Origin of the sequence: Enterobacter sp. BIDMC93, assembly GCF_001037805.1 — a bacterium.
Taxonomy (GTDB): Bacteria; Pseudomonadota; Gammaproteobacteria; order Enterobacterales; family Enterobacteriaceae; genus Enterobacter; species Enterobacter hormaechei_C.
In genome coordinates, this window is sequence record NZ_KQ089962.1 from 173,014 (window position 1) to 224,751 (window position 51,738).

Genomic DNA, 51,738 nt, shown 5'->3' on the forward strand with positions numbered 1-51,738 from the left:
CGGCGTCAGGTTCCACTGCACCGAGACCAGCATGATCAGCATCATGCCCCACCAGAAGATAGGCATGGAGTAGCCGGTCAGTGCCAGGCCAACAGCGGTGTGGTCGAAAATAGAGCCACGCTTAACGGCAGCCAGTACGCCAACGGGGATCCCTACCGCGGTCGCGAAGATCATGGCGCAGATACCGAGTTCCAGCGTCGCTTTAAAGCGCGGTACGAACTCGTCCCACACCGGAAGACGGCTTTTCAGTGAAATCCCTAAATCGCCGTGCAACACACCCCAGATATAGTGGAGATACTGCTGCCACATCGGCTTATCAAGGCCGAGTTCAGCCAGCAGTTGCGCATGACGTTCAGGGGAGATACCACGCTCGCCCGCCATAATCATTACCGGGTCACCCGGGATCATATGGACGAAGGCAAAAGTGAGAAGGGTGATACCGATAAACGTCGGGATAACCAGTCCCAGACGTCGGAGGATGAACTGCAACATAACCCGGATTCTCTCTGATGACGCACGCCCAGTGGCGTGACGTCTGTATTGCTCACAAATGTAAATTCCCTCTCCCTGTGGGAGAGGGTTAGGATGAGGGGATGCATGCACGCCCCTCACCCCTGCCCTCTCCCACAGGGAGAGGGAGAACACCCTACTTATTATTCAACAGATACGTTTTCGAAGTGGTGTTTGCCCAGTGGATCAACCACGTAGCCCTTCACTTCTTTACGCACTGGCTCGTACACGGTGGAGTGAGCAACAATCAGCGCCGGGGCCTGATCGTGCATAACAACCTGCGCTTGCTTGTACAGTTCAATACGTTTGTTGTGATCGTCGGTCGCACGCGCCGGCTGGATCAGGTCTTCAAACGGCTTGTAGCACCAGCGAGAGTAGTTAGAACCGTCTTTCGCTGCCGCACAGCTGAACAGGGTCGCGAAGAAGTTGTCCGGATCCCCGTTGTCGCCGGTCCAGCCCATCATGACCGCCTGGTGTTCGCCCGCTTTGGCGCGCTTCAGGTACTCGCCCCACTCGTAGGTCACAATCTTGGCCTGTACGCCAATCTTCGCCCAGTCAGCCTGAACCATTTCCGCCATACGACGTGCGTTCGGGTTGTAAGGACGCTGTACCGGCATCGCCCACAGCTCGACGGTGAAGCCTTTGTCCTGGCCCGCTTCTTTCAGCAGCGCTTTCGCTTTCTCAGGATCGTAGGTGTAGTCCTTAATGTCGTCGTTATAGCCCCACATGGTTGGTGGGATCAGGTTCTTGGCCGCAACGCCCGCGCCCTGGTAAACGGCTTTGATGATCGCTTCTTTGTTCACCGCGTAAGTCAGCGCCTGGCGCACTTTCACGTCATCGAACGGTTTCTTCTCGGTGTTGAAGGAGAGATAACCCACGTTCAGGCCCGCCTGCTCCAGCAGGTTGATATTTTTGTCCTGCTTCATGCGCGCGATGTCAGCCGGGTTTGGATACGGCATCACCTGACATTCGTTTTTCTGCAATTTTGCGTAACGCACGGATGCGTCAGGCGTGATGGAGAAGACCAGACGGTCGATCTGCGGCTTGGTGCCCCAGTAGCCCGGGAAGGCTTTATACAGAATACGGGAATCTTTCTGGTACTGAAGCAGCTGGAACGGGCCGGTACCGATTGGGTTCAGGTCCACTTTTTCCGGCGTGCCGGCTTTCAGCATGTTGTCCGCGTACTCTTTAGAGAGAATCGAGGCGAAGTCCATCGCCAGGTCAGCCAGGAATGGCGCTTCCGGACGCGTCAGCACAAACTGAACGGTTTTATCGTCCACTTTTTTCACTTCAGCGATCAGGTCTGGCAGACCCATCCCTTCGAAGTATTCATAGCTGCCGCCAGACACTTTATGGTACGGGTTCTGGGCATTTTTCTGACGGTCGAAGGAGAACACAACGTCGTCGGCGTTAAAGTCGCGCGTAGGTTTAAATTCTTTGCTGTCCTGCCACTTCACGCCCTGGCGCAGGTGGAAGGTATAGGTTTTACCGTCTTCGCTGACATCCCACTTTTCAGCCAGGCCAGGAATTACTTCCGTGGTGCCGGTTTTAAATTCAACCAGACGGTTATAGATCGGTACAGAGCTTGCGTCGTAAGTCGTACCAGAGGTAAAGAGCTGTGGGTTAAAGCCTTCCGGAGAGCCTTCAGAACAGTAAACCAGGGTTTTTGCCTGTACGCTTGCTGCAACGGTCATGGCCACCAGGCTCAGACCAAGCTTCAGCATCCCTGACTTCTTCAAGGAAATACTCATTATTGTGCTCCAATGTGATGTTTTGCTTTGTTGTGTTACGCCGCCTGACCTTTATTTATTTTTTACCCGGTCCGGTCGGTGATGCCCGAAGGCGTTAAAAGGGATAGAGAATCCTTTCAGAAGAGCGTTTGAGTTGCAGCGCAGATCCTCCCTGAAATGCCCCTCGTGCCCTACAATCTGTCAACAGAATGTGAAAACGTCAATACAGGTGGCGGGGATTTACGTGGAGTGTGAGAAACCGCAAACAAAGATTAAAAAAACCCTGACCGTGAGTTTTCAGCAGAGAAATTTATGCTACTCGCCATGATGCAGCACAATTATCTTCATATTTCGCAACACTCAGTGATTAAGTTTTATTCAGAATGGGTAAATTTTCTTACAGAATGGTGATTATCTGAGCACTAAATACCGCGAACGTTAAAACGCACAGCGAAAAATGCTGAGGTTATCCATAAGCAACGCGAAAAAAGATCAAACTATATATAAAAAAATACAATGGATTATGTCACAAAACCGCAAGCAGGCAGGGGGAAGCAGGGCTAAGGGGTATTTTGAGGACTCGTGCGGGGTAACGCGTTAATGCAAAAAGGGCTAACCTTGCGGTTAGCCCTTTTTAGAATGTGGTCGGCGAGAGAGGATTCGAACCTCCGACCCACTGGTCCCAAACCAGTTGCGCTACCAAGCTGCGCTACTCGCCGAATGCGGAGCGCATCTTACTGCTGAGGTGCGCCCCCGTCAATCCCTTATTTTCAAAAAGCCATTCAACTGGCGATATTCTCGCCAGACCAGCTACTGCGCGGCTTTTGTGGTGTTATCAGGGAGTTTACACCAGTTGTTGTTTTCGTTAATCCCACCGTTCGGTGAGGTATAGCCGAGACAACCCATAATGGTGTCGTACAGCTCAACGTGACGGCGCGGTACCTTGATCTCTGCCTGCTGTTTCAGATGGGCAAACATTTTGGCTTTGTCCGGGTTTTCCAGGTACTTATCCGACATCCACATGATCATCGGCACGCGGAACTGCTCAGGCGGGGCCAGCTTACGCGGCGTGCCGTGTAAATGCTCTTTCTCGTTGATGGACTCGCCGTGGTCGGCCGCGTAAATCACAATCGCTTTCTTATCGCGAAGCTGGTCGATCACCCGGCTGAGGAAGGTATCCACATACAGAATCGAGTTATCATAGGCATTGATCAGCTCCTGCTTGCTACAGTTCTTGTTAATGCCGACGCACTCAGGCGTCCATTTGGCGAAATCGCGCGTGTAACGCTGATAGTAGCTGTAGTGTGAACCTTTGGTATGCAGAACAATAAGGTGCTTACCCTGCGGATGGTTTTTCAGCGACTGTTCCATCTCAGAGAGCAGCAGCATATCATCAACGTTCTTTCCGCGGTTACGCGGCTCGGCGCCAATCTGCTCGCGGTAGGCGATGTTATCCGCCATGGTGTTGGTGTAGAACCACATCTCACTTTGCATGGCGAACAGATCGGAGCTAAATCCAAGCTGCTTCAGAACAGCAAACACGTTTTGCTCTTTGAGAGTGCGCTGAGGATTATCACTCGCACCGCCCTCACGAACAAACATACAGCGCAACGAAAGCTTCGTGGCGGTATCGCAGGAGTAGCCGCGGTATGCCACCAGGTTCTTTTCCTGCGCCAGTTTCGGGGTGGTATCGCGGTCATAACCGAGAATACCCATATGATCCCAGCGCGTCGTTTCGCCGATAACGAAGACCACGTAAGTATCATCCAGTCCGTCAGCCGGAGCCTGGTAGGTGAACTTTTTGGTCGGGTTAATCAGCGATTTCACATCGCTGGATTCGTCCGCCTGAGCCCAGGCATAGAGACCTAGCGCCGACAGCCAGTTAGACGGCAGATACGAGTTAGCCACCACGCCGCCGTAGCTTGGCATATCTACGCCTGTCGCTTTTTCGATCCGCTTTTGCTGTTTTTCCATCAGGCGAATAGGCGCCCATACCAGCAGACCCGCCAGAAGAACGACGGCGACGTTGCGGATGCGTTGCCCACGGGTACGCAGCTGGCGTAACAGGGTATAGCGACAGGTATTACTCCAGATAAAGAAGAGCGGGATCAGGCAGGTCAAAATCGTCCACATGATGAACCCTTGCCCCACCACCTCTTTCGAGAGGTCGATGTCCGTGGTCATCACCGAGGCCACAATACCGTAGCCAATGACCACATTCATGAATGTCATGTAATAGCTTGCGGCGGCAGAGATAATCACCACCAGCGAGGCCAGAACCTGCCATGTACGTCTGCCAAAAAGCGAGAGCAGACGTAGCAGGAAGAAGGTTGCCAGAATTGAGCCAAACACTTCAATCGCGGCGAAAATCCCGTTTCTTACGGTGAGGTGTTCAAAATAACCTTCCACTCTTCTGAACAGCACCGCGCCATTCAGAAACAAACCGATATAGACAGCCAGCATCAGACACAATCTTTGCTGGGTAAGAGACCTGATATATTTCATGCAAACAACCCTGGGGGAAGGGGTATAAAGACCCGCCGAATCTCATTGAGAAAGCAGACAGAGTAAGTAGGTGCGAGATAAACCGTTATCAGAAACGTCTACAAGCGCGATAAGTAGACCACAGCGAGGAAGAAAAGTGGCAGCAGAGAATGTGAATCGATGAGAATTTTTACAAAATAACAAGTCCGGAAGTGATATTGCGATAAAAAAAGAGGCCCTGCGGCCCCTTTTTATCGAATCATGCATGCGCTTCTTTATAGACCTCGCGTTGCGGCTGACGAATCGTGGTGGACAGCGCCAGTGAAATAATCAACAAGGCAAATATCACGCAGAATGTCACGTAGAAGCCACCAAACAGCGAGGCAATCAGCGACCCGCAAATACTGCCGATACCGAAGCCGAGATAAATCACACCGTAGTTTTTCGCCAGATTGTTCAGGCCGAAGAACTCGCTCACCAGCGACGGGAAGACGGTAATGGTACCGCCAAAGTTAAAGGCTACGCAGGCTATCGCCGCAAAGAATGTCGCTTCGTTCAGCGGTGCAAACAGCAGCGCCGCCATGCCCACCAGAGAGATGACCTGCCCCAGCGTAATCACGCGGATGCGGGCGATTTTGTCAGACAGGATACCGAGCACCAGACGACCCGAGAGGTTAGCAATGGAGATGACCGTTACCGCGTTCGCCGCCGTCGCCGCGTCCAGTTTCACCATTCCCTGCGCGATATCTTTCGCCACGCCGATGACATACAGACCGCTCATGCAGGCCGTCAGGAACATCACCGCCAGCATCCAGTACTGCGGTTTACGCATGGACTGTGCAAGGGTGAAATCATTCTCCACCACACCGTTAACGGTTTTCACTTCCTGCTGCGGCGCGTCTTTCATCAGCGTTGCGCCGAAGAGGATCATCACCAGCACAATCACGCCCCAGATCATAAAGGTTTTCTCAAGCCCCACCGAGGCCAGCAGATGCGCATCGATGAATTTGAAGCCAAGGCTGCCCAGGCCATATGAACCAATGGCAAACGCGGAGATAAGCCCTTTACGCTCCGGGAACCACTTCACGCAGTTAGACAGCGTCAGCAGGTAACCTGCGCCGTCCGCCAGCCCCACCAGCACCCCGGCGCTCAGCCACAGCATCATCAGGTTGTCGGAATATGCCGTCAGGAAGAAGCCCACGCCCAGCAAGATCCCGGAGGCCATGGTTACACGCTTCACGCCGAAGCGCTCCTGAAGTTTGCCCGCCACGGAAGAGGAAATTGCTAACCCAAGACTCAGCAAGCCGAAGGAGAACGCCACCTGGCTTATCGGCGCGCCGATCTTATCAGACAGGGCGCTGTTAAACAGGCTCCAGGTATAGACCGATCCCAGTGCGAACTGGGTAACGATGGTGCCGAATAGCGTCAGCCAACGCGTGCGGTTATAAGTTGATGTGTTCATGGCAGTGTCCTGCAAGATAAATTAAGGAAATTCGCTGAGGACACGATAAACAAAACCCCATAACGCCAGGGGTAAAACGGCATGAAATGCAGGAGAAACGGAATGAAATGCCTGGAAGCGGGAATGAATGACCTTGCCGGAGAAGAAAAAGCTCAAAGGTGAGCGATCACTATCGCTACAGTCCCTGCCGTTATTGTATTAAATATGTTACGGCAGCGTTTAAAAAAGTGACAACCCTTTAAAATTTGGCGCTCAATCCCAGCGTATATAAATATTCTTCTTCAGTTTGCTGGTTATAGCTGATCTTCGCCCAGGGGTGTAAATCACCATACTGCGTATCGACACGCCACCCCAATGAGTTCACGCTGGCATGCCAGAGTGGATCGGTAAGCGACTGCGTGGTGGTTGTATCCTCAAACGCATTCACTGGTGCGGAGGGAGCGCCATCAGTGCGCCACGCCATTACGGGCCCGGTGGTGAAATGTCCCGCCACGGGAAAATTCCAGCCAACGCTCAGAACGGTTTCCGCATCCGAACCGGAGGGATCGTTCAGGGTAAACCCCGCAGCATTCTGCGTACGGTTAATACGCTCCGCGAGAATATCTTCATAACGAGGTTGGTGATCGGCGTCCCATGTATAGCGTTCCATCGTATTACTTTGAGCATCTGAAACGATATATTCCTGTTGCCACGCAAAAGCGGTGTTACAAAAAAGCAGGCAGACTGAAACACCCACCAGGCCAGAAGCAGCATGGCGACCACTGATTTTTTTTATCATCATCAAAGCGACTCCAGAAAGAGCCGAGTTCGGCGATATATGTCATTGTTCGAAGAGGTATTAGGGCGTATAGCCCTGTATTAACTATTGTCTCTTTAGCAGACACGTCAAGCCGGGCAGATTGAAATTTTTGCGTTTACCGTATCAGGAAGGGAGATGACCTATGCAACGTTGCGGCTGGGTAAGCCAGGATCAGCTTTATATCGATTATCACGACAAGGAATGGGGCGTACCGGAAACCGACGGTAAAAAACTGTTTGAAATGATTTGCCTTGAAGGCCAGCAGGCCGGACTGTCGTGGATCACCGTTCTGAAAAAGCGTGAGAACTATCGCAAAGCCTTCCACCAGTTCGATCCGGCTGCGGTTGCCGCCATGACCGACGACGACGTGGAAAGGCTGGTTCTGGATACCGGTATCATCCGCCATCGCGGTAAAATTCAGGCCATTATTGGTAACGCGCGTGCTTATCTGGCGATGGAGCAAAACGGCGAACCCTTCTCAGCATTCGTCTGGTCGTTTGTGGATAACGAGCCGAAGGTGACGCAGGCCGCCACGCTTGCAGAGATCCCAACGTCGACCCCCGCCTCAGATGCCCTGTCGAAAGCGCTGAAAAAACGCGGCTTTAAGTTTGTGGGCACCACCATCTGTTACTCCTTTATGCAGGCCTGCGGGCTGGTCAATGACCACATTACGGGCTGCTTCTGCCATCCGGAGGGCCACCATGATCCGCAAATGGCAAAGTGAGGACACCGCTCCGCTTTTGAGTCTGTGGCTGGAGAGCACCACCGAGGCGCATCCGTTTATCGACGCAAGTTACTGGCAAGCGAATGAAGCGGTAGTGCGGGATGAATACCTTCCCGCCGCCGAGACCTGGGTCTGGGAAGAAAACGGTACCCTGTGCGGTTTTATCAGCGTCATGCAGTTCCAGTTCGTGGGGGCGTTGTTTATCGCCCCGGCGTTCATCGGAAAGGGGATCGGGCGTGCGCTGCTGAACCACGTTCAGCAGCACTATCCGTATTTAAGTCTGGAGGTGTATCAGAAAAACGTGCGGGCGGTGAATTTCTATCATGCTCAGGGTTTTCGCATCGAAGACAGCGCCTGGCAGGATGATACCCAACACCCGACGTGGATCATGAGCTGGCAGGCGGATCAAACGCCGTAAGGGTAAGCGCCGGCCCCTCATATTTCTCCACCCATGCCAGCGCCGTATTCCCCGCGCAGCCATTCCCCAGCTTCGAGCTGGGGAGATCTTTGGTCAGCACGTTTACGGCGCCGTTCTTACAAATACCGCCCTCGTCCAGCGCCAGATCCGGCCATGCGCCCTGATGAATGCAGAAAACGCCAGGGCGGATCCCGTCACTCACCACGGCGCCTGCCAGCACCTGCCCGCGCGCGTTCCAGACCCGAACGAGGTCGCCGTGGTTAATCCCCCGCGCCTTTGCGTCATCGCTGTTCAGCGCAATCGGCTCACGACCCGCCACCGCATACTGCTCGCGCAAAGCCGAATAGTTGAGCTGGCTGTGCAGACGATGGGCGGGATGGGCAGACAGCAGCTGAAGCTGCCCCGGCTGCGCATTGCCATGCCATTCGTCCGGCTCCAGCCACGCCGGATGTGGCGGACAGTCCGCGTAGCCAAAGCTGGCGATGCGTTCGCTGTAGATCACAATCTTCCCGCTTTCGGTTTTTAGCGGGTGATTCTCCGGATCGCGACGGAAGTCAGCAAAGCGCACAAACCGCGCATTCTGCTCGCTTTCCGGCATTTCGAAGAGTTGATTCGCCTCCCAGAACTCAGCGAATGGCGGCAGCGTCACGCCCTGCGCAGCCCCGCGCTGGCTGGCAATCTGGTAAAACGTTTCCAGCCATTGCAGATCGGTTTTGCCCTCGGTGAAACGCTCCCGACTGCCCGCTTCCCACATTTCACTCAGGTCGGCAAAGACATCAAAATCATCCCGCGCTTCATCCCGGGGAGCCACGACGCGCTTCATCGGCACCATATGCTGATTGCTGTAATCCCCCGTCATGGTGAGATCGTTACGCTCGAACGAGGTCGTGGCGGGCAAAACGATATCGGCATGTTTCGCTGACGCGGTCCAGAAGCACTCCGAGATCACCACCAGCTCCGGTTTCTGCCAGGCGCGGATCAGGCGGTTAGTATCCTGGTGATGGGTGAAGTTGGCCCCACCCGCCCACCAGACAAACTTAATATCCGGGAAATGCCGATCCTGGCCGTTGTGCTGATAAAACCCGCCTGGGTTCTCCAGGGCTTCAACAATGCGTGCCACCGGAATTTTATCTACCGCGTCCACGCCACCCTGCACTGAGCCCTGCATGGAGGCCAGCACCGCGGCTTTTCGCGTCGGGTTGCCGCCGTTAGCAAAGTGATAGGAAAGCCCAAAACCGCCGCCGGGTGTGCCAATCTGCCCGAGCATCGCGGCGAGCGTCACCAGCATCCAGTGCTTCTGCTCGCCAAACTGCTGGCGCTGCATCCCCCAGCCGGACATGAGCATCGTGACACGGCTATGGAATAACGTCGCCAGTTCGCGGATTTTAACGGCATCAACGCCGCAAATCGCCGCAGCCCACTCTGCGGTTTTGGCGATACCGTCGGTTTGTCCCGTCAGGTAGTCGGCAAATTTATCGAAGCCCGTGGTGCAGCGCGCCAGAAATTCCGTATCGTGCCAGCCGTTCTCCACCAGGGTGTGGGCGATGCCCAGCATCATCGCCACGTCGGTGCCCATATGCGGCGCGATCCACTCGGCGCTGTCGCCGAAGAAATCCAGCGTTTCAGAACGCATCGGATCGATACAGATGATGCGCTTGCCGCTTTTGCGCAGCGCATCAAAGTAGGAAACGCCCTGCTCGTCGGACGCATTCCAGGCAATTTTCAGGGTATTGAGCGGGTTGGCGCTCCAGAGCACCACCACCTCCGCATGCTCCAGCACCAGCGGCCAGCTGGTCTGCTGCTGATAAACCTCATTCCCGCCCACGACATACGGCATGATTGCCTGCGCCGCGCCGGTCGAGTAATCACCCAGATGGCCGGTGTATCCTCCGGCCAGGCTCATATAGCGTTGCAGCAGGGTTGCGGCCTTATGCAGCACGCCGTTCGAGCGCCAGCCATAGGAGCCGGCAAAAATGGACGACGGGCCATAGCTGTCGCGAATGCGTTTATGCTGGGTATGGATCAGCGCCAGCGCGTCGTCCCAGCTCACGCGTACGAACTCATCCTGCCCACGAATACCCTGCGGCTTATCCGGTGACGCCAGAAAGCCTTTACGCACCATCGGCCAGCGGACGCGGGTTTTACTGTGTACCTGATCGCGAACGACGGTCTGTAAAGAGTTGAGATGGCGCGAAGGCAAAGCCCCGCGAGACGACAGCACAGTGTCGCCATCGGTTTCGACCAGCATCGGCCCCCAGTGGGCGGCGGTCAGAATGGTTTTTGTTGAGGTGCTCAAAGCGTGCGCTCCTGGTTGCGTGCAGGTGTTTCGGCCTTTCATTGAGGCAGTTTATCGTTTGTGACAAATTTCAGAGTTATACACTGAATTTTCTCCGTATCCGGACGTCATAATCCACTGCCACGTCCATCGTGGCAAAGAATAAAAAGGATTAAGGAAATAAGATGAAAAAACGCGTACTCGTTATTGCCGCTCTGGTGAGCGGCGCACTGGCTGTTTCTGGCTGCACAACCAACCCTTACACCGGTGAACGCGAAGCGGGCAAATCCGGCATTGGCGCGGGTATTGGTTCCCTGGTGGGCGCTGGCGTTGGCGCACTCTCCTCCTCCAAGAAAGATCGCGGCAAAGGTGCACTGATTGGCGCAGCGGCAGGCGCAGCCCTGGGCGGCGGCGTGGGTTATTACATGGACGTGCAGGAAGCAAAACTGCGTGACAAAATGAAAGGTACGGGCGTGAGCGTGACGCGCAGCGGTGACAACATCATCCTGAACATGCCAAACAACGTGACCTTTGACAGCAGCAGCGCGACGCTGAAACCCGCAGGCGCGAACACCCTGACCGGCGTGGCCGCAGTGCTGAAAGAGTACAATAAAACTGCCGTGAACGTGATTGGCTACACCGACAGCACCGGCAGCCAGGATCTGAACATGCGTCTGTCCCAGCAGCGCGCCGATTCCGTGGCCAGCTCGCTGATCGCCCAGGGCGTAGAAGCGAACCGCATCCGCACCAGCGGCATGGGTCCGGCTAACCCGATCGCCAGCAACAGCACGGCGGAAGGCAAAGCGCAGAACCGCCGCGTTGAGATTACGTTAAGCCCGGTGCAGTAGTTAAAAGCAAAACGGCAACCCCGTTGCCGTTTTTAGTGTTTGCGCCCTCTCCCGTGGGAGAGGGTTGGGGTGAGGACATCAGACCGCAACCTCCGGTAAGCGCAGCGCCACCCGGTAAATTGCTTGATTCGCCAGATTTTCCCGCTAAGGTATTCTCACTAAATTCAGGGAAATCAGCGATGATCAAACCAACCCGGGCCACCATCAGCGACGTGGCGAAAGCCGCCAAAACCGGTAAAACCAGCATTTCACGCTACCTCAACGGCGAGAAACACCTGCTTTCCGATGCGCTGCTGGCGCGAATCGAACAGGCCATTGCCGATCTCGACTACCGTCCCAGCCTGATGGCGCGCGGCCTCAAGCGGGGACGCACCCGTCTGATTGGCCTCATCATCGCCGATATCACCAACCCCTACTCCGTAAACGTCCTCAGCGGCATCGAAGCGGCGTGCCGTGAGAAAGGCTTTACCCCGCTGGTCTGTAACACCAATAACGAGGTTGATCAGGAGCTGCATTACCTCGATCTGCTGCGCAGCTATCAGGTGGAAGGGATTGTGGTGAATGCCGTCGGGATGCGAGAAGAGGGGCTAAATCGCCTGCAACAATCCTCTCTGCCAATGGTGCTTATTGACCGAAAAATCCCGGAATTTGCCTGCGATGTGGTCGGGCTGGATAACACCCAGGCGGCTACCACCGCCACCGAGCACCTGATTGAACAGGGCTTCGAAGCCATTTTATTCCTGAGCGAACCGCTGGGCATGGTTAACACCCGCCGCGACCGCCTGGCTGCATTTCGTGCCACGCTGGCGCGATATCCCGGCGTGATCGCCGAGAATGCCGAAATCCCCCTGCATGAAGCCGGGCAGCTGGATAATACCCTGCGCCAGTTCCATACCCGCCATCGGGGAATGCGCAAAGCGGTGATCTCCGCGAACGGGGCGCTGACGCTTCAGGTTGCCCGCTCGCTTAAACGCATTGGCCTGCACTGGGGCAGCGACATCGGCTTACTCGGCTTTGATGAACTGGAGTGGGCAGAACTTGCTGGCGTAGGCATCACCACCCTCAAACAACCCACCTGGCAGATCGGCTATGCCGCAGTTGAACAAGTGGTTCGCCGCATTGAAGGCACCCGCGACGCCGTACGCGAGCAGGTTTTTTCCGGCGAGCTGATCGTTCGCGGCTCTACTGCCCGTTAATTTCCCCTTCGTGACAGCGATCATAAATTCAGCATCCCGATCTTTTCTTTGGAACCGGTTCCATCTAGCGTAATACTATCGATTACGCTCTGGAGTCAGGAAATGAGCAGGAAAATTATGGTGGTCACCGCCGCGTATGGCGCGGACCAGGTGCGACAGGCAGGCGGTCAACGGGCGATGCTTCCCGTTATTGCCGGCGCAGGAGCTGATGGCGTTGAAATCCGCCGCGAGCTCTTCAGCAACGACGAGTTAATGGCCCTGCCTGCGCTCGGCGAGTCCATTGAACTGCTGGGTTTACTGGCGTGCTACTCCGCCCCGGCCCCCCTGTTTATGCCCGATGGCACCCTCAACCCGGATCTCCCGCGCTACCTTAGCGAAGCCAGCACCCTGAACGCGCTGTGGCTTAAAGTCTCGCTGGGTCATTTCAGCGACAAACAGCCCCTTGAAGCCCTGCGCACACTGCTGGATGAAAGCGGCATGACGCTGGTGGTGGAAAACGACCAGACCGACTGCGGGCAGCTCGCGCCGATGCAGCGTTTCAAAGCCGCCTGCCGGGTAATGGCGCTGCCGGTCACGCTGACGTTCGATATGGGCAACTGGCTGTGGGTTGGCGACTCCCCGGAAGAGGCTGCACGTCAGCTGGCTCCCGCCGTGAGCTATATTCATGTTAAGGCCGCGGTCCCACATAAGGCGCAGTTCCGCGCCGTCGCGCCGGATCAGGCCGATTCTCGCTGGCGGGATCTGCTTAATCAGCTCCCTGCCGATGCGCCACGCGGTATCGAATTTCCGCTGGAAGGGACGGATCTCACCGCCGTCACCCGCCATTACGTCAACCTGCTGCGCGAGGAGTAAACCATGCACAAGACGCTGGATGTCATCACCATTGGCGAGGCCATGGCGATGTTTGTCGCCACCGAAACGGGCGAGCTGAGCGCAGTGGAGCACTTCATTAAACGCGTGGCAGGTGCCGAGCTGAACGTCGCGACGGGACTTGCGCGGCTGGGGCTGAATGTCGGCTGGGTAAGCCGCGTGGGAAATGACAGCTTTGGCCATTTCGTTCTCGACTCGCTGAAAAAAGAGGGCATTGATGCCGCAGGCGTGACCCTTGACGGACGCTTCCCGACGGGCTTTCAGCTGAAATCTAAAGTTGAAAATGGAACCGATCCCATCGTGGAGTATTTCCGCAAAGGCTCAGCGGCAAGCCATCTCTCCGTGGATGATTATCACGCCGCGTATTTCTCCTCCGCGCGCCACCTGCACCTGAGCGGCGTGGCGGCGGCGCTCTCGGCCAGCTCGTACGATTTACTGGATCATGCGGCTTCGGCAATGAAAGCGCAGGGCAAAACGATCTCCTTTGATCCTAACCTGCGCCCGGTGCTGTGGAAAAGCGAAGCGGAGATGGCTGAGAAACTCAACCGACTGGCGTTTCAGGCGGACTGGGTTCTGCCGGGCATAAAAGAGGGAATGATCCTCACTGGCGAAAGCACGCCCGAAGGCATTGCTGATTTTTACCTCAACAAAGGGGTAAAAGCCGTGGTGCTAAAAACCGGTGCCGACGGCGCATGGTTTAAAACTGCCGACGGTGAGCAAGGCGCTGTCGCTGCGGTAAAAGTCGACAACGTGGTCGATACCGTGGGCGCGGGCGATGGGTTTGCCGTCGGGGTTATCAGCGCCCTGCTGGAGGGCAAACCACTGTCGCAGGCCGTGGCGCGAGGCAACAAAATTGGTTCGCTGGCGATTCAGGTGCAGGGTGACAGCGAAGGATTACCAACACGAGCAGAGCTCGGCGTCTAAATTCCCTCTCCCTGTGGGAGAGGACCAGGGTGAGGGCAGCAATCCGCACCAGATAATTAAGCCACCGTGTACCCTACAGACAACGGCGGCAACAACCTCAACAACAGAGGCAAGCCTATGAACAGTTCGACCAATGCAGTAAAACGCTGGTGGTACATCATGCCAATCGTGTTTATCACGTACAGCCTGGCGTACCTGGATCGTGCCAACTTCAGTTTCGCATCCGCCGCCGGGATCAACGAAGACCTCGGGATCACCAAAGGGGTCTCCTCCCTGCTGGGTGCCCTCTTCTTCCTGGGTTATTTCTTCTTCCAGATCCCCGGCGCGATTTACGCTGAACGCCGCAGCGTGCGAAAGCTCATTTTCATCTGCCTGATCTTATGGGGTGCCTGTGCGTCGCTTACTGGCGTGGTGAATAATATTCCTGCTCTGGCGGCTATTCGCTTTATTCTCGGCGTGGTTGAGGCGGCCGTCATGCCAGCAATGCTGATTTACATCAGCAACTGGTTCACAAAATCGGAGCGTTCACGTGCTAATACGTTCCTGATACTCGGTAACCCGGTCACCGTGCTGTGGATGTCGGTGGTTTCCGGCTATCTGATCCAGTCCTTCGGCTGGCGCGAGATGTTCATCATCGAAGGGGTTCCCGCGATTATCTGGGCCTTCTGCTGGTGGGTGCTGGTGAAAGATAAACCAGCCCAGGCGAAATGGCTTTCTGAGGACGAAAAAGCCGCGCTCCAGGCACAGCTGGATAAAGAGCAGCAGGGGCTGAAAGCGGTGCGTAACTACGGCGAAGCCTTCCGCTCACGGAACGTTATTCTGCTGTGCGCACAATACTTTACCTGGAGTATTGGCGTGTACGGCTTTGTGCTGTGGCTGCCGTCGATTATCCGCAGCGGCGGTGAAAACCTTGGCATGGTGGAAGTGGGCTGGCTGTCATCGGTGCCTTACCTGGCTGCGACCATCGCGATGATTATCGTCTCCTGGGCATCGGACAAGCTGCAAAACCGTAAGCTGTTCGTCTGGCCACTGCTGCTGATCGCTGCTTTTGCCTTCATTGGCTCCTGGGCCGTAGGCGCAAACCACTTCTGGGTCTCGTACACTCTGCTGGTGATTGCGGGTGCGGCCATGTATGCCCCGTATGGTCCGTTCTTTGCCATCATCCCGGAAATGCTGCCGCGTAACGTCGCAGGGGGCGCGATGGCGTTGATCAACAGTATGGGCGCGCTGGGTTCGTTCTTTGGCTCGTGGTTTGTGGGCTATCTGAACGGCACCACCGGCAGCCCGTCGGCCTCTTACATCTTTATGGGGGTGGCGCTTTTTGCCTCGGTATGGCTTACTTTGATTGTTAAGCCTGCTAATAATCAACAGCTACCCGTCGGCGCACGCCACGCCTGAATCCTTTTAAAATCAACGGAGATTAGCATGAAGCCGTCCGTCATTTTGTACAAAGCACTGCCTGAAGATCTGCAAAAACGCCTGGAGGAACACTTTACCGTTACCCGGGTAAAGAACCTCAGCCCGGAAACCGTGGCGCAGCACGCCGACGCGTTTGCCAGCGCCGAGGGCCTGCTGGGTTCGAGCGAAAAGGTGGATGCAGCGCTGCTGGAGAAAATGCCGAAGCTTCGTGCTACCTCAACCGTTTCGGTGGGATACGACAATTTCGACGTGGATGCGCTAAACGCACGCAACATCCTGCTGATGCACACGCCGCATGCCCTGACGGAAACCGTCGCCGACACGCTGATGGCGCTGGTGCTCAGCACCGCCCGTCGCGTGGTGGAAGTGGCCGAGCGCGTGAAAGCGGGCGAATGGACGAAAAGCATTGGCCCGGACTGGTTCGGCGTGGACGTTCATGGCAAAACGCTGGGGATTGTTGGGATGGGCCGTATCGGTCTGGCGCTGGCACAGCGCGCCCATTTTGGCTTCAGCATGCCCATCCTGTATAACGCACGCCGTCACCACAGTGAAGCTGAAGAACGTTTCAACGCCCGCTACTGCGAGCTTGATACGCTGTTGCGGGAAGCCGACTTTGTCTGCCTGATCCTGCCGCTGACGGATGAAACGCGTCATCTCATCGGCAAAGCGGCCTTTGAAAAGATGAAGAAGTCGGCCATTTTCATCAACGCGGGTCGTGGTCCGGTGGTCGATGAGAAGGCGCTGATTGAGGCACTGCAAAACGGTGAGATCCACGCAGCCGGTCTGGACGTGTTTGAACAGGAGCCGCTGCCGGTGGATTCTCCGCTACTGACCATGCCGAACGTCGTCGCCCTGCCCCACATCGGCTCTGCCACTCATGAAACACGCTACAATATGGCGGCGACCGCCGTGGATAATCTGATTGCCGCGCTCGGCGGTAAAGTGGATAAGAACTGCGTTAACCCACAGATACAACAGTAGAAACGAAAAAACCCGCCAGAAGGCGGGTTTTTGAATTTTGTGCTACTGGGCTGGAAGCTTACAGGCTTACAACGTTACCAGCTGCTGGGCCTTTAGCGCCGCTTTCGATGGTGAAGGAAACTTTCTGACCTTCATCCAGAGATTTGTAGCCATCGTTCTGGATAGCAGAGAAGTGTACGAACACGTCTTTAGAGCCATCGTCAGGAGTGATGAAGCCGAAACCTTTATCAGCGTTGAACCATTTTACCAGACCAGTCATTTTAGCAGACATAGAAATTACCTTATTAACAAATATATTGTGCCTTCCGGCTTGATGGATTGCGTTACAGATTTTTAAGCGATGAAGGAAGGGTCACTACGAAGGGTATCTATGGATAACAATCTGGACTGCTTTACTAAACTGCTTTAGGTCTGTGTAACAAACCGACGAACATAGTTATACCGATGTGGTAGATGAATGACAAGCGTTATTTTCATCAAGCATAAAAAAAACCCCGCCGAAGCGGGGGTTTTTCTTATTCCGTAGCAGCGACCGCTGCGCTCCAGGCCTGGCTAAAGGCCTGATGCTGGGACGCGAGCGGCCCGATCAGCGCGTTGTACTGGCTCGCCTGCTGGGAGGTCGGGAACTGGATACCGTTAGAGACGAAGCTCACCTGCGTACCTTGTTCACTAATAAAGTCACCCACCTGAACCAGCTGCTGAGTAAAGACCTGCGCCGCCGGTATCAGCGGTTGCAAGGCGTTTGACGGCTTGGTCACGACTTTCTCATACACCTGGTCATAGACCGGTTTGAGATCCTCGCCCTGCTTCAACGCGGAACGCGACGCATCAGCCTGCATTTTGGCATTTTGCAGCTGCTGGCTCAGTACCCCAAGCGCGCCATTTGACTGGCGCAGCGGTTCGCGCTGGGTCATATAATCCTGTGGAACGCGGATGGCATTCACGCTATCCACTACCGGGCGAATACCGGAATCCATCGCCTGGCTTACCTGCTGTGAATAGCCATACAGAATGGCGTAATCCGACACGAATGGACCAAACTGTTTTTTCTGATCCGCAGTCAGCGTTGGTAAACGCTCGCCGCTACGCATCACTGTATTCTGTAGAAAATCGATAAACGCTTTGCGCTGATCGCCTTCTTTATCGAAACACCCACTCAGGCTAACAACCATCAACAACGCCGCAATAGGCGCAAACCAGCGAGAGCAGGACTTTCCTGTCGCCATTTTATTACTCCTTTCACCCAAAAAGCGCACACCGGCACACGCGTGCCCAACGCTGACAAGGATAGTCCAGGTCAGCCTTGCAAGATAGAGTTTTCATGCAAAACGGGTATTCCCGTTTTTGTACTGACTATTTACAAAAAAATACCTGTGCATCCCTACATATGACTAATCAGGTAATTAGCATAACTATCCATATAGCTGAAACGCGTAAAGCGATCGTTATCGCACAATTAATCACAGCCGTGACGATCCTGTGTCTGGTTTAGGGACTATTCTTAACAGGCTCTCTGATGTTCATGATCCCGATGTGTGATTTATGAGGAGTTCTCAATGGAATTAAAAGATCCTGAGTTTGAGCTGCTGAGCAGCCTGGAACAGATTATTTTTAAAGATGTACCGCCGACGGTTACCCTGAATCAAAAGTCCAATCCTTTTAGTGAATTTGAGCGTTTACGCAAAGGATCGGGCCTGAAAACAGATGAATTCGCAAGAGCGATGGGTGTCAGCGTAGCGATGGTGCTGGAGTGGGAGTCAAAACGTGAAAAACCTACCCCAGCCGAGCTAAAGCTGATGCGCCTGATCCAGGCAAACCCTGACCTTCGCAAGCAGTTAGCCTGATAAAGTTTGTTTGCCCCCGCCCTTGCGGGGGCTTGTGTTTACAGACTTTCACATCGCCATCCCGTCTCTTCCCACACCAGTTCATGCGTCAGCTTCAGCCCTGCCAGAAAGGCTTCATCATGCGACACCACCAGCAGCGCGCCGGGGTAATCGGCTAAGGCCGCTTCTATGGCCTGAACAGAGGCCAGATCAAGATGGTTGGTCGGCTCATCCAGAAGCAGCAGTTGCGTTGCCGCTTCACGCCACAATACGCAGGCCAGCGCGGCCTTCAGGCGCTCGCCGCCACTCAGTTCGGCCAGTGGTAGTGTCACTTTCTCTGCGCCCAGCTGAAGCTGCGCTAAACGGGTACGCAGCGCCCCCTCTTCGAGCGGCGTATTGCCCAGGCTAAGGTGTGTCATCACCGACTTCGAAAGATCCAGCCGGGAAAGATGCTGATCGAGATAAGCACACCTGACGGAGACCTTACAGGTTCCCGTAACAGGGGCGGTTTCGCCCAACATCACTTTCAACAGCGTGGATTTTCCACAGCCGTTCGGCCCGCGTAGCGCCACGCGCATCGGGCCATCCATTCGCCAGTTTATCGGGGAGACAGGCACGTGCGGAAGCACCAGTTCTTCCAGCACCAGAACCTGTTTTCCTTCCGGGATTTCACTGCCCGGCAGGGTAAACATCACCGCGTTCTCCTCTTCAACCCGCTCGCGTGCCTGGTTGACCGCAGCGTTCAGAGCATGATTTTGATCGCTATGCTGTTTTTTCCAGGAACCAATACGCTCTTTCGCCGCCCCTTTGTATTTGACCCGTTCAAACGAGGCGATGTTAAGGCTGTCGACCGTGCGAAGCGTTTTGGCTGAACGCCGCAGGCTGTCGTCATGCTCTTTATGCATACGGGCGCGGGTACGCTTGCGTTCGGTGGCAGCATGCTCCAGCGCGGCGCGGGCAGCCAGCTGCTCAGCATCACGCTGGGTTCGATAGCCAGCATAATTCCCACCGTAGCTGCGCAAGCCCAATGCGCTCAGTTCAAGGATACGCGATACCTGGGCCAGCAACTCACGGTCGTGGGAGGCCACCAGCACCCCGCCCTGATACCGGGAAAGCTGACCGTAGAACCACTTGCGGCCTTGCCTGTCGAGGTGGTTGGTCGGTTCGTCCAGCAGCAGGTAATCAGCATCTGCGGCGAATGCGCCGCACAGCAAGGCACGAATGCGCTCGCCGCCGCTCAGCTCTGCCGCGCGTTTATTCGGGTCAAAAGGGAGAAGTTTTGCAGCGATAAAAGCCTGGCTCAGCCGTTCAGCCAGATCCCAGTAACCGTCGAGCGTATCGAGATCGTCGGGTTCATAATGACCGCTGTCGATGCGCGTGCGCGCCGCAAAGATCGCGTCGTAACCAAGCAGTCCGGCAAGAGTCGTATCCGCAGAAATATCCTGCTGCTGCGCCACATAGACGTGTGTATCAAAGCGCTCAATATGACCGCTGGCGGGTTCATCAACCCCTGCCAGCAGCCGCAGAAGACGTGTTTTACCGCTGCCGTTGCGGCCAACCAGCGCGCACACTGACGCATCCAGAGAAAGATTCAGCGGACCAAAAAGGATATCGCCCGTCGCAAACTGACAGGTGACCTGATGCAAAATAAAAGAGGGGGACTGCGCAAAATGAGCCATAAGCACTCCTGAATGAAATCAAAACATCCCCTGCCGACGCGGTGCGTTGAGCAAGGATCGAAATTCATCAGTCGTGTTTGTTCATTTTTGGGGGGCGCTCCTGAGGGCGAAATTTAACGGGAACAAGAATAACGGCAATGCGCCGCCCATTTCAAGGTTAAATTTTCGCCAGGCTAATGCCCGAGCGTAAAAAACCCGCCGAAGCGGGTCTCTCAATCAGATAAACGCAAACGCATCGCCAAACAGACGATCTTCCCGCGCGTCACGCTCGTTGCAGAACAGGTCGCGGGCAATTTTTGCCATTTCAAAGCGACCGGCAATATAGATATCGTGCCCGGCCAGCGTCCCGTGATCCTGCAATACCGCAGTCAGCACCGTACCGCTGCGCCCGCGCCAGCCCTCTTCCGGCTGCTCGACAACCGGCTCGATGCGCAGGTTTGGATGATTTACGCTCAGCGCTTCCAGCTCAGACAGATCGTAAAGATGCTTCTCTTCACGACCGCCCCAGTAGATGGTGATATCGCGATTCGGGTTGCGCCCCAGCGCGGTCAGCAGAATAGAGCGGACATAAGAGAAGCCCGTGCCACCGGCAATCAGGATCAGCGGACGGTCTTCGTCTTCACGCAGCCAGGCCTCGCCATGAGGAATATCGACCACGATTTCACGCTCTTTCAGGATGCGGTCCATCACGGCCATCGCGTACAGGTTAAGCTCAGACGCACCAATATGCAGCTCAATAAATTCCTTCTCTGCTGGCGTTGAGGCCATAGAGAAAGGACGCTTATCACGCTCGTCCATCACGACCATCAGGTACTGACCGGCACGGAATGAGAATGCCGCTTCAGGAACCAAACGGACGCGATATACGGTGTCGGTAATAGCATCTACCGACGTCACTTTACAGCTTAAGGTTGTCATTCGCTCTCTCTGTCGGGAAGTCTATAGGGCTAAACGGTCTTATTCTGCCTTACCGTTATTCATTATGGCCAGCTCGTCCCAGATCGCGTCAATTCGCGCGGTCACGGCAGGATCCTTTTCGATCGGGCGACCCCATTCACGGTCGGTTTCGCCAGGCCATTTGTTCGTGGCATCCAGTCCCATTTTTGAGCCAAGGCCGGAAACCGGCGAGGCAAAGTCCAGATAATCAATCGGCGTGTTTTCCACTAACACCGTATCACGCGCCGGATCCATACGCGTGGTGATGGCCCAGATGACGTCATTCCAGTCGCGGGCATTGACGTCATCATCGCAGACAATCACAAACTTGGTATACATAAACTGGCGCAGGAAAGACCATACGCCCATCATCACGCGCTTAGCGTGACCGGCATACTGCTTCTTCATCGTCACCACCGCCAGGCGATACGAACACCCTTCCGGCGGCAGATAAAAATCAACGATTTCCGGGAACTGCTTTTGCAGGATCGGCACAAACACTTCGTTCAGCGCCACGCCAAGCACCGCCGGTTCGTCGGGTGGACGGCCGGTATAGGTGGAGTGATAGATGGCATCTTCACGCTGGGTAATGTGGGTGACGGTGAACACCGGGAAGTTATCCACTTCGTTGTAATAGCCGGTGTGGTCGCCGTACGGCCCTTCGGGCGCCAGCTCGCCCTGTTCAATGTAACCTTCCAGCACAATCTCTGCGCTGGCCGGTACTTCCAGGTCATTGGAGATGCACTTCACCACTTCGGTTTTGGTGCCGCGCAGCAGCCCTGCAAAGGCATATTCAGACAGCGTATCAGGAACAGGCGTCACCGCGCCCAGAATGGTTGCCGGATCGGCACCCAGCGCGACGGAAACCGGGAAGCGTTCGCCCGGATGGGCCGCGCACCACTCCTGGAAATCCAGCGCCCCACCGCGATGGGACAACCAGCGCATGATGAGCTTGTTCTTGCCAATCAGCTGCTGGCGATAAATGCCGAGGTTTTGACGCTCTTTATGCGGCCCACGCGTCACTGTGAGGCCCCAGGTGATCAGCGGTGCGGCATCGTCAGGCCAGCACTGCATGATGGGAATTTTGGTCAGATCCACCGCATCGCCTTCCAGCACTTTTTGCTGGCACGGCGCACCGCGCAGGCGTTTGGTGGGCATGTTCAGCACCTGCTTAAACTGCGGCAGCTTGTCGAACAGGTCGCGGAACCCTTTTGGCGGCTCCGGCTCTTTAAGAAAGGCCAGCAGTTTGCCCACTTCACGTAACGCCGTGACATCTTCCTGTCCCATCCCCAGCGCCACGCGGCGAGGTGTGCCAAACAGGTTGCACAGCACCGGCATGGCGTAGCCTTTTGGGTTTTCAAACAGCAACGCCGGGCCGCCCGCGCGCAGGGTGCGGTCAGCGATTTCTGTCATTTCCAGATACGGATCAACAGGAAGCGTAATGCGTTTGAGTTCGCCCTGCTTTTCCAGCAGCGCCAGGAAGTCGCGTAGATCGTGGTATTTCATGCAGTTAATCATGGCCTCTCTGTAAGCGCTTCATTATACGGCGTAAGACCGCGTGATGCTGTAATTTTGTTAAATTAGCGTGAACTTCCACGACTTACTCTCTTTTTCGCCATTATAATCACCTTAGCGATCCCGCCAGGGTTTTGGTATGCTTGCGCCCCGAACAATGGGAAGAGTGATTATGCAGGCCTGGTATTTACTGTATTGCAAACGCGGGCAACTTCAGCGCGCGCAGGAACATCTTGAACGTCAGTCTGTTAACTGCCTGACACCCGTGATCACGCTTGAAAAAATGCAGCGTGGAAGACGCACGACCGTCAGTGAGCCTCTGTTCCCGAACTATCTGTTCGTCGAGTTCGACCCCGAAGTGATCCACACCACGACGATCAGCGCCACGCGCGGCGTCAGCCATTTTGTGCGTTTTGGCGCCCATCCGGCAAGAGTACCGTCATCGGTTATTCATCAGCTTTCTGTCTACCAGCAGCCTGAAGATATTACCGATCCGGAAACCCCTTATGCCGGCGACAGCGTGGTGATCACCGAAGGCGCCTTTGAAGGGTTACAGGCCATCTTCGCTGAGCCGGACGGTGAAGCGCGCTCCATGCTGCTGCTCAACCTGCTGAACAAAGAGGTGTTGCAGAGCGTTAAAAACACCGATTTCCGCAAAGTTTAGAACTGCACGCCGAACAGACGACGCACGTTATCATCGGTTTGTGCTGCCAGCCACTGGGCATCTTCTCCGCGCCAGTGCGCCACTCGCTCAGCAATATGCCCCAGGTAGGCCGGTTCATTACGTCGTGATGGCGGTTTGGGCTGCATATCCCGGGGCAACAGATACGGCGCATCCGTTTCCAGCAGCAAACGATCGGCCGGGATAACGGGTAACAGCTCACGCAGTTCCAGCCCACGACGCTCATCGCAGACCCAGCCCGTGATACCCAAATACAGCCCGCGGTTCAGGCAATCCAGCGCTTCCTGACGGGAGCCCGTAAAGCAGTGCAACACCGCGCCCGGCAGTTTCTCCAGCCAGGGTTCCAGTAGCGCCATAAAACGTTCATGCGCATCGCGACAGTGCATAAACACCGGCATCTCCAGCTCTGCTGCCAGCGCGAGCTGGGCGGTAAATGCCTTCTCCTGCTCTTCAGGTGTCGAGAAGTTACGGTTGAAATCAAGCCCGCATTCGCCAATGGCAACCACTTCTGGCGTTTGTGCCAGACGATGAAGCGCCTCAGCGCTTTCATGCGTCCACTGGCTGCTGTCATGAGGATGCACGCCTGCGGTGGACCAGCAGTGTTGATAGCGTTGCGCCAGCTGCCGTGCCTGCTCACTCTCATGCAGATTCGTTCCCGTCAGTAGCAGCCCACCCACGCCGGCGGCAAAGGCGCGCGCCACCACCTCATCGTGGTCTTTCGCAAACTGGGCGCTGGTGAGGTTAAGCCCGATATCAAACATACGTATCCCCATATGACAACCGCCCTGACGGGCGGTTGGTTTTATTCTTTAGTAGTCTCTTCAGACGGCTCGTCTTCTTCGTCCCGGGTACGCCCCTTTCCGACGTAGAAACGAGCGAAGAACACGCCGACTTCAAACAGGCAGTACATAGGTATCGCCAGTAAGGTTTGCGAGAAGACGTCCGGTGGCGTTAACAGCATACCTACGACAAATGCCCCCACCAGGATGTACGGGCGCTTCTTACGCAGATCGTCAGGCGTGGTCACCCCCACCCAGCAGAGCAGGACAATTGCTACGGGCACCTCGAAGGCGACACCAAAGGCCATAAACAGCGCCATCACGAAGCTGAGGTAGCTGGCGATGTCCGTCGACACCTGTACCCCTTCCGGTGCGGTATGCGTCAGGAAGCCGAAGGCCAGCGGGAAGACAACGAAGTAGGCGAACGCCATGCCGATATAAAACAGCAGCGAACTGGACACCAGCAGCGGAATAACCAGCTTGCGTTCATGCTTGTACAGCGCGGGCGCCACAAATGCCCAGACCTGATACAAAATGACCGGCGCAGAGGCAATCAACGACACCCAGAAGGTCAGTTTGATCGGGGTAAAGAACGGTGAAGCAACGTCTGTTGCAATCATCGTCGCGCCCAGAGGCATCTGTTTAATCAGCGGCGCGGAAACCACCTGATAGATATCGTTGGCAAAATAGACCAGACATAAAAAAATGAGGAAAACCGCAATAATGCAGTTTAACAGGCGCTTACGCAGCTCAATGAGGTGCGTAATAAGCGGTTGAGTATCATCTACTGCCATGTTTACGCTTTATCACTCGACGAGGGGGATGATTCGGAAACGGGCGCGGCGGGTTTTACCTCAGCCGTTTTGACCACGGGCTCTTCCGGCGGCACCTGCTTTTTCACTTCGGGCTCCTGCGGCGATTGCTCTGGCGAAGCAGCCTGATGCTCCGCGCTGGAAGGCGTTACACCCTCGCGCTGCTCTTCGCTACCCTTCACCACCGGATTGTGGATGGTGTTTGCTTCATCGCTCGCCTTCTCAGGATCGTTAATGCTGTAAGAACGCTTCATGGATTCCGCCGCTTCGCGCAACTCATCCATTGATGCTTTCAGCTCCGGCGTCAGGTTGTCCATGCTCGCCTTTTCAACCTTTTTCAGGCTGTCCTGAAATTCCTGAAGCTTCAGCTCCTGCGCCAGTTCGTTCTGCACGGTAGTTGCCAGCGAGCGAAGCGCCCGCACCCAGCCCACGACGGTTTTCACCGCAACGGGTAAACGCTGCGGCCCCAACACAATCAGACCAATCACAAAGACCAGCAGTAACTCACCAAAACCAATGTCGAACACGAATTACACCTGCTCTTTATCGTGACGTTTAGCCTCTTCCTTTTTGGCTTCGTCCTGCTTATCGGCGATGGATTTAGCGGTAAAATCAGCATCCTGACTGGTTTTTTCCTGCTTATTCTCATCATCGCTCATGGCTTTCTTGAAGCCTTTGATTGACGCGCCCAGGTCGGAACCAATCGATCCGAGTTTTTTCGTGCCAAACAGCAGCACAACGATGACGGCAATGATCACTAACTGCCAGATACTGATACCACCCATGCGTGTTCCCCAGTGATAGATGATTAATTAGTCAGATCGCATTATACGTATGCAATCTCTCGATAGCGACGCTAATTCAGCGCGTTTTTCGCCAGCCAGCAAGCCAGACAACCACACCGGCAGCCATAATCCAGGCTGGCATCATTTCCCAGTCCGGACGATTGATCAACAGCAACGTGCCGCTTATCAGCAGCGTCGCGCCAATTCCGAAGAGATAGCGGGACTGCCCCTGACGCACGCGACTGGATTGAAGCTCGTGCGCGATTTTATCCATGCTGTGCTGAAGGTTCTTGCTCTGACGCAAACTGTCGTAAACCAGTTCAGGAATTTCAGGCATTTTTTCAATCCAGAACGGGCCTTTCTCTTTAAGCGAGCGAACCAGGGCTGGAATACCGACCTGATCCTTAATCCAGGATTCGAGGAACGGTTTCGCGGTTTTCCACAAGTCTAACTGAGGATAGAGCTGGCGGCCTACGCCCTCAACGTAAAGTAATGTTTTCTGAAGTAAAACTAATTGTGGCTGCACTTCCATATTGAAACGGCGTGCGGTGTTGAACAGGTTGAGCAGGACGTGTCCGAAAGAGATCTCCGAGAGCGGCTTTTCAAAAATCGGCTCACAGACGGTGCGGATCGCAAATTCAAACTCTTCCACGTTGGTATCTGGCGGAACCCAGCCTGAATCCACGTGCAGCTCGGCCACCTTACGGTAGTCGCGATTGAAGAAAGCGATAAAGTTCTCTGCGAGGTAGCGCTTATCCTCTTTATTCAGCGAGCCGACAATACCGCAGTCGATGCCGATGTATTTCGGATCTTCCGGGTGCTCATAGCTGACGAAAATGTTGCCCGGATGCATGTCTGCATGGAAGAAGCTGTCGCGGAAAACCTGAGTAAAGAAGACCTGCACGCCACGCTCGGCCAGCAGCTTCATGTTGGTGCCCTGTTTTTCCAGCGCCGCCACGTCCGAGACCGGAATACCGTAGATACGTTCCATCACCATCATGTTCTGACTGCAATAGTCAGAATAGACTTCAGGAACATACAGCATCGGGCTGTCTTCAAAGTTTCGACGCAGCTGAATGGCGTTCGCCGATTCACGCAGCAGGTTAAGCTCGTCAATCAGCGTTTTTTCGTATTCCCGAACCACTTCCAGCGGACGCAGACGGCGACCATCCGGCAACAGACGCGGCACCCAGCGAGCCAGGCGATAAATCAGCTTCATGTCTGCTTTGATAACCGGCAGGATATCCGGACGAATCACTTTGATGACCACCTCTTTGCCATTTTCCTTCAGGCGCGCGGTGTGAACCTGCGCAATAGAGGCAGAGGCCAGGGGCTGAATATCGAAATCATCAAACCAGGTCTCGATGGGGATATTGCCCATCGCTTCTTCGATTTGTTTCTTCGCTCTCGCTCCATCAAACGGAGCAACGCGGTCCTGCAATAGCGCGAGCTGATCGGCAATCTGCGGTGGGAAAAGGTCGCGACGTGTTGAGAGCATCTGCCCAAACTTGATCCAGACCGGGCCCAGCTCCTGTAACGCAAGACGCAGGCGTGCGCCCAGCTCCTGATCCTTATGGCGATTCGGCATCCAGAACAGCGTGCGACGCCAAAGCCGAAGCGGCAGGGTAATACGCATTCTGGGGATAAGCTCGTCGAGCCCGTAGCTCAAAAAGGTGCGAACGATAAAATAGAGGCGCCGAATTTCACCAGGCGTCATTTGCCCTCCAGTTTTTCCAGCCGTTTGGTTAACGCATCAACTGCGCGCTCAACTGCCGCGGTCTCTTCTGCAAACCAGGCGACTTCTAAAGGCCCCGGCGCCATACGCCACTCTTCGGTCAGCACCTCGGCAGCGTAGCGCTGTTGACGGAGCAGACCTTTACGAAGGAAAGCGGAACCCGTGCGCAGCGTTTTGCTTATACCTTCAGCCGCGATGTCGCCGATATAGGGCGCCATCAGTTCCGCCGGGTCGAGTTCAGCCTGATCGCTGAGTGCAACGAAGTTCTGTACCACCTGAATATCGCCTTCGACCTCCAGCTCACCGCTGCGAATAAGCGCCGTCATCTGCTGACGGTCACGCAGTTTTGGCAATACGCTCATGTGCGTAATCACCGAGCAGTCAGCCTCGCCTTCCCACTCACCCAGAACGTCAAGCTGGCGTTCGCTGAAGACCAACACAAGCGGCGTCGAGAACTCCTTTAAAACGATGCGCAGCACCTTTCCGTTAAGCCGCTGACGTGCGGTTTTCAGCGCCGGAGCGCGATACAGAAAGGCATTCAGCACATTCTCGATGCCAGCGGTGACTAAGGGTTTAATGGGCACGGGAAACCTCCACTCAGAACTTGTAACCACGATGCAGCGCGACGACACCCGCCGTCATATTGAAGTATTCCACGTTTTCAAACTCCGCATCCTGCATCATCGCTTTCAGCGTGTCCTGATCCGGGTGCATTCGGATGGACTCGGCCAGATAACGGTAACTTTCTGCATCGTTTGCCACCAGCTCGCCGATGCGCGGCAGAACGTGGAAGGAATAGGCATCGTAAGCTTTGCTCAGCGGGTCGATAATCGGTTTAGAAAACTCGAGTACCAGCAGTCGACCGCCCGGCTTAAGCACGCGGTACATGGAGCGCAGCGCTTTATCTTTATCGGTCACGTTACGCAGACCGAAAGAAATGGTGATGCAGTCGAACGTATTATCCGGGAACGGCAGCGCTTCGGCGTTGGCCTGAACATATTCAACGTTGCCTACCACGCCGATATTACGCAGCTTTTCGCGTCCCATTTTCAGCATGGAGTCGTTGATATCCGCCAGCACCACGCGGCCGGTTTCGCCAACCAGACGGGAGAATTTAGCGGTCAGATCCCCTGTGCCTCCGGCTAAATCCAGCACCGTTTGTCCACGGCGCACGCCGCTGCAATCAATAGTGAAGCGCTTCCACAAGCGATGAATGCCAAATGACATCAAATCATTCATCACATCGTACTTCGCCGCCACGGAATGAAATACGTGGGCCACCATGTCAGCTTTCTGCGCTTTGGCGACAGTCTGAAAGCCAAAGTGCGTTGTGTCTTGTGAATCGTCAACCATCTCAGAGCCTGCTAATCAGTCAAATGTTCGTGAAGTGTAACAGATTGGGCGCATTTGCCCTACGTTTCAACCACCGTGAAAGAAACGCGCCGGCTGCGCTTCGGGGGATAAACTCGCCGCTAAATCGTTGTCTTCATTGCGGCTATTTTGCTTACCGTCGCCTTCACGCAGACGAAACTCTTCGTCCTGAGCGGTAGCCTGCTCCACCAGTTCCGGATTAATCTCGCGTTTAACTTCCACCCCCAGGCTGCGAAACGCCTCCGCCTGCGCCAGCAAATTGCCACGCCCGGAGGAGAGTTTTTTCATCGCCTGGCGGTAGTTATCCTGCGCGCGATCCAGGCTTTGCCCCACCGAGGACATATCGTCCACAAACAGCCGCATTTTGTCGTACAGCTTGCTGGCGCGATCGGCAATCTGCTGCGCGTTACGGCTTTGGTGCTCATAGCGCCACAGGTTGGCAATGGTACGTAACGCCACCAGTAGCGTGGTGGGGCTGACCAGCATAATGTTATTTTTCAGCGCTTCGGTGATCAGTTCGGGCTGTCTGTCGAGCGCCAGCAGGAACGCAGGCTCGACCGGAATGAACATCAGCACATAATCCAGCGATCGCAGCCCCGGCAACTGCTGATAATCTTTTCTGCCCAACAGACGGATATGGTTACGCACGGAGGCGATGTGCTCCTGCAACGCTGTTTCGCGGGTGTAGTCATCCTCAGCGTTGAAGTAGCGCTCATAGGCCACCAGCGTCATTTTGGCGTCGATAACCACATCTTTGCCCTGTGGCAGACGAACAATGACATCCGGCTGCATCCGCGAGCGCGCATCGTTCTCAATGCTGACCTGCGTTTCGTATTCGTATCCTTCGCGCAGGCCAGAGGCCTCCAGCACGCGCGTCATGACCACTTCGCCCCAGTTTCCCTGCGCTTTGTTATCACCTTTCAGTGCGCGCGTCAGGTTAACCGCCTCCTGCGCCATCTGCGCATTCAGCTGCTGGAGATTACGAATTTCATGCGCCAGCGTGTGGCGTTCGCGGGCTTCCTGACCAAAGCTGTCCTGTACCTGACGGCGAAAGCCATCCAGCTGTTCACGCAGCGGCGTCAGCAGGCTGTTCAGGCTCTGGCGGTTCTGCTCATCCACGCGGCGATTGCTGTGCTCAAAAATGCGGTTCGCGAGGTTCTCAAACTGCTCGCTAAGACGCTGCTCGCTGTTGATCATCTGACGGATTTTGTCTTCGGCGTGCAGTTGGGTGGACTCAAGACGGGTGGTCACTTCACGGAGATCGGCCTCCAGCGAGGTATTGATATCACGCAGATTGCGCAGTTCGTTATTGAGCAGTTCGCATTCGTCGCGCCAGTGGTCACTCAGCGCAAGCTGTTGTTTCGTCGCGCTAAGTTCAGCGACGATCTCTTCGCGCTCTGCCAGCTGTTCGGCTTTCTGCTGCGCATGCTGGTAGCCGGAAATGAGCCAGCCAATTCCCACGCTCACCAGCGCAATCACTGCATAAATCAGGATTGAGATATCCACAATGCCCCCTGCATCAACGTATTACCGCACAAAATAGAATTGTGCTGTATGAACGTCCAGTTTGAAAGGGTTTTCCTGCGAGGCGTTACGCAAAAAGAAAAGGCCGAGCATGTCGGCCTTTCAGCACTGAAGAGAGAATTAGATCAGGCGGCGCGCCGCTTCAACCACGATTTTCACCGCATGGCTTTCAGTCTGCTTCATGGTTTCAGCGTTCGGGATCTCCTGCTGAGTACGGTTGACGATAACGCCCGCCACCATACCGGCACGCAGACCCTGGCTTGCGCACATGGTCAGCAGCGTCGCAGATTCCATTTCGTAGTTCATGACGCCCATCGACTGCCACTCTTCCATGGAGCCTTTGAAACGGCTCACCACGCGACCAGAGAAGGTGTCGTAACGCTCCTGGCCCGGGTAGAAGGTGTCGGAAGAGGCAGTTACGCCCACGTGGGTGGTGGCGCCCACGGACTTCGCGGCTTCAACCAGCGCGGTGGTGCATTCGAAATCGGCCACTGCCGGGAATTCCATCGGTGCAAAGTGCAGGCTTGCCCCGTCCAGACGCACGGAGGCGGTGGTAACCAGCACGTCGCCCACGTTGATGTGCGGCTGAATGGCGCCGGTGGTGCCGATACGCAGGAAAGTACGAATGCCCAGTTGCGCCAGCTCTTCAACGGCGATAGAGGTAGACGGGCCACCAATACCGGTAGAGCACACGATCACCGCTTTACCGTCCAGCTCTGCGCGCCAGGTGGTGAATTCGCGATGTGCTGCCAGCTTAACCGGCTTATCCATCAGCGCGGCGATCTTTTCCACACGCTCAGGATCGCCAGGGACGATAGCAAGCGTAGCCCCTTGTAAATCGTTTTTAGTGAGGCCGAGATGAAAAACATCAGACTTAGACATAGGTGACTCCTCTGTGGGTCGGTTTGTCAGAAGAAGTAAAACGGTACTTTACAGAAGCAATGTGCATTATTTCGTGACACACCTCACCATGAATGAAAATGATTGCAGTTAATTTCCATAAAATAGTGATTCACACCACATTAACAAGTTATATCGCCGGGTGCTGCACAAAAGATAGACGCTATAAGGCACTGTGGATTGTTAACCTGGTGTCTATATTTATCTTTGCGCTAATCCATTCATTGGTACGGAGAATGCCATGACTGAAAAAACCGGTTTTGCACCTGCTGCGGCCCCGCATGCTTCAACCATCGTCTCAACCCCTGAAGAGGCCATTACCGCAGGCGAGACCTCCATTCCCTCCCAGGGAGAGAACATGCCAGCGTACCACGCGCGGCCAAAATCCGCCGATGGCCCGCTGCCCATCGTGATCGTGGTGCAGGAAATATTTGGCGTTCATGAACATATTCGCGACCTCTGCCGCCGTCTGGCGCTGGAAGGTTACCTGGCCGTTGCGCCGGAACTCTATTTCCGTCAGGGCGATCCGAATGATTACAGCGACATCCCGACGCTGTTCAGCAACCTGGTCAGCAAAGTGCCGGACGCGCAGGTGCTGGCCGATCTCGACCACGTTGCCAGCTGGGCGGCGCGCAACGGTGGCGACCCGCACCGTCTGATGGTGACCGGCTTCTGCTGGGGCGGACGCATTAGCTGGCTGTATGCCGCGCACAATCCGCAGCTGAAAGCCGCTGTGGCCTGGTACGGTAAACTGGTGGGTGAAAAGACCCTGAACTCGCCGAAACATCCAGTTGATATCGCCACCGATTTAAATGCCCCGGTGCTAGGGCTGTATGGCGGCCAGGATACCGGCATTCCGCTTGATACCGTCGAGACCATGCGCCACGCGCTGCGGGCGGCAAACGCGAAGGCCGAAATCGTGGTGTACCCGGATGCGGGACACGCGTTTAATGCCGATTATCGTCCGAGCTATCACGCAGAATCGGCGAAAGATGGCTGGCAGAGAATGCTGGCGTGGTTCAGCCAGTACGGCGGGAAGAAAGCGTAATACAAAAAGCCCGGTAGCGGCTGCGCCAACCGGGCAATCCAGCCCCACTACGCCTGACGCAAATTCTGCGCCGCCTGCACCATGTTCGCCAGCGCCGCGCGGGTTTCAGGCCAGCCGCGAGTTTTCAGGCCGCAGTCCGGGTTTACCCACAGGCGTTCCGCCGGAATGCGCTGGGCGGCTTTTTGCAGCAGCGATTCAATCCACTCCACGCTCGGCACGTTAGGGGAATGAATGTCATACACGCCCGGCCCGATTTCGTTCGGGTAGTCGAACTCTTCGAACGACTCCAGCAGCTCCATGTCTGAACGCGAGGTCTCGATGGTGATCACATCGGCGTCGAGCGCGGCAATGGAGTCCATGATGTCGTTAAATTCGCAGTAACACATGTGGGTGTGGATCTGCGTGTCGTCCTTCGCGACGGCCGCGTTGAGGCGGAACGCCTCCACGCCCCACGTCAGATAAGCATCCCAGTCGCTGCGACGCAGCGGCAAGCCTTCACGCAGCGCCGGTTCGTCGATCTGAATGATGCCAATCCCCGCCGCTTCCAGATCCGCCACTTCATCACGCAGCGCCAGGGCGATCTGTTTGGCGATGGTTTCCCGGGATACATCTTCACGCGGGAACGACCAGCAGAGAATGGTCACCGGCCCCGTCAGCATGCCTTTTACCGGTTTGTCGGTCAGAGACTGGGCATACTTCGCCCACTCCACCGTGATCGCTTCCGGGCGGCTGACGTCACCGATCACCACCGGCGGCTTCACGCAGCGGGAGCCGTAGCTTTGCACCCAGCCGTTCTGGGTAAAGACAAAGCCGTCCAGGTGTTCACCGAAGTATTCCACCATATCGTTACGCTCGGCCTCGCCGTGCACCAGCACGTCCAGACCCAGACGTTCCTGCTCGACGATCGCCTGTTTGATGTGCTCCGCAATGCCGGTGCGGTAGTGATTCGCATCCAGATTGCCCTTTTTGAAGTCCAGGCGCAGGCCGCGGATCTCGGTAGTCTGCGGGAAGGAGCCGATGGTTGTGGTCGGCCATGCGGGCAGGTTAAAGCGCGCACGCTGGGCTTCGGCGCGCACTTCATACGGGCTCTGGCGCTGGCTGTCCCGGGCAGTGATGGCCGCCAGACGTTTTTCCACCGCCGGGTTATGCACGCGCGTCGAGTGACGGCGCGCCTGGATCGGCGCGCTCCAGTCGGTAATCGCTGCCGTGTCGCCGCTGTTCAACGCGTCGCGCAGCAGAGCCAGCTCCTCACACTTTTGCAGGGCAAAGGCAAACCAGCTTTTCACCTCAGGGTCGAGTCGGGTCTCCACGCTCAGGTCGATCGGGCTGTGCAGCAGGGAACAGGAAGAGGCTACCCACAATTCACGTTTACCGACAATGTCCTTGATTTGTGCATATTTCCCGGTGAGATCGGCACGCCAGACGTTACGACCATTCACCAGACCGGCAGAGAGCAGCCACTCCGCAGGCAGACGCTTGTGCAACTCTGCCACATCGTCTTTGCCGTGAACGAGATCAACGTGCAGACCCTGAACCGGCAGCGCGGTAATGGTGTCGAGGTTCGGCGTTACGCCCTCGAAATAGGTGGTCAGCAGCAGCTTCACCTGGCCCGTGAGCGCGTCATACGCCGGTTTGAAGGCATCCAGCCACGCCTGCGGCAGCTCAAGCACCAGCGCCGGTTCATCGATTTGCACCCACTGAATACCGCGCTTACCCAGCTCAATCAGAACCTGCTTATAAACCGGCAGAATAGCGTTCAGCAGGCTGAGGCGGTCGAACTGCTCACCTTTCACTTTGCCCAGCCACAGGTAGCTGACCGGCCCCAGCAGCACGGGTTTCACCTGGTGACCCAGCGCCAGCGCTTCGTCCACTTCATCCAGAAGCTGGGTCCAGGTCAGTTTGAACTGCTGGCCCTTAACGAACTCCGGCACCATATAGTGATAGTTAGTGTTAAACCACTTGGTCATTTCCGCCGCTGCCGCTGGCTCACCCGTTGGCGCGCGGCCACGGCCGATGCGGAACAGGGTATCGATATCCACCGATCCATCGTTGTTCTGATGACGAGCCGGCACGTTGCCAAGCAGCAGGCTGGTGGTCAGAACATGGTCGTACCAGGCGAAATCGCCCACCGGCAGCAGGTCTACGCCCGCCTGCTTTTGCTGATCCCAGTGACGGGCGCGCAGCTCGCATCCCACGGCCAGCAGTTCTTCGCGGGTGGCGTTACCCGCCCAGTAGCTTTCTTGCGCTTTTTTCAGCTCGCGACGCAGGCCAACGCGAGGGAAACCGAGAGTGTGAGTGCGGATTGTCATGGCATACCCCTTGTAGAAATTCGTTATTTAGACGTCCAGATGTTTACACTTCTATAATTGGCAGGTACTGTATATTCCTCAAGCGCAAAATGTTCATGCCGAAGTGAAGGACTTTCATGATCGAGATTAAACACCTGAAAACGCTACAAGCGTTGCGGAACTGCGGTTCTCTTGCGGCGGCAGCGGCCACGCTGCACCAGACTCAGTCTGCCCTTTCTCACCAGTTCAGCGATCTGGAACAACGCCTCGGCTTTCGTCTTTTTGTGCGTAAGAGCCAGCCTTTGCGCTTTACGCCGCAGGGCGAAATTTTGCTTCAGCTGGCGAACCAGGTGTTGCCGCAGATTGCCAGCGCGTTGCAGTCCTGCAACGAGCCGCAGCAGACCACTCTGCGCATCGCCATTGAGTGTCACAGCTGTATTCAGTGGCTGACCCCCGCGCTTGAGAACTTCCGCCAGAAGTGGCCGCAGGTGGAGATGGACTTCAAATCCGGCGTCACGTTTGATCCGCAGCCGTCGCTTCAGCAGGGTGAGCTGGATCTGGTGATGACCTCAGATATTCTGCCGCGCAGCGGTCTGCACTATTCGCCAATGTTTGATTTTGAGGTGCGTCTGGTGCTGGCCCCGGACCATCCGCTGGCCGCTAAAACGCGTATCACGCCGGAAGATCTGGCAACGGAGACGCTGCTGATTTACCCGGTACAGCGCAGTCGTCTGGATATCTGGCGCCATTTCCTGCAACCCGCGGGCATCAGCCCACAGCTGAAAAGCGTGGATAACACGCTGCTGTTAATTCAGATGGTGGCGGCCAGAATGGGGATTGCGGCGCTGCCGCACTGGGTGGTCGAGACGGTTGAACGCCAGGGTCTGGTGGTCACCAAAACCCTGGGTGAAGGACTGTGGAGCCGGCTGTACGCCGCCGTGCGTGACGGCGAGCAGCGTCAGCCGATTACGGAAGCGTTTATTCGCTCAGCGCGGAACCACGCGTGCGACCATCTTCCGTTTGTGCGGAGCGCGGAGCGACCCAGCGGCGATGTACCCACAGCGAAGCCAGGATCACCGTTCCCCCAATAAGGAAACTCGGCCAGTGCGGCTGCTCCTGCCAGATGGCGAGGTTCACCAGTAGCCCCGCCGGCACGTGCACATTGTTCATGATCCCCAGCGTCCCGGCGTCTACCTGCGTAGCGCCGTAGTTCCACATAAAATAGCCCAGCCCCGACGCCACCACGCCCAGCCAGACCAGAACGCTCCACTGCACGGAGGTAGTCGGCAGCTTTTGCGGATTGCCGAGCAGAAACCACGCCGCTACCGCGACAATCGCCGCGCCCATATAGAACCACGCAAACGCGTTATGCTGCGGCATCGGGCGGGTCTCCATCAGACGTTTGTAACCCACCATCCCGATGGCAAAGCTGATATTAGCGAGCTGGACGAACATCAGCCCGGTCCAGAAGTGATCGCTTACCTTGTCATAGCGAATAATCGCAGCGCCAATGACTGCCAGCGCAGCGCTCAGCAGATATCCCCAGCGCAAACGGCGCCTGCTGAGCAAGTCATAAATCAGCGTGATGTAGAGCGGCGTCAGCACGGTGAAGAGCAGAAATTCCGAGACGGACAGGTAAACGTAGGCCCGGAAGCTGAACAGGTACATGATGCCGAGCTGCATCGCGCCTACCAGCATGTACAGCAGTATCGTTTTTAGCGACTGCCCGCGGGTACGCAGGAACGGCAGGAACACCAGCGCCGCCAGCACCACGCGCATCAGTACCGAGAAGTAGCTGTCGACCGATCCGGCAAGGTATTCGCCAATCAGACTAAAGGAGAAGGCCCACAGGATAGTGGTGATAATGAGTAGCGCCACAATGCTTGTCTCTCAGAAAGAAGGAGAGGCATTGTAGCGAACTCTTTAGTTGACATCTGAACAATAAACAATCAATTGAAGATTATTCAAGGAACAGTTTGCGCAGATACTTAGGCACGGCGTTATCGCCGTTGGTGCCGATCACTTCCAGCTCCGGGTGCAGATCTTTCAGGCGCTGGTGCGCGTTCTGCATGATGCAGCCTTTACCCGCCATGGAGAGCATCTCGGCATCGTTCATGCCATCGCCAAAGGCGATACAGTCTTTCAGATCAAAGCCCAGCCGTTTCGCTACCGCTTCCAGCGCGTGACCTTTGGACACCCCGCCCGCCATCACTTCCAGACAGGTCAGCGTGGAGAAGCTCACGTTCACGCGGTCGCCCCAGCGGGCGTTGATCGCCTGCTCCAGCGGCAGTAACTCCTCATGATTTACACAGGTGAAGAATACCTTGCTGATCCCTTCCGGCTCCAGCAGACCCGGCTCGTACAGTGAGTACTGGAATACGGCTTCCTTGAAGAAGCGCATCTCTTCCGGGCGATGGCGGTTCATAAACCACTCGTCGTCGCGGTAAACGTTAGTCACGATATCCGGGTTGTTATGCACAATGCCGAACAAATCGGTGGCGATGTCACGATCGAGATTATGGGTAAAAATCAGGTTGCCGTCCGTGTCATGTACGCGCGCACCGTTAGAGGTGATCATGTACGACTTGATCTCCAGGTTATCGCGGATCTGTCCCACGTCCACGTGGTGGCGACCGGTGGCGAACACAAAGTTCACGCCACGGGCAGTCAGGAGTTTTAGGGTCTCTTTCGCATAAGGCGACAGGGTGTGGTCGGGGGAAAGCAGCGTGCCATCTAAATCAGATGCAACAACCTGGTACATAGGGATTTCAACCTCTGGTGGAAAACAATAATCAGTTATGCCTGTTGAAAAATTCAACAATGGCGTTGAGCGCGACTGAGCGCATAGCGTCCTTTTCAAAAAGGATCTCATGGTACGCACCGTTGATGACCAGCGGTTTACCCCCTTCACAGGGATGGCCCGCAGCGGCGCGAAGTTCACAATAGCGGTCATGCATGCGGTTATCCACCACACGCTCTTCTTCCGCCTGGATCAGTAGCGTCGGCGTGTCATCATCGCCTACGCCCGCCAGCACCTGCTCACCGGCATGAATACCTTCCCGCACCCAGTGCCAGGTGGGGCCGCCGACCCGCAGACGCGGTTCATCGGCATAAAAACGCAGGTTGCGGCGATAACGCTGCCGGCTGTGGGTTAACACGTTGATGGCAAACGGCAATGCCCGCCAGCGTCCTGTTCCGATGGCATAGCCTTCTCGAATGCGCTGATGGCCCTCAGCCCAGTCGAGAAGATGGCGCACCATCCAGTCAGGAAAACGTATCACAATGCCGTACATCGGCGCGGTCAGCGCAATGGCGTCACACTGGTGCTTATGGCGCTGCAAAAACAACGTCGAGATCGCCCCCCCCATGGAGTGGGCAAGAATATAACGCTTGCGCCACGGTCCGGGCTGCACTTCCTGCTGCCAGAACGCGGCCAGATCGTCGACGTAATCGCTGAAGTTATCCACGTGGCCGCGATGGGTATCCGGCAACATCCTGCCAGAAAGCCCCTGCCCGCGATGGTCGATAATTAACACATCAAAGCCCAGATGGAACAGGTCATACGCCAGCTCGGCATATTTGATATAGCTTTCGATGCGCCCGGGGCAGACCACAATCACCCGGTCATTTTTTTCATCACGGAAACGAACGAAGCGTACCGGGATTTCCCCGACGCCCATAAACTCATCTTCCTCACGCTGGCGCCAGAAATCGGTCAGCGGCCCCATGGAGAAAGCAGCAAATGCGTTTTCTCGTGTTTCCCAGTCCTTTTTCTGCTGAAACATTGGGTTTCCACCCCCCGTAATTCAGGGAATATCGTTTTTTTCGTCACCGGTCACAAAATGACTCAACAATAGCGTATTGTGGCATAAAAACAGACGATCCGGGAGTTTCAAATGACCTTCGAATGGTGGTTCGCCTACCTGCTGACATCCATCATCCTCAGCCTTTCACCTGGCTCGGGCGCAATCAACACCATGACCACCTCCATTAATCACGGCTATCGCGGCGCGGCGGCGTCAATCGCCGGTTTACAGACCGGGCTTGGCATTCATATTGTGCTGGTGGGGATTGGTCTGGGCACGCTGTTCTCCCGTTCGGTGCTGGCCTTCGAGGTGTTGAAATGGGCTGGCGCAGCGTATCTTATCTGGCTGGGTATTCAGCAGTGGCGCGCCGCAGGCTCGATTGATCTGCATACGCTCTCCCGGACGCAAACACGCGGCCACCTGTTTAAACGCGCGGTGTTCGTTAACCTGACCAACCCGAAAAGCATCGTGTTCCTCGCCGCCCTGTTCCCGCAGTTTATCGTGCCGCATCAGCCACAGGTGATGCAGTACGTGGTGCTGGGCGCGACCACCATTATTGTCGATATCATTGTGATGATTGGTTACGCGACGCTGGCGCAGCGAATTGCGGCGTGGATCAAAGGGCCTAAACAGATGAAGGCCCTGAACAAAGTCTTTGGTTCGCTGTTTATGCTGGTTGGCGCGCTGCTTGCGTCAGCGCGTCATGCTTAGCGAGAAATGATGAGATGAATGCCGAAGCCGGCGAACAGCGCGCCGGCAAAGCCGTCGATCCACTTCGCGATGCGCTGGTAGCCGCGACGCATCGCCGGTAAGGCAAACAGGCTTGCCACAACGGTAAACCAGGCGAACGTCTCAACAACGATCAGCAGAAAGATCCCCCAGCGCGCGCCCGCGCCGACGTTATCCCCTACAAACAGCGAGAACACAGAGCCGAAGTAGATAATCGCTTTCGGGTTCGCCAGGTTGGTCAGCAGCCCTTTCACAAAGCTACGGCCGCCCGTTGCCAGCTCAACCTTTGGCTCTTCCGGCTTTTTCTCTTCTTTCTTCAGCGCCCCGCGCAGCATCTGGTAGCCCATCCAGCACAGGTACAGACCGCCGCCGACCATGATGATGTTATGCAGCCACGCCATTTTCGCCAGGATCAGGTTCAGACCGAGCAGCGCAACCGCCGCCCAGACCATGACGCCCATGGTAATACCGAGCACACCCATCATTGCCTCTTTGCGGGAGCGGCTGACGGCCGTTTGTGACACGAAGAAAAAGTCAGGGCCAGGGCTCATCAGCGCCACGATGTGCACTAACGCCACGGTGAGAAATAGCATTAACATAATTAGCTCGCGGGGAAATAATACAGTGAGTCACCATCCTGGCACTTTTTCGCCCGGCTGACTACTCCTCATCATCACCATCAGCGTGGGAACGGATGAGCGCCATAAACTCTTTACCGAAGCGCTCCAGCTTACGCGTGCCAACGCCGTTGACGCTGAGCATCTCGCTGGCGCTGAGCGGCATTTGCTCGGCCATCTCGATAAGCGTCGCGTCGTTGAACACCACGTATGGCGGGATGTTCTCTTCATCCGCAATGGCTTTACGCAGCTTACGCAGCTTGGCGAACAGCTTGCGATCGTAGTTACCGCCGTAGGATTTCTGCATCACGCGCGGCTTCAGGGCGACGACGCGCGGAACGGCGAGCTTCAGTTCAACCTCGCCACGCAGGACCGGTCGCGCCGCTTCGGTCAGCTGAAGCGCAGAGTGCTGGGCAATGTTCTGCGTGGCAAAGCCGAGATGGATCAGCTGGCGGATGATACTCACCCAGTGCTCGTGGCTCTGGTCTTTCCCGATGCCATAAACCGGCAGTTTGTCGTGACCCATATCGCGGATACGCTGGTTGTTAGCCCCGCGCAGCACTTCAACGACGTAGCCCATCCCGAAGCGCTGGTTCACGCGTCCGATAGTCGAGAGCGCTTTGCGCGCGTCCATCAGGCCATCGTACTGCTTCGGCGGGTCGAGGCAGATATCGCAGTTGCCGCACGGTGCCTGACGCCCTTCACCAAAGTAGTTGAGCAGCACCAGACGGCGGCAGGTTTGCGCTTCGGCGAAGGCACCCATCGCGTTAAGCTTGTGGCGTTCGATATCCTGCAACTGCCCCTGCGGTTTCTCCTCGAGACAGCGGCGCAGCCACGCCATATCCGCCGGATCGTAAAACAGCATCGCTTCCGCAGGCAGGCCGTCACGCCCGGCGCGGCCGGTTTCCTGATAGTAGGATTCGATATTGCGCGGAATGTCGAAATGCACCACAAAGCGCACGTTGGGCTTGTTGATCCCCATCCCGAACGCCACCGTTGCGACCACGATTTGCAGGTCGTCGCGCTGGAATTTCTCCTGCACGTCGGCGCGGATATGGTTCTCCAGCCCGGCGTGATAGGCCGCGGCGCTAAAGCCACGGTTTTGCAGACGCGCGGCGGTGTCTTCCACCTTCGCCCGGCTGTTGCAGTAGATGATGCCAGACTTTCCGCGCTGCTCCTGCACGTAGCGTAAGAGCTGATCCAGCGGCTTGAACTTCTCCATCAGCATATAGCGGATGTTCGGGCGGTCGAAGCTGCTGACCTGAATATACGGGTCGTTCAGCCCCAGCAGGCGAACGATGTCCTGACGCGTGGTGTCGTCCGCCGTGGCGGTAAGCGCCATAAACGGCAGCTCGGGGAAGCGCTGACGAAGCTGGCCAAGGGCGGCATATTCCGGGCGGAAATCGTGCCCCCACTGGGAGATACAGTGCGCTTCATCCACCGCCAGCAGCACCGGATTCCAGTGCGCCAGATGATCGAGGAAGTTGTCCAGCATCAGGCGTTCTGGCGCGATATACAGCAGGCGGATCTGCCCGTTGCGGCACCCGGCCATTACCTCTTGCTGTTGCTCGCGGGTCTGCGTCGAGTTCAGGCAGGCCGCCGCCACGCCGTTGGCAAGCAGCTGGTCGACCTGGTCTTTCATCAGGGAAATAAGGGGCGATACCACGACCGTCAGGCCGTTAAGCACCAGCGCGGGCACCTGATAGCAGAGCGATTTTCCGCCGCCGGTCGGCATGACCACCAGGCAATCGCGGCCTTCCAGCACGGTTTCAATGATGGTTTCCTGGCCAGGACGGAACTGCTGGTAGCCAAAGGTTTCCTGCAAAACCTGTTTAGCCAGCGATTCCTGATTCAATACTTCCGCCTGCGCCACGTTAACCCCATATGCCAGAAATGAAACAGGCGCTATTTTCAGCGCCTGAGAGAGAAACTTCAACGTTTAACGCAAAAACATTCGAGCAGCTTAGAAAATATCGTTCAGCATGACGCCCACACCGACGCGGGTCTGATTGAAATTGTAGTCGATCAGCGATTCGCCATACCCGCTATACACCTGAGTATAAAGACGAACGTGTTTCGTTACCGGGTAGCTCAGGCCCAGCTCTGCACCGCCGTAGCCGGTATTCCAGTTGTACTGGCCTTTGGCGCTCAGCACCGCGTCACCCAGCTGATAGCCCACTTTAAGCTGATAGTAGCCCATATATTTGGTGATATCCGGGTTGTCATCGGTGCTGCCCACCACGTACCACGGCTTCACTTCCACCATGAAATTGCCGTTCTGCGCCATCAGACGCGTATAGATGCGGTTCCAGCTGCGTGAGGTTGGGTCGGAACGACCGTTGGAATCGTGGTTATAGCCCACCTCCACGTCTCGCAGCGTCCAGCCTGCAAACTCATAATCGGTGGCGAAACCGAGGAACAGCTGCGGTTCATAGTTGGTTTCGCGGAACGGTGAAGATTCCCCGCTGTTGGAGAGCTGCCACCATGACTTCTGCGTGTAAGACGCGCCAAGCACCGAGTTCGGCCCCAGGATGCCGCGCCAGAACGGGAAGGCGAGGCTGAGCTGGAACTTCACCTCATCTTTACGCGCATTATCAGACCAGTTATAGGAGCTTATCGCCTCTTTGTTGAGATCGCTGGTCTGGGTGTAGATCACGTAGTTTGTATCATAAGGGTACAGCGTGAACGGATTGTCATGCTCCTGAAGCATATTGGCGATGATGCTGCCCTTAACGGCAGGTTTATCATGCACCTCTTTGATCGTCGCTTCCTGCGCATATGCTGTGAGGGGCAGCGCAACCGCCGCCAGTAACCAACCCAGATACGTCCGCATCGGTGGTGTTCTCCTGAAATGGTGACATTTAATGAATAGTTTTGTCCGGGCATTCTACAGACTTCTGCGATAACTTCCGCTTCCTCGTTTCTTAAAGTGGCATTCCTTTATCCTGAAGCATAAAATCAACATTTTGTTAACAACAAGGATGCCACGTCAGATGTCAGCCACACTCACCGCCGAAGAAACCTTAAAGCTCGTGGGCGAGATTTTTGTGTACCACATGCCGTTCAACCGTGCACTGGGTCTTGAGCTGGAGCGATACGAAAAAGACTTCGCTCAGCTGAGTTTCAATAATCAGCCAATGATGGTCGGTAACTGGGCGCAAAGCATTTTGCACGGCGGGGTCATTGCCTCCGCGCTGGACGTGGCGGCCGGTCTGGTGTGCGTGGGTAGCACGCTGACGCGCCATGACACCATCAACGAAGATGAGTTACGCCAGCGCCTGTCGCGCATGGGCACCATCGATTTACGCGTCGACTACCTGCGTCCGGGACGCGGAAACCGCTTCACCTGCACCAGCAGCCTGCTGCGCGCCGGGAATAAAGTTGCCGTCGCCCGCGTTGAGCTGCATAACGAGGAGCAGGTTTATATCGCCAGCGCAACCGCCACTTATATGGTGGGTTGAGACGGCAAATTCGGGTAAAATTACTTCACTTTTTTGTAACGGATTTTCCCGATGGATGCTAAACAGACGCGGCAGGGCGTTTTACTCGCCCTTGCCGCTTATTTTATTTGGGGTATCGCACCGGCGTACTTCAAACTTATCGCCTATGTCCCGGCGGACGAGATCCTCACTCACCGCGTCATCTGGTCCTTTTTCTTCATGATTGCGCTGATGAGTATCAGCCGTCAGTGGTCAGGCGTCAAAACGCTGCTGAAAACCCCGAAGAAGGTCTTCCTGCTCGCTCTCTCTGCGGTGCTGATTGGCGGAAACTGGCTGCTGTTTATCTGGGCGGTGAATAACCATCACATGCTCGAAGCCAGCCTGGGCTACTTTATTAACCCGCTGGTCAATATTTTGCTGGGGATGATTTTCCTTGGTGAGCGCTTTCGCCGGATGCAGTGGGTGGCGGTGATTCTGGCCTTCTGCGGCGTGCTGGTACAGCTGTGGACCTTCGGCTCACTGCCGGTTATCGCCCTGGGGCTGGCGTTCAGCTTTGCGTTTTACGGCCTGGTGCGTAAGAAGATTGCGGTGGAAGCGCAGACGGGAATGCTGTTTGAAACCCTGTGGCTGCTGCCTGTCGCCGCGATCTACCTGTTCGGTATTGCCGACAGCGCCACCAGCCACATGGGCAGCAACCCATGGTCGCTGAACCTGATGCTGATGGCCGCAGGCGTGGTCACAACGATCCCCCTGCTGTGCTTTACCGGCGCGGCAACGCGTCTGCGCCTCTCCACGCTGGGCTTCTTCCAGTACATTGGCCCGACGCTGATGTTCCTGCTGGCGGTGGTGTTTTACGGCGAGGTGCCGGGTGCGGATAAGATGGTGACGTTCGCCTTTATCTGGGTGGCGCTGGCCATCTTTGTTGCGGATGCGATTTATACCCAGCGCAGGGTGCGCAAAGGGCTGTAGTGCCTTTTTGCCGGATGGCGGCTGCGCCTTATCCGGCCTACAAGATCTGTAGGCCCGGTAAGCGCAGCGCCACCGGGCGGATTCTCAAAGCCAGTTACGACGCTTAAAGTACAGATACGGCGCCAGCCCGGCGAGGATCATAAAGATAATCGCCCCCGGGTAGCCAAAGCTCCACTTCAGCTCCGGCATAAACTCGAAGTTCATCCCGTAGCTGGACGCCACCAGCGTCGGCGGCAGGAACACCACGGACACCACCGAGAAGATCTTGATGATACGGTTCTGCTCGATGTTGATAAAGCCCATCGCCGCCTGCATCAGGAAGTTGACCTTCTGGAACAGGGATTCGTTGTGCGGCAGCAGGGATTCGATATCGCGTAAGATCTCACGCGCCTGCTCCAGCTGACCGCCCGGCAGACGCGCCTTGCGCACCAGGAAGTTCAGCGCGCGCTGGGTATCCATCAGACACAAACGCACCTTCCAGCCGATATCTTCCAGCTCTGCCAGCGTGGACAACGCTTCGTCGTACTCATCGCCCTGATGGCCTTCCATGATCACGCGGCTCAGCTTTTCCAGGTCGCTGTAGATGTTTTCGATTTCATCCGCCAGCTGTTCGATTTTGGTTTCGAACAGATCCAGCAGCAGCTCATAGGCGTTGCCGTCCATCATCGCCTGGCTGCGGGCGCGCATACGGTAGAGACGAAACGCAGGCAGTTCGCGCTCGCGCAGGGTGAACAGGCGGCCATCGCGGATGGTAAACGCCACGGTGGAGTTCCCCGCGTGGTCTTCGGCATCTTCGAAAAAGAAGAAGGAGTGAATGTGCAGGCCGTCTTCGTCTTCAAAAAAACGGGCGGATGCTTCGATGTCTTCCAGTTCCGGGCGTGTCGCCAGGCTTTGCCCCAGTTCAGATTGTACGCGAAGGCGCTCATCGTCGTCCGGCTCGACCAGATCCACCCATACGGCATCAATGAGGGGCTGTGACTCTTCGGCTTCAAGCCGAGTCAGTCGGTTATTTTCGAGTTGAAATGCGCTCAACATGACCGGGACTCCCAATGCAAAAAATATCGGACAGTTCGGTGGGCACACAGAAACAAATTGGGTTTCAGACCATTAAACAGCCTGACTCAGCGCGACGGGAATGATGCAGTCGCTGACAACCACTAAGGCCATCAGCAAGAGGAGATAGCCTTAGGAGTTGTTCCTGGATGACAGGGAATTGAGCCAGTATCTACTGGGTGTGTCCAAGGCGAATGTCCTCTTAGCGTAATCGTGCGCGCATGTTACGCCAGCAATAACTGTGGCGTCAACACGCAACGGAACGCTGAAGGGCATTAATTGACCTTCAACGTATAAGGCTAGCAGATTATTACAAAATAGTGATATTTTTCTGAAAGTTACACACTTTCCAGCTTGGCATAGGCTGCCACCAGCCATTTGATCCCCTGCCCCTGGAACGCTACCTGCAAACGGCTGTGCTCGCCGCTGCCTTCCAGGTTGACGATGGTGCCTTCGCCAAACTTCGAGTGGCGCACGCGCTGGCCCAGCTTGTAACCGGTGTCGGTTTCAGAGATCGGCGAGCCCATACGCTGATGGCTGACCGGACGGCTGATGCTGGCGCGCAGGCGCACCTCTTCCACACACTCTTCCGGCAGTTCGCCGATAAAGCGCGACGGACGGTGATACACCTCTTTCCCGTACAGGCGGCGGGTTTCCGCGTAGGTCAGGGTCAGTTTCTGCATCGCACGGGTCACGCCCACGTAGGCCAGACGACGCTCCTCTTCCAGACGCCCGCCTTCATCCAGCGACATCTGGCTCGGGAACATCCCCTCTTCCATCCCGACGATGAACACCTGCGGGAACTCCAGACCTTTTGCGGAGTGCAGGGTCATCAGCTGAACCGCATCCTGCCAGGTATCGGCCTGCCCTTCCCCCGCTTCCAGCGCGGCGTGAGAGAGGAATGCCTGCAACGGCATCAGGTCTTCGTCTTCTTCGTTGTAGCTGAACTGGCGCGTTGCCGTCACCAGTTCCTCTAAGTTCTCAATACGGGTCTGGCCCTTCTCGCCTTTTTCCTGCTCGTACATGGTGCGCAAGCCGGAATCTTTGATCACCCGGTCGGTCTGGACGTGCAGCGGCATGTCGGCCGTTTCCTGCGCCAGCGCGTCGATTAACTCCAGGAAGCGCTGCAATGCGCTGGCGGCGCGCCCGGCAAGGGCTTTTTCCTGTAACAGCTCGCGGCACGCCTGCCACAACGTGAGCTGACGATCGCGCGAGGCCTGACGCACCACGTCCAGCGTACGATCGCCGATGCCGCGCGTCGGCGTGTTCACCACGCGCTCAAACGCCGCATCGTCGTTACGGTTGGCAATCAGACGCAAATACGAGAGCGCATCTTTGATCTCCTGACGTTCGAAGAAGCGCATACCGCCATAAATGCGGTACGGCATGCTCACCTGCAACAGCGCCTCTTCCAGCACGCGCGACTGGGCGTTGCTGCGATAGAGAATGGCACACTGCTCCAGCGCGCCGCCGTTCTCCTGCCAGGTTTTAATGCGGTTCACCACGAAGCGGGCTTCGTCGAGCTCGTTGAAGGCGCAGTAAATCGAAATCGGTTCGCCGTCGACGCCATCGGTCCACAGCTTTTTACCCAGGCGCCCGTTGTTGTTCTCAATCAGGGCGTTGGCCGCGCTCAGAATGTTGCTGGTAGAACGGTAGTTCTGCTCCAGACGGATGGTTTGCGCGCCGGGGAAATCGTTGAGGAAGCGCTGGATGTTCTCCACCTGCGCGCCGCGCCAGCCGTAGATAGACTGGTCGTCATCGCCTACGATCATCACCTTGCCGGTATCCCCGGCCAGCAGGCGGATCCAGGCGTACTGGATGTTGTTGGTATCCTGGAATTCGTCCACCAGGATGTTGGTAAAGCGTTCACGGTAGTGTTGCAGGATATGCGGTTTGTTCAGCCACAGCTCGTGGGCGCGCAGCAGCAGCTCGGCGAAATCCACCAGACCGGCGCGATCGCACGCTTCCTGATAGGCCTTGTAGACGTTCTGCCAGGTCTGCTCGACCGGGTTACCGAAGCTCTGAATATGATGCGGACGCAGCCCTTCGTCTTTCTGACCGTTGATGTACCACATCGCCTGACGCGGCGGCCACTGCTTCTCATCGAGGTTCATCGCCTTGATCAGGCGTTTCAGCAAGCGCAGCTGATCTTCGCTGTCGAGGATCTGGAAATCCTGCGGCAGGTTAGCGTCCATATGGTGCGCGCGCAGCAGACGGTGCGCCAGGCCGTGGAAGGTGCCAACCCACATGCCGCCCTGGCTGGTGCCCATCAGCTGCGCGATACGGTGGCGCATCTCCGCCGCCGCCTTGTTGGTGAACGTCACGGCCATAATCGAGTACGGCGAACAGTTCTCCACGCTCTGTAGCCAGGCGATACGGTGAACCAGCACGCGCGTCTTACCACTGCCCGCTCCAGCCAGTACCAGCAGGTTTGTACGCGAGGCGGCAACCGCGTCACGCTGTTTATCATTAAGGCTGTCGAGCAGGTAAGAAACGTCCATTGGCACCGTCACGTCATGTCGGGCAGGCAAATGTTTCCATTCGCCAAAACCCTGTTAATTTATACAGAACAATTGATGATTATATCAGCGTCGTGAGGGATGCCAACCGTGAAATTTCCACGTGCGGCAGAAGACGGCTATCCGGGGTAGTCATCAGATCGGCATTTTCCGGCTTGATCCAGCAGGCCTGCATGCCGCAGCGGATCGCCCCGGCGACGTCCGTGGTCAGGTCATCGCCCACGTGCAGGATTTCACCGAGCGGCAAATCCAGTTTTTCCGCCGCCAGGTGATACATATCGTTGAACGGCTTCGAGCGCCCGTCCGGGCCCGCGCGCAGCACGAACTGAAAATAGTCACCTAAGCCGAATAGCTCGGGCTGAGCGTTGCCGTTGGTGATGGCCACCAGCGGCCACTTTTCGGCGAGCTTCGCCAGCGTGTCGTGGGTCTCCTGCGGCACGTCGATCCGACTGCGCCATTTGGCGAAGTTTTCCATGGCCGCTTCGGCCCCCGTGGCCGCATCCTGCGCGCTCAGGCCGGCGTTGAGCATCGCCTGCTCAACCGCACGGCGGCGCCATTCGGTCACGTCGTGGTAAATCTCCGGTTCGGTTTCCCGCAGGGACTGACGCAGCTGCTGGAAGTCTTTGTTCTGCATCGCTTTCAGCGCAGGATGGTAGTTCTGCACAAACGCCAGCGACTCCTGCTCGGTACGCAGGATCACCGGGCGGTTATCGTAAAGTGTGTCATCAAGGTCAAACGTCAGGGCTGAGATCTGACCGAGTGGGCGGTAAAAACGCATTATTTCCCCCGTTTGGCGCGTGGATGCGCCGCGTCATACACCGAGGCAAGGTGTTGGAAGTCTAAGTGGGTATAGATTTGGGTGGTCGACAGATTCGCGTGACCAAGCAGCTCCTGTACGCCGCGCAGGTCGCCGCTTGATTCCAGCATGTGCGTCGCAAAGGAGTGGCGCAGCTTGTGGGGGTGAACGTGGCTGTTCAGCCCCTGCTTAATGCCCCACTCCGCAAAGCGCTTCTGCACGTTACGCGCCGAGATCCGCTTGCCGAGTTTCGACAGGAACAGCGCATCTTCGTCGGCGCCAAACAGCCCGCGAAGGTCCAGCCAGTGCTCAATCCAGGAGACCGCATTGCGGCCGATCGGCAGGCGGCGCTCTTTGCTGCCCTTGCCCATTACCCACACCTCGCCGGATTCCAGATCGAGGTGCTTTAAGTCGAGGTTCACCAGCTCAGAGAGACGCAGGCCCGCGCCGTACATCACCTCCAGCATCGCGCGGTCGCGCACGGCCAGCGGATCGTTAAGATCGATATCCAGCAGGCGGTTTACGTCGTCGACGTCGATATTTTTCGGCAGATGACGCGGGGCTTTCGGCGTGGCGATCCCTTTTGCCGGGTTGGCTTTCAGACCGCCCTGACTGACCAGCCAGTCGAAGAAACTGCGCAGGGCAGAGAGCCGGAGCGCCAGGCTCGCCGGGCTGAGATTTTTTTTACGGCTACGCACGACGAACCCGCGTACCGTGGCGGCGTCACATTGTTGCCAGCTTTTCAGGCCGATTTCATCGGCAATCTGCATGATGGCATCAAGCTGACGCTGATAGTTGAGCAGCGTAATAGGGCTGAGCTGGCGTTCCACGCCCAGATAGCGCAGAAAGCGGGTGACGTCAGTGGCGAGCAGTCCGTCCGTCATACGCGTTCAATCCAGCGCTCCAGCAGCTCAGGCAGCATCAGGGCGATCTCCTGCAACAGTTGCGTGCCCTGCCCCTGTTCATAATGATGCGCGTCGCGGCTGGTAAATAACATCACGCCCAGGTCACCATCGCGCCCCATCAGCGACATCGCCACCGAGCCGATAGCTTTGGCTTCCGGCAGCACCACCAGCAGTTCTGGCCCGTTAAGCGGCCCCAGATAGTGGTGCTCATGGCCCAGACGCTGAATGCGCAGCGGCTCAAACGCCTGACGGCTCAGCGCCAGATGGGTAAACCCGGACGGCGCGCCAATACGCCAGCGGTCAGGGAAGAGACGGATCGTCGCGCCTGCCAGCCCCAGCTCGCGCGCCCAGCGGTGGAAGCGGTTGAGGAACTCTTCGAGACTGTGCGCGGAAGCCAGACGCGCCTGAAGGTGCAGTAGACGGTAGAACAGGCTTTCGTTATTGCTGGCCTGCTCCATCAGCAGCGTCATGTTCTCTTCGAGCTGACTGATGTGGTTGCGCGAGCGCGCCATGTGCCATTCAACCAGCGACACGGTCTCGCGAACCGGATGCGGCACGCGCATCCGTTCGACGACGCGTGCATTGCGGATAAAAAACTCAGGATTGTGCAGCAGGTAATCCACAACAGCGCTGTCGTCCAGCTCTGATACAGGTTCCCGCAGTTCTTCCCCTGGTTGCTTCATAGATGGATAAACCCGTCATAAACATGTGTCGCCGGGCCAGTCATGTACAGTGGATGACCCGCTCCTTTCCAGGCGATATCAAGACGTCCGCCCGGTAATTCCACGCGAACCTCTTCTGCCAGTAACCCCTGTGAGATACCGACGGCCACCGCCGCACAGGCACCGCTTCCGCAGGCCTGGGTTTCGCCCGCGCCGCGCTCGTAAACCCGCAGGCGAATGTGTTCACGCTTCACCACCTGCATGAAACCGATGTTCGCCCGCTCCGGGAAGCGCTCGTGGCTTTCCAGCACCGGGCCGAGCGTTTCAACCGCCGCGGTTTGCACATCATCCACCTGAATCACGCAGTGCGGGTTACCCATCGAGACGACGCCGCACAATACTGTCTGCTCGGCGGCACGCATAATATAGGTCTTTTCCGCTTTGTTGGCGCGAAACGGCACGGCAGAGGGGTCGAAGTTCGGCTCGCCCATGTTCACGCGCACCAGTTCGTCGTCGGTGACGCTGAGCACCATCCGGCCGTTGGCGGTGCTGACGCGGATATCGCGCTTGTTGGTCAGCCCTTTCAGCCGAACAAAGCGGGCAAAACAGCGCGCGCCGTTGCCGCACTGGGAAACTTCGCTGCCGTCAGCGTTAAAAATGCGATAGTGAAAATCCAGGTCAGGATCGTAAGGCGGCTCCACCACCAGCAGCTGGTCAAACCCCACGCCCACGTGTCGATCCGCCAGACGACGGATCAGTTCCGGGGAGAAAAAGACATTCTGCGTTACCGCGTCGACGACCATAAAGTCGTTGCCAAGGCCATGCATTTTAGAGAACTGCATCATTTGCTCCATTGCGCGGGTACAGAACGTAATTGTCAGAGATTGACCTGAGTCGGGCCGCCGTTATTGCCGCGATCGTTGGTATCCGGCGTAGATGACTCGATACCACTTTGCACCGGTTTTGTCGGCGGTGGTGCGTTTTTATCCTCTGGCGGGAAGTACAGTGGTCCCTTCAGTCCACAGCCGGTCAGGCTAAACAGAGTGACAAGAACGACAAGCGTTCGGAAGACGTTTTTCATGTAGAGGTTGCCCGTAAGTTCAAATCTGTTTCTATCATCGCAGGAGAAGACACAAAAGCAAGAGTTTGCCGCTTTCCTGCAACGGGAATTATTTAGCGTTATACTGCCGCCATCACGAAAAACAGGAATAAAACCATGAACGACAGTGAATTTCATCGCCTTGCCGATACCCTGTGGATGACCATCGAAGAGCGTATCGACGACTGGGACGGCGACAGCGATATCGATTGTGAAATCAACGGCGGGATCCTGACCTTAAGCTTCGAAAACGGCAGCAAGATTATTATTAACCGTCAGGAGCCGCTTCACCAGGTGTGGCTGGCGGCGAAACAGGGCGGTTATCACTTTGATCTGAAAGGTGATGAGTGGGTCTGCGATCGCAGCGGCGAAACGTTCTGGGATCTGCTGGAGCAGGCGGCGACGGCGCAGGCAGGCGAGGCAGTGAGTTTCAGGTAGTTGCGTTGCCCGGTGACGGCTACGCCTTACCGGGCCTACAACGACTCGAACCGTAGGCCGGGTAAGCGTCAGCGCCACCCGGCAACAGCGGCTCGGACCGTAGGCCGGGTAAGCGTCAGCGCCACCCGGCAACAGCGGCTCAAACCGTAGGCCGGATAAGCGTTAGCGCCACCCGGCAACAGCGGCTC

51 protein-coding genes and 1 tRNA gene (1 of these 52 only partly in view) are annotated in these 51,738 nt (G+C 56.3%); 16 read left to right on the forward strand and 36 right to left on the reverse strand.

What is annotated here, in order from left to right; all coding sequences use genetic code 11:
- From dppB to SK58_RS00795, 6 genes are all read right to left on the reverse strand, one after another.
- Positions 1–492: the 5' end (the start) of a dipeptide ABC transporter permease DppB gene (dppB, locus tag SK58_RS00770; RefSeq protein ID WP_006810536.1), read on the reverse strand. 528 nt of this gene lie to the left of the window's left edge; the window shows 492 of its 1,020 coding nt (coding positions 1–492); it begins with the start codon at positions 490–492; the stop codon falls past the left edge of the window.
- Positions 493–653: 161 nt separating this feature from the next.
- Positions 654–2,261 (reverse strand): dipeptide ABC transporter periplasmic-binding protein DppA, encoded by a 1,608-nt coding sequence (dppA, locus tag SK58_RS00775; protein WP_006177809.1) that lies wholly within the window; start codon positions 2,259–2,261, stop codon positions 654–656.
- A 621-nt stretch (positions 2,262–2,882) separates the two neighbouring features.
- Positions 2,883–2,959 (reverse strand) — tRNA-Pro (locus SK58_RS00780).
- A gap of 91 nt (positions 2,960–3,050) precedes the next feature.
- Positions 3,051–4,745 carry a kdo(2)-lipid A phosphoethanolamine 7''-transferase gene (gene eptB, locus SK58_RS00785; protein ID WP_017383570.1) on the reverse strand — a complete coding sequence of 565 codons (1,695 nt, stop codon included), beginning with the start codon at positions 4,743–4,745 and terminating at the stop codon, positions 3,051–3,053.
- Between the two features lie 238 nt (positions 4,746–4,983).
- Entirely contained in the window at positions 4,984–6,186 is a 1,203-nt protein-coding gene (locus tag SK58_RS00790) for an L-lactate MFS transporter (protein WP_015569982.1), read from the reverse strand.
- A 238-nt stretch (positions 6,187–6,424) separates the two neighbouring features.
- Positions 6,425–6,967, reverse strand: coding sequence for a hypothetical protein (locus SK58_RS00795; protein WP_015569983.1), 543 nt, complete (start codon positions 6,965–6,967; stop codon positions 6,425–6,427).
- Positions 6,968–7,127: 160 nt separating this feature from the next.
- On the opposite strand from SK58_RS00795, the gene tag reads away from it, so the two are divergent.
- Both tag and SK58_RS00805 read left to right on the forward strand, forming a co-directional pair.
- Positions 7,128–7,709: a DNA-3-methyladenine glycosylase I gene (gene tag / locus SK58_RS00800; protein WP_017383572.1), complete on the forward strand. Its 582-nt coding sequence runs from the start codon at positions 7,128–7,130 to the stop codon at positions 7,707–7,709.
- Positions 7,687–8,127 carry an N-acetyltransferase gene (locus tag SK58_RS00805; protein ID WP_048219211.1) on the forward strand — a complete coding sequence of 147 codons (441 nt, stop codon included), beginning with the start codon at positions 7,687–7,689 and terminating at the stop codon, positions 8,125–8,127. The genes tag and SK58_RS00805 overlap by 23 nt, the downstream gene beginning before the upstream one ends.
- Here the strand turns inward: SK58_RS00805 and SK58_RS00810 are convergent.
- Complete coding sequence (locus SK58_RS00810) at positions 8,096–10,465, reverse strand: molybdopterin guanine dinucleotide-containing S/N-oxide reductase (protein ID WP_047717051.1); 2,370 nt, start codon at positions 10,463–10,465, stop codon at positions 8,096–8,098. The two genes, SK58_RS00805 and SK58_RS00810, sit on opposite strands and share 32 nt — an antisense overlap.
- Positions 10,466–10,587: 122 nt before the next feature.
- On the opposite strand from SK58_RS00810, the gene SK58_RS00815 reads away from it, so the two are divergent.
- From SK58_RS00815 to ghrB, 6 genes are all read left to right on the forward strand, one after another.
- On the forward strand, positions 10,588–11,250 hold the full coding sequence (locus SK58_RS00815; RefSeq protein ID WP_015569987.1) for an OmpA family lipoprotein: 663 nt from the start codon (positions 10,588–10,590) through the stop codon (positions 11,248–11,250).
- 179 nt (positions 11,251–11,429) lie between these two features.
- On the forward strand, positions 11,430–12,446 hold the full coding sequence (locus tag SK58_RS00820; protein ID WP_015569988.1) for a LacI family DNA-binding transcriptional regulator: 1,017 nt from the start codon (positions 11,430–11,432) through the stop codon (positions 12,444–12,446).
- A gap of 102 nt (positions 12,447–12,548) precedes the next feature.
- A complete protein-coding gene (locus SK58_RS00825; protein WP_045333503.1) occupies positions 12,549–13,298 on the forward strand; it encodes a sugar phosphate isomerase/epimerase family protein in 750 nt (249 codons plus the stop codon).
- A 3-nt stretch (positions 13,299–13,301) separates the two neighbouring features.
- A complete protein-coding gene (locus SK58_RS00830) occupies positions 13,302–14,240 on the forward strand; it encodes a sugar kinase (protein ID WP_017694734.1) in 939 nt (312 codons plus the stop codon).
- A gap of 117 nt (positions 14,241–14,357) precedes the next feature.
- Complete coding sequence (locus SK58_RS00835; protein ID WP_023302911.1) at positions 14,358–15,638, forward strand: MFS transporter; 1,281 nt, start codon at positions 14,358–14,360, stop codon at positions 15,636–15,638.
- Between the two features lie 27 nt (positions 15,639–15,665).
- Entirely contained in the window at positions 15,666–16,640 is a 975-nt protein-coding gene (ghrB, locus tag SK58_RS00840; protein ID WP_023302910.1) for a glyoxylate/hydroxypyruvate reductase GhrB, read from the forward strand.
- Positions 16,641–16,698: 58 nt separating this feature from the next.
- Here ghrB and cspA read toward each other — a convergent pair whose 3' ends face one another.
- Together cspA and SK58_RS00850 are read right to left on the reverse strand one after the other, a co-directional pair.
- On the reverse strand, positions 16,699–16,911 hold the full coding sequence (gene cspA / locus SK58_RS00845) for a transcription antiterminator/RNA stability regulator CspE (RefSeq protein WP_003860775.1): 213 nt from the start codon (positions 16,909–16,911) through the stop codon (positions 16,699–16,701).
- Between the two features lie 244 nt (positions 16,912–17,155).
- On the reverse strand, positions 17,156–17,866 hold the full coding sequence (locus tag SK58_RS00850) for a DUF3053 domain-containing protein (protein WP_017383576.1): 711 nt from the start codon (positions 17,864–17,866) through the stop codon (positions 17,156–17,158).
- Between the two features lie 330 nt (positions 17,867–18,196).
- Here SK58_RS00850 and SK58_RS00860 point away from each other — a divergent pair, with 330 nt between their 5' ends.
- The gene (locus tag SK58_RS00860) at positions 18,197–18,484 is read left to right on the forward strand and encodes an HTH-type transcriptional regulator (RefSeq protein ID WP_003860776.1); all 288 of its coding nucleotides are present in this window, start codon (positions 18,197–18,199) and stop codon (positions 18,482–18,484) included.
- Between the two features lie 38 nt (positions 18,485–18,522).
- Here the strand turns inward: SK58_RS00860 and SK58_RS00865 are convergent, their stop codons facing one another.
- From SK58_RS00865 to ubiD, 3 genes are all read right to left on the reverse strand, one after another.
- Positions 18,523–20,142: an ABC-F family ATP-binding cassette domain-containing protein gene (locus SK58_RS00865; protein ID WP_048219213.1), complete on the reverse strand. Its 1,620-nt coding sequence runs from the start codon at positions 20,140–20,142 to the stop codon at positions 18,523–18,525.
- Between the two features lie 216 nt (positions 20,143–20,358).
- Complete coding sequence (gene fre, locus SK58_RS00870) at positions 20,359–21,060, reverse strand: NAD(P)H-flavin reductase (protein ID WP_045329441.1); 702 nt, start codon at positions 21,058–21,060, stop codon at positions 20,359–20,361.
- A 39-nt stretch (positions 21,061–21,099) separates the two neighbouring features.
- Positions 21,100–22,596 (reverse strand): 4-hydroxy-3-polyprenylbenzoate decarboxylase, encoded by a 1,497-nt coding sequence (ubiD, locus tag SK58_RS00875; RefSeq protein WP_023295742.1) that lies wholly within the window; start codon positions 22,594–22,596, stop codon positions 21,100–21,102.
- A gap of 169 nt (positions 22,597–22,765) precedes the next feature.
- On the opposite strand from ubiD, the gene rfaH reads away from it, so the two are divergent.
- Positions 22,766–23,257 (forward strand): transcription/translation regulatory transformer protein RfaH, encoded by a 492-nt coding sequence (gene rfaH, locus SK58_RS00880; protein ID WP_003860779.1) that lies wholly within the window; start codon positions 22,766–22,768, stop codon positions 23,255–23,257.
- Here rfaH and tatD read toward each other — a convergent pair.
- From tatD to udp, 9 genes are all read right to left on the reverse strand, one after another.
- Positions 23,254–24,036, reverse strand: a complete 783-nt coding sequence (tatD, locus tag SK58_RS00885; protein WP_017694739.1) for a 3'-5' ssDNA/RNA exonuclease TatD — start codon at positions 24,034–24,036, stop codon at positions 23,254–23,256. The genes rfaH and tatD overlap by 4 nt on opposite strands.
- A 41-nt stretch (positions 24,037–24,077) precedes the next feature.
- Positions 24,078–24,848 carry a Sec-independent protein translocase subunit TatC gene (gene tatC, locus SK58_RS00890; protein ID WP_015569997.1) on the reverse strand — a complete coding sequence of 257 codons (771 nt, stop codon included), beginning with the start codon at positions 24,846–24,848 and terminating at the stop codon, positions 24,078–24,080.
- A gap of 2 nt (positions 24,849–24,850) precedes the next feature.
- A complete protein-coding gene (gene tatB / locus SK58_RS00895) occupies positions 24,851–25,393 on the reverse strand; it encodes a Sec-independent protein translocase protein TatB (RefSeq protein WP_003860783.1) in 543 nt (180 codons plus the stop codon).
- A gap of 3 nt (positions 25,394–25,396) precedes the next feature.
- A complete protein-coding gene (gene tatA, locus SK58_RS00900; protein ID WP_003860787.1) occupies positions 25,397–25,651 on the reverse strand; it encodes a Sec-independent protein translocase subunit TatA in 255 nt (84 codons plus the stop codon).
- 76 nt (positions 25,652–25,727) lie between these two features.
- Entirely contained in the window at positions 25,728–27,368 is a 1,641-nt protein-coding gene (gene ubiB / locus SK58_RS00905; protein WP_017383580.1) for a ubiquinone biosynthesis regulatory protein kinase UbiB, read from the reverse strand.
- On the reverse strand, positions 27,365–27,970 hold the full coding sequence (locus SK58_RS00910) for a ubiquinone biosynthesis protein UbiJ (protein WP_045348415.1): 606 nt from the start codon (positions 27,968–27,970) through the stop codon (positions 27,365–27,367). The genes ubiB and SK58_RS00910 overlap by 4 nt, the downstream gene beginning before the upstream one ends.
- 13 nt (positions 27,971–27,983) lie before the next feature.
- A complete protein-coding gene (gene ubiE / locus SK58_RS00915; RefSeq protein WP_003860790.1) occupies positions 27,984–28,739 on the reverse strand; it encodes a bifunctional demethylmenaquinone methyltransferase/2-methoxy-6-polyprenyl-1,4-benzoquinol methylase UbiE in 756 nt (251 codons plus the stop codon).
- A 66-nt stretch (positions 28,740–28,805) separates the two neighbouring features.
- Entirely contained in the window at positions 28,806–30,263 is a 1,458-nt protein-coding gene (gene rmuC / locus SK58_RS00920; RefSeq protein WP_017383581.1) for a DNA recombination protein RmuC, read from the reverse strand.
- A gap of 138 nt (positions 30,264–30,401) precedes the next feature.
- Positions 30,402–31,163: a uridine phosphorylase gene (gene udp / locus SK58_RS00925; RefSeq protein WP_003860792.1), complete on the reverse strand. Its 762-nt coding sequence runs from the start codon at positions 31,161–31,163 to the stop codon at positions 30,402–30,404.
- Between the two features lie 259 nt (positions 31,164–31,422).
- Between udp and SK58_RS00930 the strand changes: the two genes are divergently transcribed.
- Positions 31,423–32,229 (forward strand): dienelactone hydrolase family protein, encoded by an 807-nt coding sequence (locus SK58_RS00930; protein WP_003860793.1) that lies wholly within the window; start codon positions 31,423–31,425, stop codon positions 32,227–32,229.
- A 47-nt stretch (positions 32,230–32,276) separates the two neighbouring features.
- Here the strand turns inward: SK58_RS00930 and metE are convergent, their stop codons facing one another.
- The gene (gene metE, locus SK58_RS00935) at positions 32,277–34,538 is read right to left on the reverse strand and encodes a 5-methyltetrahydropteroyltriglutamate--homocysteine S-methyltransferase (protein WP_048219217.1); all 2,262 of its coding nucleotides are present in this window, start codon (positions 34,536–34,538) and stop codon (positions 32,277–32,279) included.
- A gap of 116 nt (positions 34,539–34,654) precedes the next feature.
- On the opposite strand from metE, the gene metR reads away from it, so the two are divergent.
- Positions 34,655–35,608 (forward strand): HTH-type transcriptional regulator MetR, encoded by a 954-nt coding sequence (gene metR, locus SK58_RS00940; RefSeq protein WP_015570000.1) that lies wholly within the window; start codon positions 34,655–34,657, stop codon positions 35,606–35,608.
- On the opposite strand, the gene SK58_RS00945 is transcribed toward metR, so the two are convergent.
- From SK58_RS00945 to pldB, 3 genes are all read right to left on the reverse strand, one after another.
- Complete coding sequence (locus SK58_RS00945; RefSeq protein ID WP_048219219.1) at positions 35,496–36,395, reverse strand: carboxylate/amino acid/amine transporter; 900 nt, start codon at positions 36,393–36,395, stop codon at positions 35,496–35,498. The genes metR and SK58_RS00945 overlap by 113 nt on opposite strands.
- Before the next feature lie 82 nt (positions 36,396–36,477).
- A complete protein-coding gene (yigL, locus tag SK58_RS00950; RefSeq protein WP_015570001.1) occupies positions 36,478–37,278 on the reverse strand; it encodes a sugar/pyridoxal phosphate phosphatase YigL in 801 nt (266 codons plus the stop codon).
- Between the two features lie 31 nt (positions 37,279–37,309).
- Positions 37,310–38,302, reverse strand: coding sequence for a lysophospholipase L2 (gene pldB, locus SK58_RS00955; RefSeq protein ID WP_015570002.1), 993 nt, complete (start codon positions 38,300–38,302; stop codon positions 37,310–37,312).
- Between the two features lie 111 nt (positions 38,303–38,413).
- On the opposite strand from pldB, the gene rhtB reads away from it, so the two are divergent.
- Positions 38,414–39,034: a homoserine/homoserine lactone efflux protein gene (gene rhtB, locus SK58_RS00960; protein ID WP_006812363.1), complete on the forward strand. Its 621-nt coding sequence runs from the start codon at positions 38,414–38,416 to the stop codon at positions 39,032–39,034.
- On the opposite strand, the gene rhtC is transcribed toward rhtB, so the two are convergent.
- The 3 genes from rhtC to pldA form a co-directional block, all read right to left on the reverse strand.
- Positions 39,031–39,651 (reverse strand): threonine export protein RhtC, encoded by a 621-nt coding sequence (gene rhtC / locus SK58_RS00965; RefSeq protein ID WP_006179256.1) that lies wholly within the window; start codon positions 39,649–39,651, stop codon positions 39,031–39,033. The two genes, rhtB and rhtC, sit on opposite strands and share 4 nt — an antisense overlap.
- Before the next feature lie 61 nt (positions 39,652–39,712).
- Positions 39,713–41,542: an ATP-dependent DNA helicase RecQ gene (gene recQ / locus SK58_RS00970; RefSeq protein WP_048219221.1), complete on the reverse strand. Its 1,830-nt coding sequence runs from the start codon at positions 41,540–41,542 to the stop codon at positions 39,713–39,715.
- Between the two features lie 90 nt (positions 41,543–41,632).
- Entirely contained in the window at positions 41,633–42,502 is an 870-nt protein-coding gene (gene pldA, locus SK58_RS00975; protein ID WP_003860803.1) for a phospholipase A, read from the reverse strand.
- Between the two features lie 160 nt (positions 42,503–42,662).
- Here pldA and yigI point away from each other — a divergent pair, with 160 nt between their 5' ends.
- Together yigI and rarD are read left to right on the forward strand one after the other, a co-directional pair.
- Positions 42,663–43,130 (forward strand): acyl-CoA thioesterase YigI, encoded by a 468-nt coding sequence (gene yigI, locus SK58_RS00980; RefSeq protein ID WP_006812366.1) that lies wholly within the window; start codon positions 42,663–42,665, stop codon positions 43,128–43,130.
- A gap of 51 nt (positions 43,131–43,181) precedes the next feature.
- Positions 43,182–44,078, forward strand: coding sequence for an EamA family transporter RarD (gene rarD, locus SK58_RS00985; protein WP_017694744.1), 897 nt, complete (start codon positions 43,182–43,184; stop codon positions 44,076–44,078).
- Between the two features lie 84 nt (positions 44,079–44,162).
- On the opposite strand, the gene corA is transcribed toward rarD, so the two are convergent.
- From corA to SK58_RS01020, 8 genes are all read right to left on the reverse strand, one after another.
- Positions 44,163–45,113 (reverse strand): magnesium/cobalt transporter CorA, encoded by a 951-nt coding sequence (corA, locus tag SK58_RS00990; RefSeq protein WP_032608220.1) that lies wholly within the window; start codon positions 45,111–45,113, stop codon positions 44,163–44,165.
- Positions 45,114–45,263: 150 nt separating this feature from the next.
- Entirely contained in the window at positions 45,264–45,320 is a 57-nt protein-coding gene (gene ysgD / locus SK58_RS23095; protein ID WP_212743980.1) for a YsgD/CorL family protein, read from the reverse strand.
- Positions 45,321–45,469: 149 nt separating this feature from the next.
- Positions 45,470–47,632 carry a DNA helicase II gene (uvrD, locus tag SK58_RS00995; protein ID WP_017383586.1) on the reverse strand — a complete coding sequence of 721 codons (2,163 nt, stop codon included), beginning with the start codon at positions 47,630–47,632 and terminating at the stop codon, positions 45,470–45,472.
- Between the two features lie 79 nt (positions 47,633–47,711).
- Positions 47,712–48,428 carry a 5-amino-6-(5-phospho-D-ribitylamino)uracil phosphatase YigB gene (gene yigB, locus SK58_RS01000; protein ID WP_048219223.1) on the reverse strand — a complete coding sequence of 239 codons (717 nt, stop codon included), beginning with the start codon at positions 48,426–48,428 and terminating at the stop codon, positions 47,712–47,714.
- Positions 48,428–49,330 carry a tyrosine recombinase XerC gene (gene xerC / locus SK58_RS01005; RefSeq protein ID WP_022650173.1) on the reverse strand — a complete coding sequence of 301 codons (903 nt, stop codon included), beginning with the start codon at positions 49,328–49,330 and terminating at the stop codon, positions 48,428–48,430. The genes yigB and xerC overlap by 1 nt, the downstream gene beginning before the upstream one ends.
- The gene (locus SK58_RS01010; protein WP_045338325.1) at positions 49,327–50,034 is read right to left on the reverse strand and encodes a DUF484 domain-containing protein; all 708 of its coding nucleotides are present in this window, start codon (positions 50,032–50,034) and stop codon (positions 49,327–49,329) included. Before SK58_RS01010 ends, xerC begins: the two co-directional genes overlap by 4 nt.
- Positions 50,031–50,855, reverse strand: a complete 825-nt coding sequence (gene dapF, locus SK58_RS01015) for a diaminopimelate epimerase (RefSeq protein WP_017383590.1) — start codon at positions 50,853–50,855, stop codon at positions 50,031–50,033. Before dapF ends, SK58_RS01010 begins: the two co-directional genes overlap by 4 nt.
- A 35-nt stretch (positions 50,856–50,890) precedes the next feature.
- The gene (locus SK58_RS01020; protein WP_003860815.1) at positions 50,891–51,094 is read right to left on the reverse strand and encodes an LPS translocon maturation chaperone LptM; all 204 of its coding nucleotides are present in this window, start codon (positions 51,092–51,094) and stop codon (positions 50,891–50,893) included.
- Positions 51,095–51,229: 135 nt separating this feature from the next.
- Here SK58_RS01020 and cyaY point away from each other — a divergent pair, with 135 nt between their 5' ends.
- Positions 51,230–51,550 (forward strand): iron donor protein CyaY, encoded by a 321-nt coding sequence (gene cyaY / locus SK58_RS01025; protein ID WP_006812374.1) that lies wholly within the window; start codon positions 51,230–51,232, stop codon positions 51,548–51,550.
- Positions 51,551–51,738 lie beyond the last annotated feature (188 nt).

Excerpts from the sequence above, each read along its gene's own strand:
- dppA (WP_006177809.1), bottom strand. The coding sequence starts at position 2,261 with ATGAGTATTTCCTTGAAGAAGTCAGGGATGCTGAAGCTTGGTCTGAGC.
- eptB (WP_017383570.1), bottom strand. The coding sequence starts at position 4,745 with ATGAAATATATCAGGTCTCTTACCCAGCAAAGATTGTGTCTGATGCTG.
- SK58_RS00790 (WP_015569982.1), bottom strand. The coding sequence starts at position 6,186 with ATGAACACATCAACTTATAACCGCACGCGTTGGCTGACGCTATTCGGC.
- SK58_RS00795 (WP_015569983.1), bottom strand. The coding sequence starts at position 6,967 with ATGATGATAAAAAAAATCAGTGGTCGCCATGCTGCTTCTGGCCTGGTG.
- tag (WP_017383572.1), top strand. The coding sequence starts at position 7,128 with ATGCAACGTTGCGGCTGGGTAAGCCAGGATCAGCTTTATATCGATTAT.
- SK58_RS00805 (WP_048219211.1), top strand. The coding sequence starts at position 7,687 with ATGATCCGCAAATGGCAAAGTGAGGACACCGCTCCGCTTTTGAGTCTG.
- SK58_RS00810 (WP_047717051.1), bottom strand. The coding sequence starts at position 10,465 with ATGAAAGGCCGAAACACCTGCACGCAACCAGGAGCGCACGCTTTGAGC.
- SK58_RS00815 (WP_015569987.1), top strand. The coding sequence starts at position 10,588 with ATGAAAAAACGCGTACTCGTTATTGCCGCTCTGGTGAGCGGCGCACTG.
- SK58_RS00820 (WP_015569988.1), top strand. The coding sequence starts at position 11,430 with ATGATCAAACCAACCCGGGCCACCATCAGCGACGTGGCGAAAGCCGCC.
- SK58_RS00825 (WP_045333503.1), top strand. The coding sequence starts at position 12,549 with ATGAGCAGGAAAATTATGGTGGTCACCGCCGCGTATGGCGCGGACCAG.
- SK58_RS00830 (WP_017694734.1), top strand. The coding sequence starts at position 13,302 with ATGCACAAGACGCTGGATGTCATCACCATTGGCGAGGCCATGGCGATG.
- SK58_RS00835 (WP_023302911.1), top strand. The coding sequence starts at position 14,358 with ATGAACAGTTCGACCAATGCAGTAAAACGCTGGTGGTACATCATGCCA.
- ghrB (WP_023302910.1), top strand. The coding sequence starts at position 15,666 with ATGAAGCCGTCCGTCATTTTGTACAAAGCACTGCCTGAAGATCTGCAA.
- cspA (WP_003860775.1), bottom strand. The coding sequence starts at position 16,911 with ATGTCTGCTAAAATGACTGGTCTGGTAAAATGGTTCAACGCTGATAAA.
- SK58_RS00850 (WP_017383576.1), bottom strand. The coding sequence starts at position 17,866 with ATGGCGACAGGAAAGTCCTGCTCTCGCTGGTTTGCGCCTATTGCGGCG.
- SK58_RS00860 (WP_003860776.1), top strand. The coding sequence starts at position 18,197 with ATGGAATTAAAAGATCCTGAGTTTGAGCTGCTGAGCAGCCTGGAACAG.
- SK58_RS00865 (WP_048219213.1), bottom strand. The coding sequence starts at position 20,142 with ATGGCTCATTTTGCGCAGTCCCCCTCTTTTATTTTGCATCAGGTCACC.
- fre (WP_045329441.1), bottom strand. The coding sequence starts at position 21,060 with ATGACAACCTTAAGCTGTAAAGTGACGTCGGTAGATGCTATTACCGAC.
- ubiD (WP_023295742.1), bottom strand. The coding sequence starts at position 22,596 with ATGATTAACTGCATGAAATACCACGATCTACGCGACTTCCTGGCGCTG.
- rfaH (WP_003860779.1), top strand. The coding sequence starts at position 22,766 with ATGCAGGCCTGGTATTTACTGTATTGCAAACGCGGGCAACTTCAGCGC.
- tatD (WP_017694739.1), bottom strand. The coding sequence starts at position 24,036 with ATGTTTGATATCGGGCTTAACCTCACCAGCGCCCAGTTTGCGAAAGAC.
- tatC (WP_015569997.1), bottom strand. The coding sequence starts at position 24,848 with ATGGCAGTAGATGATACTCAACCGCTTATTACGCACCTCATTGAGCTG.
- tatA (WP_003860787.1), bottom strand. The coding sequence starts at position 25,651 with ATGGGTGGTATCAGTATCTGGCAGTTAGTGATCATTGCCGTCATCGTT.
- ubiB (WP_017383580.1), bottom strand. The coding sequence starts at position 27,368 with ATGACGCCTGGTGAAATTCGGCGCCTCTATTTTATCGTTCGCACCTTT.
- ubiE (WP_003860790.1), bottom strand. The coding sequence starts at position 28,739 with ATGGTTGACGATTCACAAGACACAACGCACTTTGGCTTTCAGACTGTC.
- udp (WP_003860792.1), bottom strand. The coding sequence starts at position 31,163 with ATGTCTAAGTCTGATGTTTTTCATCTCGGCCTCACTAAAAACGATTTA.
- SK58_RS00930 (WP_003860793.1), top strand. The coding sequence starts at position 31,423 with ATGACTGAAAAAACCGGTTTTGCACCTGCTGCGGCCCCGCATGCTTCA.
- metE (WP_048219217.1), bottom strand. The coding sequence starts at position 34,538 with ATGACAATCCGCACTCACACTCTCGGTTTCCCTCGCGTTGGCCTGCGT.
- metR (WP_015570000.1), top strand. The coding sequence starts at position 34,655 with ATGATCGAGATTAAACACCTGAAAACGCTACAAGCGTTGCGGAACTGC.
- yigL (WP_015570001.1), bottom strand. The coding sequence starts at position 37,278 with ATGTACCAGGTTGTTGCATCTGATTTAGATGGCACGCTGCTTTCCCCC.
- pldB (WP_015570002.1), bottom strand. The coding sequence starts at position 38,302 with ATGTTTCAGCAGAAAAAGGACTGGGAAACACGAGAAAACGCATTTGCT.
- rhtB (WP_006812363.1), top strand. The coding sequence starts at position 38,414 with ATGACCTTCGAATGGTGGTTCGCCTACCTGCTGACATCCATCATCCTC.
- rhtC (WP_006179256.1), bottom strand. The coding sequence starts at position 39,651 with ATGTTAATGCTATTTCTCACCGTGGCGTTAGTGCACATCGTGGCGCTG.
- pldA (WP_003860803.1), bottom strand. The coding sequence starts at position 42,502 with ATGCGGACGTATCTGGGTTGGTTACTGGCGGCGGTTGCGCTGCCCCTC.
- yigI (WP_006812366.1), top strand. The coding sequence starts at position 42,663 with ATGTCAGCCACACTCACCGCCGAAGAAACCTTAAAGCTCGTGGGCGAG.
- rarD (WP_017694744.1), top strand. The coding sequence starts at position 43,182 with ATGGATGCTAAACAGACGCGGCAGGGCGTTTTACTCGCCCTTGCCGCT.
- corA (WP_032608220.1), bottom strand. The coding sequence starts at position 45,113 with ATGTTGAGCGCATTTCAACTCGAAAATAACCGACTGACTCGGCTTGAA.
- uvrD (WP_017383586.1), bottom strand. The coding sequence starts at position 47,632 with ATGGACGTTTCTTACCTGCTCGACAGCCTTAATGATAAACAGCGTGAC.
- yigB (WP_048219223.1), bottom strand. The coding sequence starts at position 48,428 with ATGCGTTTTTACCGCCCACTCGGTCAGATCTCAGCCCTGACGTTTGAC.
- xerC (WP_022650173.1), bottom strand. The coding sequence starts at position 49,330 with ATGACGGACGGACTGCTCGCCACTGACGTCACCCGCTTTCTGCGCTAT.
- SK58_RS01010 (WP_045338325.1), bottom strand. The coding sequence starts at position 50,034 with ATGAAGCAACCAGGGGAAGAACTGCGGGAACCTGTATCAGAGCTGGAC.
- dapF (WP_017383590.1), bottom strand. The coding sequence starts at position 50,855 with ATGCAGTTCTCTAAAATGCATGGCCTTGGCAACGACTTTATGGTCGTC.
- SK58_RS01020 (WP_003860815.1), bottom strand. The coding sequence starts at position 51,094 with ATGAAAAACGTCTTCCGAACGCTTGTCGTTCTTGTCACTCTGTTTAGC.
- cyaY (WP_006812374.1), top strand. The coding sequence starts at position 51,230 with ATGAACGACAGTGAATTTCATCGCCTTGCCGATACCCTGTGGATGACC.